Origin of the sequence: Rheinheimera sp. (assembly GCF_030690345.1) — a bacterium.
In the GTDB taxonomy this organism is placed as follows: Bacteria; Pseudomonadota; Gammaproteobacteria; order Enterobacterales; family Alteromonadaceae; genus Alishewanella.
In genome coordinates this window covers 170,589-228,259 of the sequence record NZ_JAUYGV010000009.1, presented here as the reverse complement: position 1 = coordinate 228,259, position 57,671 = coordinate 170,589, and the positions used below count along the sequence as shown (strand labels likewise).

General features: G+C 51.9%; 48 protein-coding genes (2 of these 48 cut by a window edge). 34 read left to right on the top strand and 14 right to left on the bottom strand.

Translation table 11 applies throughout. From position 1 onward, the window contains the following. On the bottom strand, positions 1-2,105 hold the 5' portion of the coding sequence (gene uvrA / locus Q8O77_RS19345) for an excinuclease ABC subunit UvrA (protein ID WP_305557167.1). It extends 718 nt beyond the left edge of the window; the window shows 2,105 of its 2,823 coding nt (coding positions 1-2,105); it begins with the start codon at positions 2,103-2,105; the stop codon falls past the left edge of the window. A gap of 205 nt (positions 2,106-2,310) precedes the next feature. Here uvrA and Q8O77_RS19340 point away from each other — a divergent pair, with 205 nt between their 5' ends. The 6 genes from Q8O77_RS19340 (at position 2,311) to Q8O77_RS19315 (ending at position 12,280) form a co-directional block, all read left to right on the top strand. Next, positions 2,311-3,696 carry a sigma-54 dependent transcriptional regulator gene (locus Q8O77_RS19340; protein WP_305557164.1) on the top strand — a complete coding sequence of 462 codons (1,386 nt, stop codon included), beginning with the start codon at positions 2,311-2,313 and terminating at the stop codon, positions 3,694-3,696. Further along, positions 3,680-4,972 carry a PAS domain-containing sensor histidine kinase gene (locus Q8O77_RS19335; RefSeq protein ID WP_305557161.1) on the top strand — a complete coding sequence of 431 codons (1,293 nt, stop codon included), beginning with the start codon at positions 3,680-3,682 and terminating at the stop codon, positions 4,970-4,972. The genes Q8O77_RS19340 and Q8O77_RS19335 overlap by 17 nt, the downstream gene beginning before the upstream one ends. 211 nt (positions 4,973-5,183) lie before the next feature. Next, a complete protein-coding gene (locus tag Q8O77_RS19330) occupies positions 5,184-6,428 on the top strand; it encodes an efflux RND transporter periplasmic adaptor subunit (RefSeq protein ID WP_305557158.1) in 1,245 nt (414 codons plus the stop codon). Between the two features lie 33 nt (positions 6,429-6,461). Then, positions 6,462-7,196 (top strand): ABC transporter ATP-binding protein, encoded by a 735-nt coding sequence (locus Q8O77_RS19325; protein ID WP_305557156.1) that lies wholly within the window; start codon positions 6,462-6,464, stop codon positions 7,194-7,196. A gap of 127 nt (positions 7,197-7,323) precedes the next feature. Next, complete coding sequence (locus Q8O77_RS19320) at positions 7,324-9,804, top strand: ABC transporter permease (RefSeq protein ID WP_305557153.1); 2,481 nt, start codon at positions 7,324-7,326, stop codon at positions 9,802-9,804. Position 9,805: 1 nt separating this feature from the next. After that, entirely contained in the window at positions 9,806-12,280 is a 2,475-nt protein-coding gene (locus tag Q8O77_RS19315) for an ABC transporter permease (protein ID WP_305557150.1), read from the top strand. 64 nt (positions 12,281-12,344) lie between these two features. On the opposite strand, the gene Q8O77_RS19310 is transcribed toward Q8O77_RS19315, so the two are convergent. Then, the gene (locus tag Q8O77_RS19310) at positions 12,345-14,594 is read right to left on the bottom strand and encodes a TonB-dependent receptor (protein ID WP_305557146.1); all 2,250 of its coding nucleotides are present in this window, start codon (positions 14,592-14,594) and stop codon (positions 12,345-12,347) included. Between the two features lie 294 nt (positions 14,595-14,888). Here Q8O77_RS19310 and Q8O77_RS19305 point away from each other — a divergent pair, with 294 nt between their 5' ends. Next, entirely contained in the window at positions 14,889-15,896 is a 1,008-nt protein-coding gene (locus Q8O77_RS19305; protein ID WP_305557143.1) for a LacI family DNA-binding transcriptional regulator, read from the top strand. Positions 15,897-16,048: 152 nt separating this feature from the next. On the opposite strand, the gene pgmB is transcribed toward Q8O77_RS19305, so the two are convergent. Then, positions 16,049-16,696, bottom strand: a complete 648-nt coding sequence (gene pgmB, locus Q8O77_RS19300) for a beta-phosphoglucomutase (RefSeq protein WP_305557140.1) — start codon at positions 16,694-16,696, stop codon at positions 16,049-16,051. After that, positions 16,693-19,029 carry a glycoside hydrolase family 65 protein gene (locus Q8O77_RS19295; protein ID WP_305557138.1) on the bottom strand — a complete coding sequence of 779 codons (2,337 nt, stop codon included), beginning with the start codon at positions 19,027-19,029 and terminating at the stop codon, positions 16,693-16,695. The genes pgmB and Q8O77_RS19295 overlap by 4 nt, the downstream gene beginning before the upstream one ends. Before the next feature lie 166 nt (positions 19,030-19,195). On the opposite strand from Q8O77_RS19295, the gene Q8O77_RS19290 reads away from it, so the two are divergent. From Q8O77_RS19290 to Q8O77_RS19245, 10 genes are all read left to right on the top strand, one after another. After that, complete coding sequence (locus Q8O77_RS19290; RefSeq protein WP_305557135.1) at positions 19,196-20,422, top strand: sugar MFS transporter; 1,227 nt, start codon at positions 19,196-19,198, stop codon at positions 20,420-20,422. A 103-nt stretch (positions 20,423-20,525) separates the two neighbouring features. After that, a complete protein-coding gene (locus tag Q8O77_RS19285) occupies positions 20,526-21,890 on the top strand; it encodes an MFS transporter (protein WP_305557132.1) in 1,365 nt (454 codons plus the stop codon). Between the two features lie 20 nt (positions 21,891-21,910). After that, on the top strand, positions 21,911-22,522 hold the full coding sequence (ssb, locus tag Q8O77_RS19280; protein WP_305557129.1) for a single-stranded DNA-binding protein: 612 nt from the start codon (positions 21,911-21,913) through the stop codon (positions 22,520-22,522). Between the two features lie 145 nt (positions 22,523-22,667). Beyond that, complete coding sequence (locus Q8O77_RS19275) at positions 22,668-23,843, top strand: site-specific integrase (protein ID WP_305557126.1); 1,176 nt, start codon at positions 22,668-22,670, stop codon at positions 23,841-23,843. Positions 23,844-23,860: 17 nt separating this feature from the next. Then, positions 23,861-25,348 carry a site-specific integrase gene (locus Q8O77_RS19270; protein ID WP_019677853.1) on the top strand — a complete coding sequence of 496 codons (1,488 nt, stop codon included), beginning with the start codon at positions 23,861-23,863 and terminating at the stop codon, positions 25,346-25,348. Next, entirely contained in the window at positions 25,345-27,417 is a 2,073-nt protein-coding gene (locus tag Q8O77_RS19265; protein ID WP_019677854.1) for a hypothetical protein, read from the top strand. Before Q8O77_RS19270 ends, Q8O77_RS19265 begins: the two co-directional genes overlap by 4 nt. Continuing rightward, positions 27,414-27,830: a hypothetical protein gene (locus tag Q8O77_RS19260; protein WP_019677855.1), complete on the top strand. Its 417-nt coding sequence runs from the start codon at positions 27,414-27,416 to the stop codon at positions 27,828-27,830. Before Q8O77_RS19265 ends, Q8O77_RS19260 begins: the two co-directional genes overlap by 4 nt. Continuing rightward, the gene (locus Q8O77_RS19255) at positions 27,827-28,345 is read left to right on the top strand and encodes a hypothetical protein (protein WP_019677856.1); all 519 of its coding nucleotides are present in this window, start codon (positions 27,827-27,829) and stop codon (positions 28,343-28,345) included. The genes Q8O77_RS19260 and Q8O77_RS19255 overlap by 4 nt, the downstream gene beginning before the upstream one ends. Next, complete coding sequence (locus Q8O77_RS19250; RefSeq protein WP_305557121.1) at positions 28,342-30,576, top strand: AAA family ATPase; 2,235 nt, start codon at positions 28,342-28,344, stop codon at positions 30,574-30,576. Before Q8O77_RS19255 ends, Q8O77_RS19250 begins: the two co-directional genes overlap by 4 nt. A gap of 417 nt (positions 30,577-30,993) precedes the next feature. Beyond that, a complete protein-coding gene (locus tag Q8O77_RS19245; RefSeq protein ID WP_019677792.1) occupies positions 30,994-31,290 on the top strand; it encodes a hypothetical protein in 297 nt (98 codons plus the stop codon). On the opposite strand, the gene Q8O77_RS19240 is transcribed toward Q8O77_RS19245, so the two are convergent. Beyond that, positions 31,287-31,520: a helix-turn-helix transcriptional regulator gene (locus Q8O77_RS19240; protein ID WP_019677793.1), complete on the bottom strand. Its 234-nt coding sequence runs from the start codon at positions 31,518-31,520 to the stop codon at positions 31,287-31,289. The two genes, Q8O77_RS19245 and Q8O77_RS19240, sit on opposite strands and share 4 nt — an antisense overlap. Before the next feature lie 131 nt (positions 31,521-31,651). On the opposite strand from Q8O77_RS19240, the gene Q8O77_RS19235 reads away from it, so the two are divergent. After that, complete coding sequence (locus tag Q8O77_RS19235) at positions 31,652-32,176, top strand: hypothetical protein (protein WP_019677794.1); 525 nt, start codon at positions 31,652-31,654, stop codon at positions 32,174-32,176. Positions 32,177-32,318: 142 nt separating this feature from the next. Here Q8O77_RS19235 and umuC read toward each other — a convergent pair whose 3' ends face one another. The 8 genes from umuC to Q8O77_RS19195 form a co-directional block, all read right to left on the bottom strand. Continuing rightward, positions 32,319-33,596, bottom strand: a complete 1,278-nt coding sequence (gene umuC / locus Q8O77_RS19230; RefSeq protein ID WP_019677795.1) for a translesion error-prone DNA polymerase V subunit UmuC — start codon at positions 33,594-33,596, stop codon at positions 32,319-32,321. Further along, positions 33,593-34,024 (bottom strand): translesion error-prone DNA polymerase V autoproteolytic subunit, encoded by a 432-nt coding sequence (umuD, locus tag Q8O77_RS19225; RefSeq protein ID WP_157611035.1) that lies wholly within the window; start codon positions 34,022-34,024, stop codon positions 33,593-33,595. The genes umuC and umuD overlap by 4 nt, the downstream gene beginning before the upstream one ends. Positions 34,025-34,128: 104 nt before the next feature. Next, positions 34,129-34,362: a hypothetical protein gene (locus Q8O77_RS19220; RefSeq protein ID WP_019677797.1), complete on the bottom strand. Its 234-nt coding sequence runs from the start codon at positions 34,360-34,362 to the stop codon at positions 34,129-34,131. Positions 34,363-34,941: 579 nt separating this feature from the next. After that, positions 34,942-35,694, bottom strand: a complete 753-nt coding sequence (locus Q8O77_RS19215; RefSeq protein ID WP_011784790.1) for a VIT1/CCC1 transporter family protein — start codon at positions 35,692-35,694, stop codon at positions 34,942-34,944. A 75-nt stretch (positions 35,695-35,769) separates the two neighbouring features. Further along, on the bottom strand, positions 35,770-37,986 hold the full coding sequence (locus tag Q8O77_RS19210; protein WP_305557088.1) for a PepSY domain-containing protein: 2,217 nt from the start codon (positions 37,984-37,986) through the stop codon (positions 35,770-35,772). Between the two features lie 19 nt (positions 37,987-38,005). Then, the gene (locus tag Q8O77_RS19205) at positions 38,006-38,479 is read right to left on the bottom strand and encodes a DUF2271 domain-containing protein (RefSeq protein WP_019677799.1); all 474 of its coding nucleotides are present in this window, start codon (positions 38,477-38,479) and stop codon (positions 38,006-38,008) included. Positions 38,480-38,533: 54 nt separating this feature from the next. Beyond that, positions 38,534-38,914, bottom strand: a complete 381-nt coding sequence (locus Q8O77_RS19200) for a PepSY domain-containing protein (protein ID WP_019677800.1) — start codon at positions 38,912-38,914, stop codon at positions 38,534-38,536. 76 nt (positions 38,915-38,990) lie between these two features. Then, positions 38,991-40,307 (bottom strand): ferric reductase-like transmembrane domain-containing protein, encoded by a 1,317-nt coding sequence (locus Q8O77_RS19195; protein ID WP_020833792.1) that lies wholly within the window; start codon positions 40,305-40,307, stop codon positions 38,991-38,993. A 167-nt stretch (positions 40,308-40,474) separates the two neighbouring features. Here Q8O77_RS19195 and Q8O77_RS19190 point away from each other — a divergent pair, with 167 nt between their 5' ends. The 16 genes from Q8O77_RS19190 to Q8O77_RS19115 all read left to right on the top strand — a co-directional run bounded on the left by Q8O77_RS19190 (position 40,475) and on the right by Q8O77_RS19115 (position 56,533). Then, positions 40,475-41,140 (top strand): response regulator transcription factor, encoded by a 666-nt coding sequence (locus tag Q8O77_RS19190; RefSeq protein WP_019677802.1) that lies wholly within the window; start codon positions 40,475-40,477, stop codon positions 41,138-41,140. Then, entirely contained in the window at positions 41,130-42,455 is a 1,326-nt protein-coding gene (locus Q8O77_RS19185) for an ATP-binding protein (RefSeq protein ID WP_305557071.1), read from the top strand. The genes Q8O77_RS19190 and Q8O77_RS19185 overlap by 11 nt, the downstream gene beginning before the upstream one ends. Continuing rightward, positions 42,446-43,585 (top strand): AraC family transcriptional regulator, encoded by a 1,140-nt coding sequence (locus tag Q8O77_RS19180; protein ID WP_019677804.1) that lies wholly within the window; start codon positions 42,446-42,448, stop codon positions 43,583-43,585. Before Q8O77_RS19185 ends, Q8O77_RS19180 begins: the two co-directional genes overlap by 10 nt. Positions 43,586-43,801: 216 nt before the next feature. Continuing rightward, positions 43,802-44,401: a DUF6448 family protein gene (locus Q8O77_RS19175; protein ID WP_305557064.1), complete on the top strand. Its 600-nt coding sequence runs from the start codon at positions 43,802-43,804 to the stop codon at positions 44,399-44,401. A gap of 240 nt (positions 44,402-44,641) precedes the next feature. Beyond that, on the top strand, positions 44,642-45,112 hold the full coding sequence (locus Q8O77_RS19170; RefSeq protein ID WP_019677826.1) for a hypothetical protein: 471 nt from the start codon (positions 44,642-44,644) through the stop codon (positions 45,110-45,112). Positions 45,113-45,748: 636 nt separating this feature from the next. Further along, entirely contained in the window at positions 45,749-46,357 is a 609-nt protein-coding gene (locus Q8O77_RS19165; RefSeq protein WP_004393990.1) for a TetR/AcrR family transcriptional regulator, read from the top strand. Further along, positions 46,354-47,505, top strand: coding sequence for an efflux RND transporter periplasmic adaptor subunit (locus Q8O77_RS19160; RefSeq protein WP_016236501.1), 1,152 nt, complete (start codon positions 46,354-46,356; stop codon positions 47,503-47,505). The genes Q8O77_RS19165 and Q8O77_RS19160 overlap by 4 nt, the downstream gene beginning before the upstream one ends. After that, positions 47,502-48,707 (top strand): ABC transporter permease, encoded by a 1,206-nt coding sequence (locus Q8O77_RS19155; protein ID WP_019677825.1) that lies wholly within the window; start codon positions 47,502-47,504, stop codon positions 48,705-48,707. The genes Q8O77_RS19160 and Q8O77_RS19155 overlap by 4 nt, the downstream gene beginning before the upstream one ends. Position 48,708: 1 nt before the next feature. Continuing rightward, entirely contained in the window at positions 48,709-49,419 is a 711-nt protein-coding gene (locus tag Q8O77_RS19150) for an ABC transporter ATP-binding protein (protein ID WP_019677824.1), read from the top strand. Positions 49,420-49,447: 28 nt separating this feature from the next. Continuing rightward, on the top strand, positions 49,448-49,921 hold the full coding sequence (locus Q8O77_RS19145; RefSeq protein ID WP_003056106.1) for a cytochrome c: 474 nt from the start codon (positions 49,448-49,450) through the stop codon (positions 49,919-49,921). Continuing rightward, the gene (locus Q8O77_RS19140) at positions 49,908-51,395 is read left to right on the top strand and encodes an efflux transporter outer membrane subunit (RefSeq protein ID WP_011784757.1); all 1,488 of its coding nucleotides are present in this window, start codon (positions 49,908-49,910) and stop codon (positions 51,393-51,395) included. Before Q8O77_RS19145 ends, Q8O77_RS19140 begins: the two co-directional genes overlap by 14 nt. 129 nt (positions 51,396-51,524) lie before the next feature. Beyond that, positions 51,525-52,085 carry a recombinase family protein gene (locus Q8O77_RS19135; protein ID WP_019677822.1) on the top strand — a complete coding sequence of 187 codons (561 nt, stop codon included), beginning with the start codon at positions 51,525-51,527 and terminating at the stop codon, positions 52,083-52,085. Between the two features lie 2 nt (positions 52,086-52,087). Further along, the gene (locus Q8O77_RS19130) at positions 52,088-55,057 is read left to right on the top strand and encodes a Tn3 family transposase (RefSeq protein ID WP_019677821.1); all 2,970 of its coding nucleotides are present in this window, start codon (positions 52,088-52,090) and stop codon (positions 55,055-55,057) included. Positions 55,058-55,176: 119 nt separating this feature from the next. Further along, the gene (locus tag Q8O77_RS19125; RefSeq protein ID WP_019677820.1) at positions 55,177-55,554 is read left to right on the top strand and encodes a hypothetical protein; all 378 of its coding nucleotides are present in this window, start codon (positions 55,177-55,179) and stop codon (positions 55,552-55,554) included. Between the two features lie 126 nt (positions 55,555-55,680). After that, entirely contained in the window at positions 55,681-55,827 is a 147-nt protein-coding gene (locus Q8O77_RS19120; protein WP_019677819.1) for a hypothetical protein, read from the top strand. Positions 55,828-55,867: 40 nt separating this feature from the next. After that, positions 55,868-56,533, top strand: coding sequence for a hypothetical protein (locus Q8O77_RS19115; RefSeq protein WP_019677818.1), 666 nt, complete (start codon positions 55,868-55,870; stop codon positions 56,531-56,533). 439 nt (positions 56,534-56,972) lie between these two features. Here Q8O77_RS19115 and Q8O77_RS19110 read toward each other — a convergent pair whose 3' ends face one another. Then, positions 56,973-57,671, bottom strand: partial view of a DEAD/DEAH box helicase gene (locus tag Q8O77_RS19110; protein ID WP_019677469.1) — the 3' end only. 1,500 nt of this gene lie beyond the right edge of the window; 699 of the gene's 2,199 nt are visible here — the last part of the coding sequence; its start codon lies off the right edge, out of view — the gene reads right to left on this strand; the stop codon is at positions 56,973-56,975.

Below are 57,671 nucleotides of genomic sequence, written 5' to 3'. Positions count from 1 at the left end.
GTAGCGGCATTGGAGCGCGGTGTACGGCCTATCGGACTCTGGTCGATGTCGATCACTTTATCAAAATGATCCAAGCCTTTAATCGCGCGATGCGGCGCCGGATCATTACCCTCGCCTTTATTCAATACGCGGTGCGCCACCCGAAACAGCGTATCGTTGATCAGCGTCGATTTACCCGAGCCGGATACCCCGGTAATACAGGTCATCAGGCCAAATGGAATTGCCGCGTCGACCTCTTTTAAGTTATTGCCGGTAGCGCCTAATACCTCCAGCCATTTTTTGCCCGGTTTGTGGCGCTTTTTCGGCACCTCTATTTTACGCGTACCGGATAAATACTGGCCGGTTAAGGAGTCCGGCGCCGCCATTACCTGTGCCAGGGTGCCTTGAGCCACAATATTACCGCCATGTACACCGGCACCCGGGCCGATATCGATAATATGGTCTGCCATTCGCACTGCGTCTTCATCGTGTTCTACCACGATCACAGTATTACCCAGATCGCGCAGGTGGCGCAGGGTGCCAAGCAGGCGGTCGTTATCGCGCTGGTGTAAACCAATAGAGGGTTCGTCCAGCACATACATTACGCCGACTAAACCGGCACCAATCTGGCTGGCCAGGCGAATACGCTGTGCTTCGCCGCCTGATAAGGTTTCGGCGCTGCGTGACAGGTTAAGATAGTTCAGGCCAACGTTAACCAAAAAGCTCAAGCGGTCCTGAATTTCTTTTAATACTTTTTCGGCAATTTGCGCGCGCTGGCCGGTGAGGGCCAGTTGCTGGAAAAATACCATACAATCGCCAATCGACAGCTCGACAATTTGCGGCAGGTTAGTCTGGCCGATAAACACGTGGCGGGCTTCTTCGCGTAAGCGGGTGCCGTTACACCCCGGGCAGGCCTGATGCGCCAGGTATTTACTCAGCTCTTCGCGCACCGAGTTTGACTCCGTTTCGCGATAGCGCCGTTCCATGTTTGGTAAAATGCCTTCAAACGGGTGGCTACGTTGCACAATGTCGCCGCGATCGTTTAGGTATTTGAAATCAATTACCGTTTTGCCGCTGCCGCGCAAAATAGCGTCCTGCTGCTGTTGGCTCAGGCTGTTAAAGGGTACATCCAGCGCAAAACCGTAGTGATCGGCTAAGGATTTCAGCATCTGGAAGTAATAAAAATTACGCTTATCCCAGCCGCGTATCGCGCCGCCGCTCAGGCTTAATTCGGCGCTGACAATGACTTTATTCGGGTCAAAGTATTGCTTTACGCCCAGGCCGTCGCAGCTGGGGCAGGCACCGGCCGGGTTATTAAACGAAAACAGCCGCGGTTCCAGCTCCACCATCGAATAACCACAGCTGGGGCAGGCAAAGTTGGCCGAAAACACCAACTCGGCAGCATCCGGTTCGTCCATCAGTGCCACTTTGGCCACGCCGCCGGATAACGCCAGCGCGGTTTCAAACGATTCGGCCAAACGCGTTTTTACATCATCGCGTACTTTAATCCGGTCGATCACCACTTCAATGGTGTGCTTTTTGTGTAAGTCGAGCGTTGGTGGGTCGGATAAATCACACACTTCGCCGTCGATCCGCGCGCGGATATAACCTTGGGCGGCTAAGGTTTCCAGCGTTTTTACGTGTTCGCCTTTGCGCTCCTGCACCACCGGCGCCAGCACCATTAATTTGGTGCCTTCGGGGAAGGCGGTAACTTTGTCGACCATTTCACTGATGGTTTGTGCCGCCAGCGGTAAATCATGAGTGGGGCAGCGCGGCTCGCCGACGCGGGCAAACAGCAGGCGCAGGTAATCGTAAATTTCGGTAATGGTGCCGACAGTAGAGCGTGGGTTGTGCGAAGTGGATTTTTGCTCAATCGAAATGGCCGGTGATAAGCCTTCGATATGATCGACATCGGGCTTTTCCATTAAACTTAAAAACTGTCGCGCATAAGCCGATAACGACTCAACATAACGGCGCTGGCCTTCGGCATACAGCGTATCAAACGCCAGCGACGACTTGCCGGAACCGGATAAGCCGGTGATCACAATCAGTTTATCGCGCGGAATGGTCAGCGAGATGTTTTTCAGGTTGTGGGTACGGGCCCCGCGGATATCAATTTTGTCCATTATTACTCCAGCTTAATCGCGCCTGTGCTTACGTGCTGAGCCTGCTTTCAGTTCTTCGGGCGCAGCAGTAACTGCGCAAAACTGTACAAATATACACTATGCAACAACAAGAAAAAACCTGCTGCCAAATATTAACCGCTGCTGGCGATAGCTAAGCTTTGCGTTTATTGTATGGCGGCGCGCGCCCACAGATAAGGACATGCCGATGCAGGCAACCATTTTAGTTGTTGAAGATAATAAGGAAATCCGCTTTTCTGCCCGTTTTGTGCTGGAAGATGCCGGCTTTAGCGTGGTGGAACTGGAAAACCCCATGCAAGCCATGGCCTGGCTTAGCCAGAGTGATGCCAGTGAAAATAGTGCCGATCTGATCCTGCTGGATATGAATTTCAGCCTCGACACCACCTCGGGGGAGGAAGGCTTGCAGTTTCTGCGTTGGCTACAGCAACAGGGCAGTAAAATTCCGCTGGTGGCGATGACAGCCTGGTCGAATACCACCCTGGTAGTGCAGGCCATGCAGCTGGGCGCTGCTGATTTTATTGAAAAGCCATGGCATAACCAACGGCTGGTGCAGGTGATCCTGCAGCAACTGAAGCTGGCGCGCTTACAGCAACATAATAAACAACTGTCTGCTGCCTTAGCGGATCCCGGCAGCCCGCTACTGGCGCACAGCGAGAGCATGCAGCGCCTGCTGCAACAGCTTAGTGAAGTGGCGTGCAGTGAGGCCAATATTTTGCTTACCGGGGAAAACGGCACCGGAAAAACCCAACTGGCGCAGTTTATCCATAACAAATCGCAGCGCGCCAATGCGCCCTTTATCAGCGTAAATATGGGCGCCATCGTTGACAGCCTGTTTGAAAGCGAGATGTTCGGCCATAAAAAAGGCGCCTTTACTGATGCCAAAGAAGCCCGCGCCGGCCGCTTCGCGCTGGCGCAGGGTGGCACGCTGTTTCTTGATGAAATTGCTAATCTGCCGCTGAACCAGCAGGCCAAGTTATTGCGGGTGTTGGAGTCCGGCCAGTATGAAGTAGTGGGCAGTAGCGTGACCGAGCAGGCCAATGTGCGGCTGATCAGCGCCAGTAACGCCGATTTTGCCGCGCTGATTGGCACTGCACAGTTTCGCCAGGATTTATTTTACCGGCTGAATACACTGCAGTTTTGTGTACCGCCGCTGCGGCAACGGCCGGATGACATAGTGCCGCTGTGCCGGTATTTCTTGCAACGCCACGGTGCACACTACCAAAAGCACGGGCTGCAATTATCTGCCGGGGCCGAAAGCGTCCTGCGCCAGTATGCCTGGCCCGGCAACGTGCGCGAGCTTAGCCATGTTATTGAACGCGCGGTACTGTTATGCCGGCAACAACAAATCAGCACAACGGATCTGGCGCTGTCTGGCGCGGTACCGGGCCAAAGTGCCGGCGGCCAGCCGGCGCCAATAACACTTGAGCAAATGACACTGGAGCAAGCAGAACTGCAGCTGATCCGCCAGGCGCTGGCGCAGTGCCCGGGCAATAAGCAGCGTGCGGCAGAGATACTGGGTATTACCAAATCTTCTTTGTACCGGCGGCTGGATAAATATGGTCTCGATAAATAACCGCGGCAGCGGCGCCTCGCTGGAGCGCCACAGCTTATGGCACTGCTTTGCCTTACTTTTTTGTTCGCTGGCAGCCGTTGTGCTGGCGGGGTTATGGTTTAGCCAATGGTGGCTGTGGCTGCTGTTATCAGCGGCCTGGCTGCTGCTGAACAAGTGGCAATTTGCCAGGCGCAAACAAATGCTGGCGGCGTTTAACCGCGCCAGTGTGCAACTGGAGGCGATGCATAACCAGGATTACAGCCTGCAGGCTAAAGCGGCCTATCAAAGTGGCATTGCGGCTATCTTTCAGCAGCAACTGCATCAGCTGAGCAGCGTGTTGCAACAGCGTAAAAGCTTCTTTGATGAACAGCAGTTTTTGTTGTACCGGCTGATTGATCAACTGAACACACCCATTCTGGTATTCGATCACAAGTTACAGCTCAGTTACGCCAACAACGAGTTTCAAAGCTTGTTTGGCCAACCCTGGCAAGGTATGCGTAAAGCTTCGGCGGAATTACTCGGTTTATGCAGCGAACCACAATGGCACTTTGCCGACACTGAGCGCCAGCGTCAGTGGCAAATCCGCCACAGCCGCTTTATGGACCAGGGTCAGCGCCACCAGTTGCTGGTGTTTATTAATATTCAGGCGGCGCTGCGTGATACCGAGTTAGCAGCCTGGCAACAGTTAATACGGGTGCTCAGCCATGAGATCCGCAATTCCTTAACGCCGGTGCTGGCACTGTCAGAGCACCTACAGCATAAACTGGCACCGGGCCGTGAACAGGATGCATTAAATGTGATCCGCCAGCGTAGCCAGCATCTGCAGGATTTTGTCAGCCGTTACAGCGAGTTGAATAAACCGCTGAGTATTAATCTGCAGCCGCTGTGCGCGGCGGATCTGTTTGCAGTGTTGCAGCCGTTATTCAGCGACGCCGCACTGCAGGCCAGCGGACTGAGCCTGCAGTTTTATGCCGACGCCACTTTATTACAGCAGGTGCTGATTAACCTGATTAAAAACGCCATTGAAGCCGGCAGCCCGCCGGGTACCGTGCTGTTGCACTTTGCCCGTCAACACAACCAGTTGCAGATCAGCGTCAGCGACCTGGGGCACGGCATCAGCAATGCGCGTGACCTGTTTGTGCCGTTTTACACCACCAAAGCTCAGGGCCAGGGCATAGGGTTGCAGCTGTGCCGCAATATCGTGCACCAGTTATCCGGTGAGCTTAGCCTTAGTCCGCGCAGCGACGGCCAGCCGGGCTGCTCTGCCACTATCAGCTTGCCCTGGCATAACAGCTGATACTGTCTGCAGTTTAGTCCGGCAGTTTAATCTGCTATCGGCGTCCGAAACCGGAATAGTGCGTCCGAAACCGGACGCTTTGGCCGGATACCGGGGTTGGAAAATAGTATTAATCAATATATATCAATAGTTTATCTTGTTGGCATAAGCGTTGCTGTGTAATGGCAGGCAGATACCGAACTCTGCCGGTTGTCACTACAGAGAACTACCAATGGACGTAAAAAAAGTAACCACTAAACCACGCTGGCAAAAGCCACTGCTGGTGCTTAGCGCCCTGGCCAGTCTGGCGTTGTTGGGCAGCTTGTGGGCCTCACCCGGCTATCAGCATAAAATAGACCGCGCCGGTTTACTGTTGGCGCAGGTACAGCGCGGCGATTTGCAAATTAGTGTCGATGCTTATGGTGTACTGCGCTCAGACAAACAAACCCTGCTCACCGCGCTTACCAGCGCTACCGTGCAACAAGTACTGCTAAGGCCGGGTGCACAGGTTAGCGCAGACAGCATTATCCTGCAGCTGAGTAACCCGGAATTACTGCAGGAGGTGGAAGCGGCAGCGATGGCGTTATCACAAGAAGAAGCCAACCTGAAGCGGTTAAAGCTGGCCAATCAGCGCGAGCGTTTAGCCGAGCTGTCGGTGCAGGCCGAGCTGGATGCCAATTTACAAATGGTTACCCTAAGGCGCAATGCCGAACAGCAACTGGTGGAAGATGGCGTAGTATCCTCGTTAACCTATCAAACCACAGTGTTGCAGCAACAACAAATGCAACAACGGCTGGATTTGCAGCAGCAACGGCTGCAGCAATTAGACGAGGTGATTACCCAGGCTGAGATTATTCAGCAAGAGCAAATTAACCAAAGCCGCACCCGCTATCACACTATGCAACAACGGGCCGAGCGCTTAACGGTACGCGCCGGTATGGCCGGTGTATTACAGCGGTTACCGGTTGAGCTGGGGCAAAGTGTGGCTGCCGGCCAGGAACTGGCGTTGGTGGGCAGTGACAAAGATTTGCTGGCGTTGGTGCGGGTATCACAATCGCGCGCCGAGCAACTGCAAGTGGGCCAGACGGCACAAATTAATACACGGCGTGAACGGGTAGCTGCTGTAGTAACCCGTATTACGCCGGAAGTACGCGAAGGCACTATCGAAGTAGAACTGGCCTTTACCGAAGGTGTACCGGGCTCCGCGCGGCCGGAGCTGAATATAGACGCACAAATTTTCACTGCTCAGCTAACCGACACCTTGTATCTGGAGAGTCCGGTGAATACCCAAAGCCATAGCAGCAGCCGTTTATTTAAGGTTAGCGATGAGGGCCGCGTGTTGTCTGCCACTGACTTGCAGTTTGGTGACGATGCCGGCCGGTTTTTACAAATTACCAGTGGTGCGCAGCAAGGCGATACCTTTGTGCTGTCTGATATGGCGACGTATCGGGAAGCTGAATTGATCCAACTGCAGTAGTCACACAGCACAAACAAAAATTAAGGAAGCATAATGCAGCAACAAAAAATCAGTATGCGGGGTATTACCAAGGTATTTGCCACCGATGAAATGGAAACCCATGCCTTGCGCGGCATTGATCTGGACATCTTTGCCGGTGATTTCGTATCTATTTGCGGCCCGTCCGGCTGCGGCAAATCTACTTTGTTGTCGTTGTTGGGCTTGCTGGATATGCCCACCGCGGGTAGTTACCAGATTGAAGGCCAGGAAGTCAGCGGTTTAAGTCTCAGTGAAGCCGCCTTTATCCGCAATGAGAAAATAGGTTTTATCTTTCAGTCATTTAACCTGATTGACGAGCTGACGGTATTTGACAACATCGCCCTGCCACTGCGTTACCGCCGCCAGAGTATGGCTAAAGCGGAGATTAACGACCGGGTAATGGCGTGTTTAAAAACCGTGGATATGAGCCATCGTGCCGGCCACCGGCCAAACCAGTTATCCGGTGGCCAGCAACAACGTATTGCTATCGCCCGCGCCCTGGTTGGCAACCCGGCGCTGTTGTTGGTTGATGAGCCTACCGGTAACCTCGATTCTAAAAACGGTGATGCGGTAATGGATATGCTAAGCGAGCTAAACAGCAACGGCACTACCTTGTGTATGGTAACGCACGACCCGCGTTATGCTGATATGGCAAGCCGCAAACTGCACTTACTCGATGGTCGCATTTTGGATGCCGACGGCACGCCCGTCCGGCAAGAAGCTGCTTTGCGTCAGGCCGCAGGCCAATAAATGCTGCCGCTTAGTGGCTGGTTTTGGCTGGGCGTTGTGGTGCTACAACCGCTGTGTCTGTTCGTGCTTACTGCACTGGTGTCGCTGTGGGACAATAGCGGCGCCGGTTCAGCATAAGGATAGTTAAATGTTTACAATCAAAGATTTATCGACAGCTTTGTATGCACTGAGCAAAGCCAAAGGTTATGCGTTGACGGTGATCCTGACGCTGGGCCTGACACTGGGCAGCCTGGTGGCCATGTTTAACCTGAATTACCAGATTTTAGCGGCACCGCTGCCCTATGCTGATGAAGAGCAGTTAGTGGTAGGCAGTACCGCCTGGCTGGATAAAGACGGTACAGTGATGTATGCACGTATGCTGCCGGTCAGTATTTTCCGCCAGTATTACCAGCAGCCCTCTGAGCAGCTAAGCGACCAGGCCTTGTATAGCTTTTCCTATATTGGTATGACGCTGCGGGATTTGCCGCATAGCCCACAAGTGCAAATTGCTTACACCACACCCGGTTATATGCGGATGTACCAAATGCCATTATTGCATGGCCGGGCTTTTAGTGCTGAAGAAGATCTCGGTAGCCAGCAACCTGTAGCGGTACTAAGTGAAAAAATCTGGCGTGAGCATTATAACGCTGACCCGGAGCTGGTAGGCCGCAGTGTACATATTGGCAACCAGCAGTTTAAAGTGGTGGGCATCGCCGGCGCCGAATTTATCGAGCCCGGTTTGACCGGACCAGCCCGCAACAATGATATCTGGCTACCCTGGGACTTTAGCATTGGCAGTAGCTTTGGCCCCGGTGACATTAGCGGTGCGCACTTATACCTGGCAAAACTAAAAGACGCCAGCCAACGTCAGGTCTTTGAGCAGGAGTTACGGCCGCAAGTTGCCAGCCAGTATCAGGACGATATTGCTGCGTTACCCAGCCAGGCCGGCCGCAGCCTGGTGTTTAATGCCGACCCGCTGCGTCTGGTGCTGGAAGGCGACAGCCGTAGCCGTACCTTATGGATGCTGGCGGGCAGCCTGCTGCTATTGCTGATTGCCGCCGCCAATATCACCAACTTATTATTGTCCCGCGCCGCCCGCCAGCAACGCAGTATGAGTATTCAGGCCGCGCTGGGGGCTCAGCGTCATCATTTACTGGGGCAAGTGCTGGCTGAGCTTAGCTGGTTAATGAGCAGCGCTTTGCTGCTGGCTTTTATCGTTGCCGAAGGTGCTTACCATTTACTGCAACTGTACGCCGGTGCCATGCTGCCAAGACTGGCAGAGCTGGGTTTTGACTGGCCGATATTAACCTTTGCCGTAGCTGTCAGCCTGCTGCTGGCGCTGGGCTTTGCTGCGCTTATCAGCCGGCAAATTAACTACCGCGCGCTGCAGCAAAACCTGCAAAGCAGCGGCAAAGGCAGTGGCGTGCAAATTAGCAGCCGCACCCGTCAGGTATTAATTGGCGCTCAGGTGATGCTGGCGGCTATGCTGCTGATCTGCAGTGCCCAGGTGTTATTGCAGTCGCTGCAGCAGCTACGCCAGCAAGTGGGTTTTTCCAGTGTCGATCGCTATCAAATTACCATTGATAATATTACCGCAACGCCGGACGAAAGTTTGCCGCCGGAGCAGCGCCGCGCGCTATACCGTCAGCAAAAGGACGAGTTGATGCAGGTGCGGGATATATTGCAACAACATCCGGCAGTGCAGGCGGTTTCAGTCAGCAATTACCCACCGATTTCTTTTGATGGCTACTATGGCTCTGCCAGCTTTATCCCATCGCCGGACAGTCCCAACCAGCAACTGTTCAGCCGTGCCGTGTTCACCGACCAGTTTTATCTGCCACTGTTCGACATTAAGTTACTGCAGGGCCGTAATTTCACGGCACAGGAAGTGGCGGCTCAGGCACAGGTAATCATCATTAATCAGGTGTTGGCGCAACAACTTAAACCAGACGGTAATGTGCTGGGCGAAATGCTGTATTCGACAGACGGCAGCCTGACGTTTGAAATTATCGGTGTCAGCGCTAATCACCATTTGCCAGACGTTTGGTCGGCAGAGGAAACCGGTCGCAGTTATTTAACCCGCAACATAGGCACAACTGCCAACCTGCAGTTGCAGCTAAAACCCGGTATGCAGATAGACAAAACAGCCATTAACCAGGCGATGGCACAGGTATCACCGCATTATCGTGCCGCCAATATGCATAGCATCGAAGATAACGTTAACCGGGTGCTGTTAAGCAACTATCTGGCCGCTGCCGTTACCACGTCATTAGTAGTGCTGAGCTTCCTGCTGGCCGCCATCGGTATCTATGGCGTCCTGAGTTACAGCGTGCAACTGCGCCGCTTTGAACTGGGTGTACGGATGGCGATAGGCGCACGGCCGGTGACCATTTTGCAGCAGTTGTTGGGTGAAAACCTCAAACCGGTGCTGGCAGGTTTAGTACTCGCCGCCATACTGCTGGCTGCACTCTGGCTGGGCCTGCAACAAACCACCTTGATAGTTGAACTGTCCGCCGGCGGCTTTGCCTTGCCACTATTGCTGATTGTGCTGTTAACAGTACTGACGTCGTTATTATCGGTATGGGGCATTATCCGCAAGCCCGCCATCTATGCATTACAAGGACGATAATATGCTGCGCCCTTCGCTACATTCCTGGTTCCAAACTGCGTCACTGCTGCTGCGCCAGCAGCAGTTGTATGCGCTGACGATCATTTTAACCCTCGGCCTGACTCTGGGCGCGCTGGTGGCCACTTTTAATCTGAATTATCAGTTATTTGTCGCGCCGCTGCCGTATCCGGATGCCGACCGGCTGCACTTGGTGCGCGGCAGCATGTGGCAGCAAGACAAACTGGTGTCGCCAGAATGGTTGCCAACACAGCCGCAACTGGATATTTACCGGCAACACTGGCCTGAGGTAGAAACCAAAGCGCTGCACAATATCAGTATTGATGTCGAACAACTCTTGCCGGGCAACCCTTCTTTTAATGTCGGTTTGGTGACGCCGGAGTTTTTGCCGATGTTTGGCGCGCCGCTGGCGCTGGGCCGGAATTTGCAGCCAAATGAAGGCCTGGACAGCCAGATCCCAGTCGCCATCCTCAGTTATGTAGTGTGGCAACAGCATTTTGCCGGTGCTACCGATGTGCTTGGCAAAACGCTGCAATTTCGCGGTGTGTCTTTTGCCATCGTCGGCGTGTTGGCGCGCGATTTTGTCGAGCCAGTACTGGCAGCACCTGGCTGGTCGACTGATGTCTGGCTCAGTTATGATTTTCATGATATGGGCACACCGAGCTGGAGTCTTGCAAGCACTCAGATCCATCTGCTGTTAAAGCTGAAACCGGATAGCAGTCCGCAGCAGTTAGCGCATAACTTTGAGCAATGGGCTACGCCGGAATTTACCTCGGCCAACCTGAACAATGCGTTCTTGCAAGACAGCTCAGTGCGTTGGCGTCTGGAGCCGGTGCGCAGCCGCATTCTGGGCGATGCCGCCGGCCTGAGCCTGAGTTTACTGGCCGGCAGCTTGCTGCTGTGCGCTATTGCCATTGCCAATATTGCCAATCTGGTGCTCGGCCGCGCCATGGCGCAGCAAAGATCGCTGACCATCCGCATTGCGCTGGGTGCGCGTACATCCCACCTGTTTCGTCAATATCTGAGCGAGTTTTCCGTGCTGGCTATTCCTGCTTTGCTACTGTGCCTGAGTGTGGCAGAGGCGTGCTATCAAAGTTTACAAGCCGGCTACGCCGGTCCTATACCGCGCTTGCAGGAATTGGGCAGTGGCGCCTTCAGCGTGTTATTTGCCATAGGCCTGCTGAGCATACTATGCCTGACGCTGGCGCTCTGGTTAACCCGACAGCTGAATTACCGCCAGTTGCAACAAAGCCTGCAGCAAAGTGGCAAAGGCACGGTAGTGCAGGTGTCCGGCCGCACCCGGCAACTGCTGTTAATGTCGCAAACGCTGTTTTGCCTGGTCACACTGATTTATTGCAGCCAGATTTTTATGCAGGCGCTGGCCAAATTGCGCCAGCCATCCGGGCTGGATTTACACACCTATCAGGTAGCGCTAACGCAAGGCTCATTGCTGAATAACTTAGACCCGGCAGAGAGCCGGCAATTGTTTGCGCAGGCCGCTGAGGCGGTGAAGCAACAAAGCAATGCCAACCTGACCGGACTGGGCGCTTACCCGCCACTGTCTTATTGGCAGGCCGGGTTTCCGATGTCCTCGGTCAGTTGGCACGCGGATGCAAGCAGCTCTGTTACGGCAAGTCGTTACAGCGGTGATACTGAATATCTGACTGCGCTGGGGCTGCAGTTGCAAACCGGCGAGCTGTTCAGCCCGCAACAGGTGCTGAACCAGGACAACGTGGTGCTGATAAGTGTCAGTCTGGCACGCCGGCTGGCGGCTGATTTAGGTTTGGATAGCAGCACTGGCCTGCTCGACAAGCCGCTTTACCTGCGCGGAGCTACCACGTCACGCCGCATTATCGGCATCGTCAGTGATCTGACGCTGCCCGGTCAAACCGATGCGGCTGCGGTTTACACGCCACAACTGCCTTCGGCCTTTCCGCATTTGCTACTGCGACTGCCAGATGGCCAAAGCCTCAGCCGTGAGCAGGTTAATCAGGCACTGGTGCAAGTGCATCCGCAGCTGAAAGTGTTCCGCTTTAATCAAACCAGCGACATTTTAGCTTTACATACCAAAGATGCCAAAGTGGCAACTGTGGTGACTGCCGCCTTGTCATTGCTGGCATTGGCTCTGGCGGGCCTTGGTATTTTCGCGGTGATCCGTACACAAATTCAGCTGCGCCAATATGAACTGGCGGTACGGCAATCACTCGGTGCGCGGCCGCAGCATTTACTGCAGCTGACCTTACTGGACAGCTTAAAACCCTTGTTATGGGCGGTGCTGTTGCTGGCCGTGAGTTATAGCGCTTTACAGCTGAGTTTGCGTTTTGGTTGGTCGTTTAGCTTTGCGCAGCAGTTACAGATAGCGCCACTGCATGCACTACTGGCGTTACTAACCGTGCTGCTGCTGACGGTTGCGATAGTGCTTGGCTGCATGCGGCCTTTGCTTAGCCAGCCGGTGGTACAGGCGTTACGCGGCCAGTAAAGCGCTGATAAAAAAGCCCCCGCACAAGGCGGGGGCAACACGTGGTGGAACCCGGGGGAGAAAATCAGAACGTATAGCTGATACTAAAATCGATACTGCGCGGCATGATATAGCGGCCGTTCGGGCTGCCGGCGCTGCGTGGATCGCCTTCGGTAATGCCGTCTTTATCGGTCAGGTTAGCTACCGATAACTGCGCTTTTAACTGCTGGGTAATATCCAGCTGCACGCCTAAATCGATTTTGCTATAGCCTTCCAGTGTTACGGTATTACCGTTGTCGCCAAAGCGATCGCCTACCGATGCCAGGGTGCCGTACACCGTAGCGTACATATCCGCGACATCAAAGCCGTAGCTGGGGGTTACCCGCAGCATCCAGTCTGGTTGACGCATAACCTGGTTTCCCGTTGAAGCAATTTCAGTGTCCTGCACGGTGGCGTTCAGGTTTACCGCGAAACCGTTGGCGGCGCGGTAGTTGGCGTCAAACTCGATACCCATGGCTTCGGTGGTCAGAATTTCTGCCGGTACGCCGGGGCGAGTTACAAACTGTTCGCCATCGACTTCGTTATAGAAAGACGTTAAGTAGATACTGTAGTTTTGCTCAGCCCATTTATAACCGAACTCATACTGGGTGACTTCTTTAATCAGCTTATCGCCACTTTCAAAGCCGCCGTAGTTGTCACGGAAGTCATCAAAAAACGGCATTTTATTGCCTTTATTAATACGGGCAAACACGCCCATATTACGCTGCCACATCCAGTTTACCCCGGCGGTCCAAGCGGTTTTGCTTTCATCGTAATCTACGGCTTTGCTGATATCGCCGGTTAAGCCTTCATCTACCACATAGGTAATTTTGTGGCTTTCGCGGCGCAGGCCTACATCTACCCGCCATTGTTCGTTCAGCTGATACTCTACCGCGCCATAAAAGGCACTGGTGTCGCCGTCGCCGGTGGCGTCGATATCATAGTTCCAGCTGCAGCTTTCCAGGCTGTCGTTACAGTCGATACCGCTGAGCGCTTCGCCGCCTTTTTCTACCACAAACCAGGATTGGTTACCGATAGACCACCAATCCTGTACCGAGAAGTTGGTGGCGTAGTAACCCAGGGTAAATACGGCATTGTCGGTGGTTTTGCTAAAGGCAATATCATTGGTAAAGGCTTCAATATCTTTCATTACTACCCAGCGGCCAATTTGTTGTACCACGGTATCGTCAGCGTAAGTGTCGCCGCTGGTAACGCCGGTTACCGGGCCATTAATGCCCTCTACGTTACCCAGCGTGGTAGCGCCGCCTTCCGGTACCAGGCCAAAGGTATTGGCTTCGCCTGCAATATGGCTAAAGCGGTACATTAAACGCCAGCTGTCGGTTAAATCTAAATCGACGGTACCGCCGGTAATGCCGCCGTTCCAGCCGCGGCCGTCGCCAAAGTCATAGCTTTGTTCTTCGCCATCCGGGCCATAGGCAATTTTACCGAGGCGGTTATTCGGGCCAATCTGGCTGTAGTCGTTATCCACCCCGGGCACATTCAGTGCTACCGGCAAATGCCATACGCCGTGATCGTCGGTCTGGCGGGTGTAAACATTGATAGTGCCGTTATCCAGCTCTTTGGTGACGTTAACGGTAAACTGATGGCCTTTTTCTGAATTAAAGCCGGTTTCGCGCGGGCCTTCAGAGCTGCTGATATAGCCACCGGCCATAACGTATAAGCGATCGGCAATTTCACCGCTAACCACACCGTCAACCCGGCGCAGGCCGTAGCTGGAGGTAGAAAATTTCACCAGACCTTCGGTGACTTCACTGCCTTCTTTTAACAGGAAATTAGTGGTTAAACCCGGCTGGCCGTTGGATAACACCGGCGTTGAACCGCCACGCAGCGCTTCCATAAAGTGCACGGTTTCATCGAGGCGGAAAATAGACGAGTTTTCTAAAAAGGATAAGGTTGGCGGCGGAAAAATAGGCGCGCCGTTGAGCTGAATAGTTAAAAACGGCGCATCACCGGTGCTGGGAAAGCCGCGTACAAACACATTGGCGCCAGCCACACCGCCTGAGCTTTCTGCCCACACGCCCGGTACTACGGTAAATAATTCAGCGGTGCTTTTTGGTGCCAGCCGGCCGATATTTTCTGCCGACACATTGGTAATGGCGTAACTGGTGTCGACTTTAAAACCAGACATACCGCTGGCTTTACCGGTAACAACAATTTGTTCTATCTCACCCTGGCTCTCTGCCGGGGCGGTGGCGTCGGTATTGGTCTGTGCGATAAGGGGCATGCTGCAAACCAGCGCCAGAGCGGCGCTGATTTTATTAAGTTTGGCTACCATTTTTTGTTCTCCTGCTATCCTGTCGATGATTACAGCGGCTGTTTTTTTAATCACTTCTGGTTTGATCCAGTGCCGTGCGGATTTAACCATAGGTGATATTGCAATCGATTGCAATAGTGTAATTGATGTTTTTGCATACGATTGCAAAAGTATTTTAGGCCGAAAATGCCGCAGATCTGTACTCTGCCTGCCGGCGGCGTTGCGGGGCGCTGCCTGATAGGGCATTATTGGTTACTTGACAGCAAATTACGGCGAAACTAAGTAGGTACTGTGGCGATTAAACCGGCAAAAACTATGACCTTATCTGATATAGCCCGGCTGGCCGGGGTGTCGGAGTCGACGGCATCGCGGGCACTACGCGACAACCCGGTAATTAACGCGCAAACGCGGCAAAAAGTGCAGCAAATTGCTGCTGAGCATCAGTTTAAAGTCAATGCCACTGCGCGCAGCCTGCGCACCCAGAAAAGCCATACCATAGCCGTAATTATTTTGTTTGATGCCAAAACCCAGCAGGCGATTACCGACCCTTTTCTGTTGGATATTCTTGGTGTTATTGCCGACGAGCTGACCCGGCAGGGTTACGATATGTTGCTGAGCAGCAGTAAAACCACCGACAAAGACTGGCGCAGCTACTACTTTGATTCAAAACGCGCCGACGGCCTGATTGTTATCGGACAGGGCGAGCATGATGAGCGGGTAGAGCAACTCAGCGCCGCCAGCGTACCCTTTGTGGTGTGGGGCGCAGCCAGCGGCACAGAGCATTTTCCGGTGATTGGCAGCGATAACCGCCAGGGCGCACAGTTGGCGGTGGCGCATTTAGTTGCACAAGGTTGCAAGCGTATCGCTTTTTTAGGTGATATTCGCCACAGCGAAATTGAAATGCGCTATCTGGGCTATCAGGATGCACTGCAAGCGGCTGGTATTAAACCCGAACCTGCATTGCAACTAAACACTGATTTTACCGCTCAGGCCGGTTATTTACAGACGCAGCAGGCACTGTTTAGCGAACTTGGCAGCCTGGACGGTATTTTCGCCGCCAGTGATGCCATTGCCATGGGCGCTATGAAAGCGCTGCTGGAGCACAATATTAAGGTGCCGCAGCAGGTAGCGCTGGTAGGTTTTGACGATATTGCCATGTCGGCCTACTGCACACCGTCGCTGACCACAGTAAAGCAGGACACCCACGCCGGCGGTAAATTGCTGGTAGCGCAGTTGCTGAGCCGGATTAATGGCGGTAAAGCTGCGTCGCAGCTGCTGCCGGTAAAGTTAATTGAGCGCCAGTCCAGCTTGCGAAAAGAGTAGTTGCACGTAAAGCCGTCTGGTTAGGTTAAACTTCGCCGTGGCTTGCGTTACCATTGCCGTCGGGCTCGCCACAGCAACTCGCCCTTATGCCTACGGCAGGGCTCAGACACTCTGTGTCGCCCCGTCAGCAATGCTAACCGCCACTCGGGCTTTTAGACACCGAGCATCTCTTCAAGCTTTATCGCCTTCACATTTGGATACACTCTGATAGCCCCGCTTAGCACCTTTGCATCACCAATACCTATCGCTTTCATACCGGCGCGGTTAATCGCTTCAATACCGGCCAGCGCATCTTCGACACCAATACAGCCCTCTGGCGTCACCCCCAGCCCTTTGGCGGCGAGTAAAAACACTTCCGGGTCGGGTTTGCTGTTTACCACCTGGTTGGCATCGGCAATATAATCAAACTGCGCCGCTATACCTAAACGCTGAACCACAAAGGCCGCATTTTTACTGGCTGACGCCAGGCCAATTTTAATACCGCTTTGGCGCAGTGCAGCAAACAACGGCTGCACGCCGGGGTAAAGGTCGGCGGCTGTCATATGGTCGATAAGCGCAAGATAATGCGCATTTTTTTGCTGCATCAGCCGCGCCTCTTCGGCCTCGCTTAGCGTTAAGCCGCCTTGTTGCAAAATCCAGCGCAGTGAACCTAAACGGTCAACGCCCTTTAGCTGCTCGTTGTCGTGCTCAGTAAAGGCAATACCCAGCTTATCGGCCAGCGCTTTCCAGGCATGAAAATGGTAAATGGCGGTGTCGGTAAGTACGCCATCCAGATCAAAAATTACTGCATGGCAGTTCATACTGCTACTCCAATCGCTTTGCTAACAGTTTGGCCGCTATTCAGGCTAATGGCCTGGCCGCAATGAAACAACGTTAATGGCTCACCACTAAGCAGCTGATAACCGGCTTGCTGATGATCGGCGCTAAATTGCAGTACACGGCCGCGGTAACTTAAACGGAAACTTAAGCGCGGTAACTGCGCCGGTAACTGCGGCTTAAAGTGCAGGCCATCGGGGCGTGAGCGCACACCGGCAAAACCCATTACCAACGACATCCAGCTGCCGGCCATACAGGCGATATGTACACCAAATTCGGTATTGGCATGGTGGTTGTCTAAATCCATCCGTGCGCTGTCACCAAAAAACTCATGCGCCCGGGCGGTGTCGCCGGTTTCGGCAAAGACAATGCTGTGAATACAGCTGGATAAACTGGAATCATGGGTGGTCAGCGGTTCGTAATAGGCTAGATCACGCTGTTTTTGCGCCTGCGGTATGGCATCGTCCAGCAGCAATAGCGCCAGCACCACGTCGGCCTGTTTCAGCACCTGGTGGCGATAAATCACCAGCGGATGATAGTGCAGCAATAACGGATATTTGTCGGCCGGGGTGTTGGCAAAATCCCACGGCTGGCGGCTTAAGAAATTATCATCCTGCGGGTGCACCTGCAGTTGTTCGTCAAACGCCAGATACATGCTGTCGGCGGCGTGCTGCCACTGCTGTATTTCTTCGTCGGTTACCGTCAACTGCTGCAACAGCGGGCTCTGCTCTGCCTGCAGCTTTTGCACTATTTGCAGCGTAAAGCGCAGCTGCAGCTGCACCATAGCATTGGTGTAAAAGTTATTATTTACCAGCGCCGAGTATTCGTCCGGCCCGGTGACCATATGAATTTCAAACTTACCGCTACGTTCGGAAAAGAACCCCAACTGCAGCCACAGCCGCGCGGTTTCAATCAGCATTTCAGCGCCCATCTGCTGCATAAAGGCCCAGTCATCGGTGGCCAGATAGTAGCTGCGGATAGCATAGGCAATAGCAGCATTAATATGGTACTGCGCAGTGCCGGCCGGGAAATACGCCGAACATTCTTCGCCGCCAATAGTGCGCCACGGATACAAGGCGCCGCGGCTATGCGACATCTGCTTTGCGCGCTGACGCGCCGCATCAAGCTGGCTGTAGCGCTGGGTTAATAACTGGCGCGCTATAGCGGGTTGGGTCAGGCTCATTACCGGTACCACGTAAATTTCAGTGTCCCAGAAATAATGGCCATCATAGCCAGGCCCGGTTAGCCCTTTGGCGCCAATATTGCTCTGGCCGTTACGGCCGGCTGATTGTGCCAGGCTAAACAGGTTAAAACGAATAGCCTGCTGCAGTGCGACATCGCCCTCTATGCTGACATCCGCTTGCTGCCAGAATTGCTGCCACCACTGCTGATGTGCGCCCAGCAGGCCAGCAAAACCTTGTTGCTGCGCGTTACTAAGTAATTGCAGCGCCTGTTGTGCCAAGCTGTCGCTGTCGTCAGTGCCTGTGCTGTGACAGTAAATCACCAGTTTATGCAGCGTTTGGGTTTCGCCCTGTGCCAGTTGCAGAGCAAATTGCTGGGTTAGTTTATTGGGAAGGCTGTCGTCCTGTGCCAGCAAAGTGGCATTGACCGGCAGCAGATGGCTTGTTGCTGCCGCGACAATAAAATCAGCGCCTTTAGCACGGTGCAGCATCAGGCTGTGTTCGCCGCTAAATTGCTGGCTAAGCAAGGTTAAGCTGTCGGCTATCGACATGGCACCCACCCGTGGGTCGTCTTTTTTATAGAAGCCCGGATAAGCGGCATCCAGGCCGCTGGTCAGCGTAATCTGGCCGGAAAAATTCAGTGCGGTAATACTCAGCTCAAGCGCCATTAAATGCGGGTTGGCCTGGGAGACAAAACGCCGGCTGGCGATACGTAACTGCTTACCGCTTTGGCTTTGCCACTCACTGTGTCGGCTCAGGACACCCTGTTGTAATTCCAGCGTGCGGCTATGGCTGCCGGCTTTGTCAGCACTAAAGCTTTCGCCGTCGACACTAAGCTTAAGCACTTTGCCATTGGCTACCTGCAGCATTTTGTGGTTATGTTTGGCAAAGCCATAGGCGGATTCGCCGTAATGAATGGGCTCACTGCTGTACACGCCGTTTAAATAGGTGCCTTCGCAGCTGGCAACACCAGCCGGGGCGCCTTCTTCCAGCGTGCCGCGTGTGCCGATATAGCCATTGGCCAGACTAAGCAGAGTCTCTTGCAGCAGTAAATGCTGCGGCTGGTAGTGGTTGTCGGTTAAAGCCCGGGGTTCAGTGGTAAGCGGCCGCACGGCAGCATGGGGATGTAGCGACATAAAGCGTACCTGACTAATTGCAGTAAATAGGCTTAATATACAGCTTTTGCAATCGATTGCAATATGCAATAAAACCGTTGTATAGTGCAAAATGTCAGCAAACAGACTGGCAACAGGGTAAAACAACTATAGCTGTGGCACACAGCATAAAAATGAGAACCAGACTATGGCCACTTTGCGTATTCGCTTGTCGCTGCTACTCACCTATTTCGTCTTCGCCATTCTGCTAAACAGTGTCGGTACTGTTATCCTGCAGGTGATCCACACTTATCAAATCAGTAAAGAAGCCGCCAGTGTGCTGGAAGGCTTTAAAGATATTCCTATCGCCGTGGTGTCTTTTATTATTGCCTCTTACCTGCCGCGGCTGGGCTATAAAATGGCACTGCAAATTGCATTGGTGCTGGTTACGCTGGCCTGCATTATGATGCCGTTGCTGCCGGCGTTCTGGACCACCAAATTGTTATTTCTTACCGTCGGTGCCAGCTTTGCGCTGGTGAAGGTATCGGTATATGCCAGTATCGGCGTGGTTACGCAAACTAAAGCCGAGCATGCCTCCTTGCTGAATTTTATTGAAGGCGGTTTTATGCTCGGCGTATTGTCAGGTTACTGGCTGTTCTCGGCCTTTATGGACCCGGCGGCACCGCAGTCCAGTGGCTGGCTACAAGTATACTGGCTGCTGGCACTGCTGTGTGCGGTTAACCTGGCGCTACTTAGCAGCACGCCTTTTCCAAAGCTGGTGTTGCCGCCAACCCAGCCGTTAAAGCAGGATTTTATCGCCATGCTACAGCTGGTATACAAACCACTGGTGTTTGTGTTTGTGCTATCGGCATTTTTATATGTGCTGATTGAGCAAGGCATAGGCAGCTGGTTGCCGACCTTTAATAACGAGGTATTGGTGCTGCCGAACCAGCTCAGTGTGCAGCTGACCAGTATTTTTGCCGCCAGTTTAGCGCTGGGCCGCATTTTGGCCGGGCTGATACTGAAAAAGCTGTCCTGGTATCTGCTGCTTAATGCTTGTCTTATTGCCATGGCGCTATTGATCCTGCTTACATTGCCATTAACGCGCAACATAGAGCTGAATGCCGATGTCAGCTTATTCAGCGCGCCGCTGGCGGCTTACCTGTTTCCGCTGATTGGCCTGTTTATGGCGCCGATTTATCCGGTGATTAACTCGGTCATGTTAAGCGCCCTGCCCAAAGTACAGCACGCACCGATGACCGGGTTAATAGTGGTGTTCTCCGCACTGGGCGGCACCACCGGTTCTATGGTAACCGGCTATACCTTTGCCAATTTTGACGGCCAGACTGCGTTTTATCTGAGTTTGCTGCCGCTGAGTTTGCTGTTACTGTCGATCGGTTTGTTTCATCGCCAGAGCAAACAGCAGATGTCCTAATTTGTTAGCGGGCAACACGCAGCAGGCTGCGGTTAAATCCGCTTAAAGCGTGCCGGTTCTGTGCTACACTGGCGCGCTTATTTGGGCGGTTAACTCATACCTGATGCATCAACTGAATTCTTTAGAAAAACGTGCCGCCATGGCGCTGGCGCTGGTGTTTTCCAGCCGCATGCTGGGCTTGTTTATGCTGCTGCCGGTGTTCGCACTGTATGGCACTGAGCTGGCCGGCTTCTCGCCGCTATGGATTGGCCTGGCCATTGGCGCCTACGGTTTAACCCAAGCCATTTTGCAAATTCCGCTCGGCTGGTTATCTGACCGCATCGGCCGGCATAAAGTGATGCTGGGCGGCCTGACGCTGTTTGCGCTGGGCTCTGTCGTGGCCGCGCTGGCCGACTCGGTTTACATGGTTACCTTAGGCCGCATTTTACAAGGCGCCGGGGCTATAGCTGGCGCAGTGCTGGCCTTAGCCGCCGATCTAACCCGCGAAGAACAGCGACCCAAGGTGATGGCGATAATTGGCGCCAGTATCGGTTTAAGTTTTGCCGCCGCTATGGTGCTGGGCCCGCTGCTGGCAAAATGGGCCGGGCTAAGTGGCGTATTTTGGTTTACTGCTGTGCTGGCTTGCTGTGCCATGCTGGTGGTAGCCCTGCTGTTACCCAAAAGTGTGCACAAAGCACCAATGGCAGAAACCCTGGCGCTGCCGCAAAGCCTTGGTGCTATGCTAAAGCACCGCCAACTGCTGCAGTTAGATGCCGGCGTATTGTTGCTGCATTTAATGCTGACAGCGATGTTTGTCGCACTGCCGGCTTTACTGCAAACCTATGGCCTGGTATCGGTAAAACACTGGCAGTTTTATTTGCCGCTGTTGCTGGGCTCTTTTGTGTTAATGATCCCAATGATGATTATTGCCATGCGCAAAGCGCAGGAGAAAGGCTTTTTTCTGCTGGCCATCGCGCTGTTAATCAGCGCCATGTTGCTTATTGTTATGCTGCCGGGCTTTTGGCCGCTCACTGCAGCGTTGCTGTTATTTTTTACCGGTTTTAACTTTCTTGAAGCCAGCCTGCCGGCATTGGTGTCGCGTATCGCGCCGGCCGGGCAACGTGGCAGCGCTATGGGTATATACTCAAGTAGTCAGTTTTTTGGTGCTTTTCTCGGCGGAGTGTTGGGTGGTGCCCTGGTGCAACAATTTGGCTACCAAGCTTTGTTTGCTGTGCTGGCGGTTATTGGTTTAATATGGCTGGCAGTTGCCGGCACCCTTATTATTCCTCTGCGTGTGCAGCGCTTAACACTGGCGGTGTCGCTGCAAACAGAGCAGCAGGCTGAGCAGTTAGCCGCAGATCTCACGGTATTAGCCGGGGTGCAGGAAGTTACACTGGTTTTGGCAGAGCAGCGCTGTTATCTGAAAGTCAGCTCAGCACAATTTGACACAGCGCAGGCGCAGGCGGTTATTGCCGCTGCCGGGGCTTAACATTTTTTAGGAGAATTCGCATGGCGCGTGGCATTAATAAAGTTATTCTGATTGGTAACCTGGGTACTGACCCGGAAGTGCGCTATATGCCGCAAGGCGGCGCAGTGGCTAATTTAACGGTAGCAACTTCAGAGAGCTGGACCGACAAAGCCACTAACGAGAAAAAAGAACAAACCGAATGGCACCGTGTGGTGATTTACCAGCGTTTAGCCGAAATTGCCGGCGAATACCTGCGCAAAGGTAGCAAAGTCTATATCGAAGGCAAGCTGAAAACCCGTAAATGGCAGGATAAAGACGGTGTAGAGCGTTACACCACGGAAATTATCGCCAACGAACTGCAAATGTTAGATGGCCGCGGTGATGGCCAGCAACAAGGCGGTGGTATGGGTGGCGGTCAGCAGGGCGGTTATCAAAAACCGGCTCAGCCACAAGGCGGCTACCAGCAACCGGCACAGCAAGCTGCACCGGCGTATCAGCAACCACAGCAAGGTGGTTACCAGCAAGCTGCACCACAGCAGGGCGGTTACCAAAAACCGGCGCAGCCACAAGGTGGTTATCAGCAGCCGGCCCAGAGCCAACAACGTGCGCCAATGGAACCGCCAATCGACTTTGATGACGATATCCCGTTCTAGTTTTCCAACTTTTACACTGTAAAGATTTTAATATGTAAAGCCCCTATATAAAGGGGCTTTTTTTATTTTTTATGTAAAATTTATTTGCTGACTGTTTTTTGACCTGCTATAAATATACCAAGTTGAAAGTGTAAAGGTTTGTGGCATGAAGCTTCGCAAAGTCAGAATGGGCGGGATCAATGAAGTCGGATGCTTGGTTGTCGATGACAACGGAGTGCCTATCGATCGCATTTGTCGCTACACCTTGATTGATCTTTCTGGGCAAGCGGATACGACACAGGCGAATATCACTCGACATGTCATTCACATCGAACGATGGGCTCAAAAACATGGGGTCGACTTGGAAGATGAGGTTGTTCTCGGTGGTCTGTCAAAGGGGGAGTTGTTTACATCATTTGTTCGCCACTTAGAGAGATTTTCAGATCAATCAAGTGTTGTTTCTATTGGAACAGTTGAACCTGAGTATTTTAATCAGCGAATTGATGCATCTATTGCCTATTTTGACTACTTAGTCAGCCGAGCGAATGCTCGGCGTCACACCGGTGACCCGATGATCATTCAAATCATTAAATTAGCTGAGAAGTTAAAAGAGCGGCTCCAGAAACGACGGAGACACGTCGCAAAAAACTCACAGGTTTATGGGTTGTCTCTGTTGTTACAGGCATCGCTGTATCAAGGGTTGAGTGATCCCAAATACTTTGGATGGAATCGAAATACGGCTTTGCGTAACAAATTGATTTGTCGGATCTGTTATGAAACAGGTGTTCGTCGAGGCGAATTATTGTCGCTTACAATCGAAAATTGCCGGACTAGTAAGCTCGGACCAGGGGAAAGGCCATACATAGAAACGATGGAAAATGTGAAGTACGACGACCCTCGAACAAGTGTCCCCCATAATAAGACTAGGGCGCGGATCATTCCTATCTCAAATAGTCTGGCCAATTTGATTGAAGAGTACAAAAAAATTAGAAATCAGTCTGATGCAGCACGGAAACAGCCGCCGTTTCTCATTTTGTCAGGGCAGCTTCCATACCAGCCGTTGTCGCTATCAGCACTTTCTTCAGTCTTCGATACCATCAAAGCCAAGCTTCCTGGAGTTGGCCGTTTTGGTCCACATCGACTAAGGCACACCTTTTTTGAAAATCTTGATCGGATGATGAAAGACAAAGGTTACTCAGATGACCAAAAGAAAAAAATCAAAAACTCTATTGGGGGTTGGTCGCCCAAATCGAGGCAAAGCGAGAATTACGAAAAATTAGCCACATTGGAGCAAACCGTTGAGGCGCTCAGTCAATTCCACAGTGAGCTGGAAGGCTGTTAAAAAAGAGGTAATTGCATATGAAGTACAATGTAATCCTGAATACAGAGCTAATGACGACGGTTTCGTTTGGGCAGTCTGATGAGCAGTTTACCTATGATCCTTACCCAATTACTCAGACAGGGCAGAAGTTAGATCTGACCTACAGCCAATGTCATTTGCAACCTGAGCGGATCCTGCTGAATTTTGAATTGGTGCACCCAGTGCTCAGAGAACACGCCAAAGCTTACATAGCTGATGCTTGTAAAAGATATTCAAACGAATCTCTCGGTAACCATTTTAAACTTTTAGCTGGGTTTCGCTTTAATGATGATCTTGTTGCTGGAGAAGAGATAACTATATGTATCGAAGACCAGATGCGGCAGTTAATGCAATCAAATATTGGGTCTAGTAGGAAATCTGCATTACGTTTGATTTATGGTTGGTTTGTAGACGAAAATTTTCCGTTCTTTGACGAAGACTTTTTCGATCTGTATCTGGATGTTTTGAAATTTGGTTCTGATGAGGGTAAAGGCAAAGATGTATTAATGCTCATTCCTAACCGTGGCCCCCTGACTATACGTGAAGAAAAGTTGTTCAAGCAAGCAATTAAATCTACTGATATCAAGGCTTTATCAATATTTGAGCTTCAAGGGATGGTTGGACTAAAAATAGGACAGGTTCTTGGCGCTCGTGACACACAAGTCGTCCGTTTGCAGTTCAAAGATATACATGTATCGGATAAAGGGGGAATATCTTTATCGGTACCTCGTGCTAAACAGCGTGGATACAAAAATAACCAGCTGAAAAAAAATCGCCCGATAACCAAAACGTTGTACAACTTGCTCATCGAGTTGAAAACTCGATATGAACAGATGGTCTCAAATTCGATTACTCCAGATTGGTTTATTTTAGTAACACTTAAGAATTCAGGAAGACCAATCAATCAAAGGTTAACCAGAGCTCTGTTCCAAACTCGTCGATTAGCATTTGAGCGCGTTATGGATTTGGGTTTTAAGGTCACAAATCGACGTTTGCGCAAGACTTTTTGCACAAAACTGATTGCCCGAGGTACGCCGTTAAAGGTTGTTGCTGAATTGATGGACCACAGCGATCTGCAGCAGTTGGAAGTGTATTATCGCCACACTCACCATGTCGCAAGAAAGTTAAATGATGTTCTGAAAACCGAAGCGGCAGAAATTCTAGACGTATTTCAAGGAAAGGTAGTCACACCAGAGCAGGTGTCTCAACAAGGGCAGCATATTTTTGCACCGGCTAAAGACCAGTCTCTTCATCTGATAGGGAGTTGCGGGAGCGCTACCCCCTGTTCATTGAACCCTCCTTTAAGCTGTTATGGATGTAGTTCACTTGAAGCATTCGAAGACGCTGATCACAAGGCCGTAGTGGAACTCTTTGTCGAAGAGACAAAGAACCGATTTGGGGAAAATCACGCCATTGAGATATTGCAGCACGACGACTTCCTGAAGGCTACGCGTTTTGTACAAATGCTGGAGAATGGTGAAATATGAGCAACGTGATTGAACTGATGCCGCGGCGGACTGACAATCAACTCGCCAATCTTGAAAAGCTGATTTCCTTTTGTAAAAACAATTCCCCGTTTAAAAATAAAAATAATTGGGAGTGGGAACACATTTATTGGGACGTCAAAGGGATATGCAACACCCAAGCTCGAAAGGCGGGATTTGAGCAGTTTATCTACTTCAATCGTGATAATAATAAAGGGAAAAATGTTAAAACTCCTCGCTCTGAGATGGAGCCATTTCATCACTCTGGTCTCTCTGATGTAGCGAAATGCCACGTTACTATGGTGCAAATCGAATCACCGAAGGATGTGGGTTCCTTACAGTTATATGTTAATTCTTATCGTTATCTGGACAATGTACTGAGCCAATCTGGCTTAACTATTGCGGACCTCTCAGCACATCAATTTAAGTTAGCGGAAAAGGACGCGCGCGAGCGGCTTCAAGACAGCACCTTTTATCGTACTGGTCAAAAATTGGAAGTTATTTGCAAGTTCATTAATCAGCATGGGCTGGCGAAGCATAAAATTGTTTTTAAAAAATCTGCGAAACGTAGTGAAACCCATACCAACAGTGACTCACGAATCGATCAATCATCTATTGATGAACGAGCCAAAAAGCTGCCAACCAAACTTAGCCTGATTGCTGTAGCCACGTTGTCGAATACTGAACTGCAAGGGGATGATGCACTATTTCAGGCCATGACCGAAATTATGTTCGCGACCGGGCTTCGTTTTGATGAAATAGTGACATTAGATACGAGTTGTCTTTATGAGCGTGAAATAGAAGAGCGCAACGTCCTGACTGGATTGGATGATGTTTTTGTAGTTCATGAACTTCGTTACAAGGCGAAAAAAGGGGGCGGTTATAGCTCCAAGGTCATTGCTGACGCGATGGTCACTATTCTGCAAAAAGGACTCAAGACGGCTCTGGACTTGCTCGCTCCTGTAAGGGAGGTTATCCGTCAACTCATGGCAGATCCAGAAGCTAAAATCGACTTCTTTCCGTTATTGAGCAACGAGCCACGGGTCTTTGTTACAGATGTGTGGCGTGAGCTGCAATGGTCTAGTCGGGCAAATATGGGGACCTATCTTGGCAAGCTTGATGTGCCAATGGAAAAGCTTGCCCATAAGAAAACTGGGATTCAATCATTAGCGTTTGCTCCCTTTGATCTCAGACAAAAAACGAACCATTTGGCGCGACAATCTGCATCGAATTTATGGCAACAGGTTAAGGATTTGACTGCAGCTGAACGCCTCGAAGACATGCTGTTTGTCACACAATTTCAGCGCCATCATTCGGTAAAACGATCAGAAGAATGGAGCTTCACATTAATTACTCATACGCAATTCACTGATTACCTCTCCGGACGACCTGAGTTAGGCATGCAAAGCATTTTCGAACGGAAAAACATGATGTTCGAGGGGCAGCCAGTACGGCTAACTTCTCATCAGTTCCGCCATTTCTTGAGCACTATGTTGGAATTGTGCGACACCGTTTCAGATATTGAAGTTGCTAGGTATTTTGGTCGCAAATATATGGGAGATAACGAGACCTATGACCATACCAACAAAACCAAGCTAGTGATGGATGCTGCTGATGATATCCTTGCTTCGACGGGTATTTCGAAAGAGCAGGCTAAAGAAGCTGCAATCATATTTACGATGGTGGATAGAGATGAAGCTTTAGACACGTTAGGTGACCTGACCACGACTCTGATCACTGCTATTGGTATGTGCCGGCATGATTACAATGATTCACCATGTGGTAAACACTACGCGTGCCTGCGAGGCTGCGCGGAGTATTTCCGAGTGAAAGGAAATCAGCGTGAAATAGCAGAAGTTGTGCGTATTCGCGACCAACAAATCCAACATGTTGCAGCCGCCAAAGAGGCTGTTGCCAAAGAGTTTCACGGCTCAAACAATTGGCTTAAGTCTCATGAAGAGCTACTACTCGGGTGTGAGGTTGCACTGGCCATCGAGGCTGACGGATCGGTAGCTGTGGGTGAACGAGTACAAATATTTCCTGACGGGATTATTGGGTGTAGGGCGATATGAGAGACAAACAAGCACGTATCACGCCAGAACGTGAAAAGGAGATCTGCGATCTTATTGTTCTTCTGGCATCGCGAGCCACAAATGGCAAAGTGACATGGGCACAATTAGAGGATGCCACGGGGTTTACTCGACAGGCTCTGTCCGCACGAGAACAGATCGCAGAAACGTACCAAAGTATCAATGGTACAAAAAAGACGATCGTGACAGCTGAGCAAAAACTTGAAGAGTTGAAAGCCAAGCTTGCAAAAAAGGAAGAAGAGTGTAAGAGGTTGAGTGAGACTCTTGCTGAATACGATCAGAAGTATGTGCGTTGGTTATATAACGCAACAAATGCAAATCTCACCGTAGATCAACTTAACGCTCCACTTCCGGATTCAATGAAGACCACTGCTCGTAAAGGCAATAAAAAATGACAGCCGGTTTTGATGTTGAAATTGAATTGTCGGGTTTTAACCTGGATAGGATGCATCCTGCTGCAAAAGCCAATCTGACCAAATTGGCGGATCTATTAGGGCAGTTAGATGACGAGGCTTGGTTGGACTACATTGATAGCGGTGCAATCGATCTGTCTGCACTGGCAAAGGAATTGAGTATCTCTCGTTCCAGCCTCTATCAAAATGAGCACATTAAGCGTTATATACTCATCAAAGCCGAAACGTTGTTCGCGAAAAAGATGATTGTGGAACTTCCATATCAGACTCGAGAAAAGAACAATACTTCCGATAGTTCCAAAGGTATTCGCTACTCGATCACTGATAAAGAGATCCGAGAAAAAAATTTACAAATTAAGCATCTCCAAACACAAGTTGCGGAGTTGTCCGCAGAAATTGATGGGCTAAAAGCAGAAATCAGGGCTGCCAAACAGGAGATAGAAAGGTCAAATGTTCGCGAGCGTCATCTGGCTCAATCTGGGCGACTTTTAAGATGACAGAGTTAAATACCCGTTACGTTACTTTGCGAGTTACCCGTAGTGCATACCAGAGCCGGCATGGTGTTGTATTCAATGGTGTGGAAGTTGACCCTGATACGTTTCGGAAAGTGAATTCCCGGCAGCATTACATCGTTCGTATTGAAGACGTTGATTGCACATCCGTAATTCCTGCATTCAAAAAGGGAATGTTGCTGGACGTCCTGCCTAACACTAAGCTATTGATCCCTATGATAGAGGGTTTTGAGCGCTTTATTGTCACTACCGACACAGTCGAAGTTGTGCGTCCTGCGGGTCAGTTAATTGTTGAACTCTTGGGAGGAAGCAGCCTTTTCAAAGGCATTGGTCCTGTGAAGGCTGAGAAGCTTTGGGCGTTTTTTGGCGAGGAGCTGTATGATTTGTTAGACAAGGGGGACCATAAAACGTTGGTTCAGAAATTGTCCCCTGATACAGCTCAAAATGCAGTGGATGCTTGGCGCAATTACGTCAACATCGACGCAATGCGTTACTGTAATTTGGAATTGGGGCTTGGTGTTTCGATATCTTTTCGGGTATCAGGCTTCTATCTGAAGGATACCGCGTCAAAATTACGGGAAGATCCTTACAGACTTTTGGCATTCGGGTTGTCATTCCGTGAATGTGACAAGCTGGCCACGAAGCTAGGGCATGCTTTGGACTCTCCAATTCGATTGGCTGCGGCTGTAGAGGAAGCTCTTTACGATATTCTGAATAGAGGTAGTACTGTTGCAACTCATAATGAACTCTTCGAGCCTTTAACCAAATTACTATCAACCTTCAGTGGGAAGCCATGCGATGGCCATGCACTGGCTTCGCAGGCCTTGCAGGCTGGTTATACGAGTGAAAATTATGTGTTGTTAGCTGAGGGACGTTATCAAAGTAACGGTGCCTTTGTAATGGAGTCTGCTGTTGCAGAGCGGATTGCTCAGTTAGTAAGCATTCCAGTGCAACTAGTTATGACCAACGAGCAAATTTCAGAGACCATTTGTGATTATGAGCAGACCAAAGGATTCCGGTTGACTTCCTTGCAGCATGAAGCTGTCACAAGGGCTGCCCGCCATAATTTCTTTATTATTAATGGTGGCGCAGGGGTCGGCAAAACTACTGTTCTGGATGCTCTGTATCACGTATTCAGGCAGATGCACATTGTCCCGATTCAGTTAGCATTGGCGGGGAAGGCTGCCAAACGAATGACAGAGGCGACAGGCTATGAGTCATTTACGATCGCCCGGTTCCTGAGGGTTTTCGACTTCAAAAAGTATGAAAACACGGAACTAGCCTTCGTAATTGATGAAAGCTCGATGGTTGATTTGCCCAGTATGTATAGGTTGCTCCGAGTGATCCCGCAGGGTACTCGGATCATCATGTTGGGAGACACTGGTCAACTACCGCCTGTTGATTTTGGACTTGTGTTTCATGAGTTAGTCGAGCTGGACGAGATACCGAAAGTGACTTTAACTGAGGTTCGCCGCCAGGGAGAAAATTCCAATATCCCAAGTGTTGCCGGCAGTATTCGTCACGGAATGATGCCTAAGTTAGACCATCAAGACGTGATGCATATCGAAGCGATGGGGTTTACGCCCATTAAAAAGCTGGCTGCCCAGCTTCGCTTGGAGGCCCCAGAAACCACACAAATCATCTGCCCGACCAACAAGATGGCAGATGCAGTAAATGAGCTATGTTCCGCAGATAACAACAGTGCCAGAATGCGCATATTTGTTGAGGACTTTGACCGCTATGTCGACACTGATTTTCGGGTCGGTGACAAAGTTATGTGTTGCACTAACTTGTATCATTTGGATGTGATGAACGGTTCAGTCGGACAGGTCACCACCGCCTACAAAGAACTTGTAATGGTATCTGATGGTGAGGCTGAAGAGTATGCTAGTTTTGGTCGGATATTGTGGGATGATGGTATTGAACGAGAAGTACCCGCAGAGATGATAGACGTCCTTAAGCTTGCCTATGCCATCACTATTCACAAAAGCCAGGGCTCACAGTTTTCCCGGGTTATTATCCCATTGGATAAATCACCCAACCTTGACCTCACGATGTTTTACACCGCCGTCACCCGCGCGCAAAAAGAAGTCACGTTGATCGGCGACATACGAACGTTGTCCGATGCACTGCAAAAGGAGTTTTCAAAGTCTCGAAATACGGATATGCAACAAAAGCTGTGTTTTTCCATGAACCAGTATCGCCAAGACTCCTGAACGTTCAATTTTCCAACCATTTCCGAATTCAGAACAATCTTCTCTAACAAAAACCTCAGTCGGGCTCTGTATTCGTCAAACGGGGATAGAGGACACAAGGCACTAAAAATTTGCGAATTTATGTCGATTAAAATTGACATATGTCTATTTATAGCTACTCTTATTAAGAGGTGACCCGCCAAGGGACCTCAAACCCAATAGTATTGAACGCCATGGATGGCACCACTAGGAGCGCTATTCATGAGACCCAGAGCCCCCCCAACACAACAAATCAATCATCTGCATTTGTGACGAAATGCCGGCGCGACCACTTTGAATAGTATGGTTTTCGCAGGAGCTAGGGATACCGTCACGTGATGCGGTGTACTTGTTTATCAAGGTATTGCATTTGCACAAGGCTCTGAGGGGAGCGCACAAATGACTGAAATTACAACCATGAGCATGTTTATCAACATGCAACAACGTCAAAAACTTTCGCGGCGTATTCAGAACGTTGTCGAGTCGCTGTTAATCGCATTGAATATCGATCCGTGCGGGCGGCAGTTGATTATGGCCTGCGGCTCAGGTGATGAAAGAAATAACCGGGAGGCGCTGGTTTCCTGGATGGGGAAAGCTATTTGTTGCGAACAACGATTGGATTCGTTTTCAACGGAGCAAATAGCTCACGAGCTACGACATCACCTGGAGCGCTGTATTGGATCTTGGTGTGATTAATGGTCCTGCTCGGATGGAACATGCTCCATCAGCTGCTGGACTGGAACGTCGAAAAATATGCACAGCCGGTCTATGACATCTGTCGTCAGATTACTGCCACGCTCGTGCAACATTTTTGACAGAGTAGCACGATGTACTCCTGTTGCATCTGCGAGCTGGATAAGAGTCAGCGGCTGGCCTGTCCGAAATTCGTAATCATCGATACAACGGCGCAAGTGGAAGCGAATCATGTCATTACTCCTGTATTTCGCCATCATACACGGAATCATGATGCTGACAAAGAATCGCAATAATCTGGTTTATCCATTGTTCAAATTTTATTGGCGAGTGTTGAAAAAAATCGAAATTCGCGGAGCTCATTATGTCAAATTTTCGCATTGCGTATAACCCACAACTTTTTTGGTTGGGTCACTTTTTGACAGATGCTCAAATGGATGACATCACTGAAGCAGAGATGCATCCAAAGCATCACCACAACTTTATTTACCCTTACATGAACAAATGTTCTCATCAGTTTGTTCCGATTTACACGGTAGAGGAGCAAGCGATTTGCCAGGTCCTATCACATAAAGGTTGCATCCCTGCAACGTTGCTGTTTGGGTACAGTTTAGCGACAGAATATGAGTTGAGCGCGAGGGTAGTATGTGCAGAAAAAAGCTTTGAGTATCTTTTTATCGGTGTGGCAGCCTTGCTTTGTTATCATAAAGATAATGGCTTTCTACAAGAGCTTCAGTTTGTGTACGGCAACAGGTTGCTGTACATGATGTGTCGTTACCTACTGAAACAACAAGATATTTTGGGGTTTGATGATCACTCTCATCCTGTCATACAATTTTGTCATGACATGGTTTTCAACATTGATAACGATGTGAGGCTGGACTCATGACGCCCATGCCGAGCTCAATAAACGAAAGCTCAACGTATTGTTTTTAAAAGCGGGTATGTGAAACGTATTAGGCGGCACTAATTGAGTACTTAGATTTGAGCGATTTCGATAGTGGAGAGTCATTGTATGCTGTTAAATAGCATCATTTAACGACCGGGAGCTGTAGCCAGTCCGTAGTATAAGCCGGAGACAGCAATTCACGTTTCATACCCCATTCCTGTTTGGTACCTTGGCTGGCAAACCACAGAGTTTTAGCGTGTTTCGCGTTTAGGGTATCCATCAGTTGCATAAGCGCTTGGTTTGACTCTTTTTGAACAATAGGTTCATCAAACAGGCCAGGCTGGTATACGCCGGGGTCGTAGAAATCAGCTAGCATGACACCGGCTTTAGCGTAGCGGTAACCGTTTAACCATAAGCCATCCAGCAGCTTCATTGCGTGAGTAAGAAAAATTCGGGTATCGCTACTGGGCGTATCAAGTTCGATGCTTTTGCCGGCGCTATAGGGCGCATCTTTGTCGCTAAACGGGCTGGTGCGCAGAAATACCGTAAGATGTTTTGCAGTTTGCTGCTCCTGGCGCAGCTTTTTGCAAGCCCGGCTGATGTATTCGCTTATTGCCTCACGCATTGGCTGTTTATCGGTAATACGTTCGCCAAAGGCGCGGCTACTAACAATCTGCTTTTTAGTGGGAGCCATTTCTTCCAGTGCGATACAACTCTCACCATTAAGTTCTCTTACCGTGCGCTCAACCACCACCGAGAATTGCTGACGCATATACTCAGGGTCTGCATCGGCTAGTTGCAGTGCGGTAGTAATGCCGAGTTGCTGTAAGCGTTTGGTCAGCTTGCCACCAATGCCCCATACTTCATCAACCGGTAGTAGGGCCAGTAACTTACGCTGGCGCGCTTTATCGGTTAAATCGACTACGCCACCTGTGCGATGCCAGGTTTTGGCGGCATGGTTAGCCAGTTTTGCCAGTGTTTTGGTTGGTGCTATACCAACGCAGACGGTAATGCCTGTCCACTTGCTTACAACCTTACGCACCTGCAAGCCAAAGTCGGTCAGGCTTTGGCTGAATGCCATGCCGGTTAAATCCAGAAAAGACTCGTCGATAGAATACACTTCCACTCTGGGAGCCAGGCTTTCCAGTGTGCTCATTACCCGCTGTGACATATCGGCATACAGCGCATAGTTGGACGAGAAGGCCACCACACCCTGTTTTTGTATCAGGTCGCGCACCTGAAACACCGGCACGCCCATTTTAATGCCGAGCTTTTTGGCTTCTTTGGAGCGGGCCACCACGCAGCCATCGTTGTTAGACAGAACCACCACCGGCTTATCTGTTAAATCAGGCCGAAATAGCTTTTCACAGCTGGCGTAAAAGTTATTGCAATCCACCAGCGCAAATATGGGTGTTGTCATTTGCGCTTCATTTGCCGAATAATGTTCGTCACTACACCAAAAATATTGAGCTCTTCACCATTGCGCGGCCGTATAGGTTTATAAGCCGGATTACGGGGTAACAAACACAGTGCAGGACGGGTGCAGAGCTCTTTCACGGTAAATTCACTACCCACTGCCGCTACCACTATATCGCCATGATCGGCATCTACCGAGCGGTCTACAACCAATACGTCACCGTCATAAATACCGGCCTCTATCATCGAATCTCCCTCAACCCGGACAAAAAACGTGGCGTTAGGATGGCGAATACATAGCTCGTTTAAATCCAGCGTGCGCTCGACATAGTCTTGTGCTGGTGACGGAAAGCCCGCTTTTACCGGGTCGCTATAGAAAGGAATTTGCTGTTTCGGCCACGAATCGGCATTACCAATAAATACTGCTGACATACCCACCTCTTGCATGTATGGATATACAGTATATCAGGGAGGCTGGAATTGGCAATTCTGATACCGATTAGTGTAATGATTGTTTAATTCGGCAACTGGATTTGCTAACGGCTTTTGTCAATTAGCGTACCTAAGCAGGTTAATGCCTCTGCATAACAGCTATATGTTTCACCAACTTGATACCATTGATTGCAGAGATATCCAGGCAGCAGTAAAAGTATTGTCTGTTTATCGTTAGACGGATTGAGCTTGGCCAGAGATGGTAAGTCTCTGCCAATACCATTCCATTCCTGAAGGATTTGCACTGCTTGTTGTTCAGTGACGCGATGATTGTCCATAACCAAACCTTAAAAGTGAATTATTAGTTAAAAAATAGATTTACAAATGATTAGTGTCAAATATTCGGAATACTAAAATGAACGTCACCATTCGTTTAGAGCATGAGTGGATGCGTTCTTATTTAACGAACAAGATGCTGCGAACAAGGCAGTATTGAAATCCAAACTTGGGGGGATGCAATGCTCTGTTTGTAAATTAGCAGTTCAAAGCCGCTTGCGAACAACCTCACTTCAGTGGTGCTTTATTCGATGAAGATTTGTTGAACATTTTTGTTTAATGTGAGCTGATAGGGGTCAGTTCACGAAACGGAAAAAATTGTACGCTAAGCCTTTGGCATCAATGATATCGACACCATTTTTTCCACAATTCATAAAGTTGCGCAGTAATTAGTCGACGACTGGCCCTTGCTAAATAATTTTCATTTCAGCATGAGTTGTGCTTTAAAAATTCAATTCTGCAACTACACTCATTGGGCGAACAGAGCGAGAAATCCGCCGTTAATTCCAATAGCGGGTACGCGAATGAATATCAGCTCTTAGGGGAATATTATGTTAAATTGTCTATTCACCGCTGAAGAACTAACCCCCCAATAACCCCTGCGCAAAATGCCCAGTAGCAAACGCCAGCCCCGCTGCGGCCGTACCCATGATCAAAGTCCGGAGTCCTGATCGCATTGCTGGTAAGCCATAGACGATACTTTTAAGCATTCCGATACCCAAGAAGACGACGCCTGCCAAACCAAGACTCGTCAGGAACTGAATCTGACTCTCCATACCCGGGATGGCATAAGGCAGTAAAGGTAAAGCACCAACCGACAAAAATGCGGCGAAGGTAGTCAACGCGGCTCGGCGTGGGCTGAGTCCGGCACCCGAGAGTCCGTACTCTTCTCGCAACATGGTTGCTACCCACACATCGGGATTACGACTGATAGCCTCCACTACTTGCTCCAGCAATTCGCCGTCGAATCCCTTCGCCTGAAACAGCTGGCGAATTTCCTCACGTTCACCTTCTGGCACAGCACGGATATGTTCACGTTCTGTGCGTTCAGCAAATTTGATCTGATTCAACTGCGCCTGGCCCGCTTCGTAATTACTTACCGCCATGCTGAAGCCGTCTGCAATCAGGTTTGCAAAGCCGAGTACCAACGCAACCTGTGGCGAGAAACCTGCGCCGAACGCACCCGATACAACCGCAAACGTTGTAACGCAGCCATCGATGCCGCCAAGCACAGCATCTGGTAGCGTCGAGGCCTTAACGGGACCAGCAAGCCGTGCACGAACGGCATTAGGCTGGTGCTCGCTGAGCAGTCTTTCATTTTCTGTGGATGGCATCTTTCAGCTTCCTGTTCAGGACGCGATTTGGTGCTTTGGGATTATAGGCTCAGTTCGACCTTGTCACTTTATCTGTCAATATACATCTTCAAGATAACGTCCCTGGCCTCTCAGAGTTTCAATATCGATGTGCAAGGGTTTGAGAATGTCTTCTATAACCTGCCGCACAGCCGCCGCCATATCCCGGCCACCACAGACCAGTATCTGCGCACCGGTGTTAACCATCTGTCGCACGGCTAATTCATCCTGTTTGAGCTTATCCTGCACGTAGGTGCGCTCGTCTGCTCTTGAGAAGGCAGTGTTCAGCGCGCTCAGTCGATGATCGTCAAGATAGCGCCCGAGCTCGGGTTGGTAGAGAAAATCCGAACTGGAATCGCGACCGCCCCAGTACAGATACATAGGGTTGCGTCTGGTATTTTTTCGGATGAAACCGGTTAACGGACCAATGCCGGCACCTGCACCGATTAGGATAACTGGCTGGCTACCTGTAGCTGGCCGGAAGCCTGGATTGGGGCGGATAAAACCATCGATACAAGCTCCCGGCTTGAGGTCATGCAAGTACCCGGAGCATAGACCGCCGGGCTGCTTGCGGACGCATATCTCAACAATCCCGTCACTAGCTGAGGACGCGAGCGAGTAGAACCGCGGGGCTTGACCGTGTGGGGGAATAACCCCCAAAAGGTCTCCCGCCTCGAACGGTGGCAGCGCTTTAAATCTTCTTGGAGAAGCCGTTAGCCATCCGCCCTGCTCCGCCGGTTTGAACCGGAAGATACTGGTGGGCGCCTGAACCGCAATCCCGTAATCCGCCCTTTCTACCAGTTCCAGTTTGACCGTTGCTGGCTGCAATGCACAGTAGTTCAAGAAAAGCGGAGTACCGATAACCTCACCAACCCGGTTTCCCCACTCACTGAATTGCGAGGCAGAACACCGATCAATCAGTTCAATGGCGTGCAAACGGCTGACGCCTTTACCGGCGAGCGCAGCATCCACCGACAAGGCAAACTGACAGAAGTTCGGAAACTGCCGGTCACCAAAACCCAGTACCGTGTATCGCAGGTTCTTCTCAGCCCGGAATTCTTTGAGCCTGGCCATAAACTGCCGGGCCGATGCGGGTGCATCACCATCGCCGTATGTCGAAGTCAGCACGAACAGCCTGGAAGCCTGCGGATACTGCTTAGCCAGGGCATTCATCTCGCTGCAATGCACGCGGAAACCGGCCTTATTCAGGCTGCTATGGAGTTCCCGGGCAAATCCCCAGGTGGCATTACCTTCGGAGCCGACCAGAATAATTGTATCCGCCTGAGCGGCATCGGCGTTGTCAGGAAGCTGCCCTGAAGACCGGCGACGCTGCCACCAGATGGTTGCACCTGTTATCGAGAGAGCTGGCACAGTCAGTGCCGCAGCGCCAAGAATCAGGCCAAGCCACCATAGGCCTTCACCGGTGTGCAAACGTACAATCCAGTCCTGCAATACGCCGCTGTCAGAGCGCGGCTGGAACTGCAGCAACTCGCCCGTAGCCTGGTCCACGAATCCGGAGCCGCCGGCGGTTGACAGCGAATAGACGTCCTGCGGATCACCGGCATAGGGAAACACCAGTTCCCGGAGTTCGCCAAGATCGAAATTGCCTAGCGCTTTTAAGGTGCCCACAGGCGATGGTTGCCCGCCCGAGACCTCAGCCGGAAACCCTGGCCCTGTGTCAGGCGCTTCCGGCAGCAAACCAAAGCGCTGTGCCGACATATAGCTACCGGTCAGTGCGGATAACAGTAGGCCGAGCACGGCAAACCGGGCCAATTCGGCATGGATTCGTTTCCCGCCAGAGCCGGAAAGCGGTCTTAATATATTCTTCCAACCCCCGGTACGCCGGGCTATCAAAAATATTCCCGAAAGACACAGAAGCACCATCAAAACAGCCAATACGCCGGCCAGCGCTCTACCGGCATCATCCAGCATAAACGCACGATGCAGATCCTTGATCCAGCCAAAGAATGCGGAAGGTTCGTAGGGCGTGCCCTCACCTGTTACCGGATTCACCAGATCCGCACCGGCCTGGCCGTCACGGCTGTAATAGACAATGACCTTGCCAGAAGGCTCTCGCACGATCTGCTCAGTCCCGGGATAGTGAGCAACGATCCGGTCAGCCAGCTCGGCGATACTGATTTCACCGGAAGCCGGAATGACCGCTGAGGCTCTTTCCAGCACCGGCGCCAAAGCCAACACAGCACCCGTGACTGAGAGAACCATCAGAAGCAAACCAGTAAGCAGGCCCGGTAAGCTGTGGAACTTGCGCAACATAGCCGACGCTCCCGGTGGATTATTGAAGCTCGTAGGTCAGAGCGCGCACGTAACCACGTCCTGAAACCGGCTTTCCGGACCCTTCGGTGGTCAGGGGGGCTATCACATCGGCTCTGATATCGCGCATATCTTCAACAGCAGAGTCGACTCGAACCTCATAGCCGTTGTCGATCAGCGAATCATCGAGGTTCACAGTCACTTTCAGCGTGCGGCCACTGGTAACACTGGCGCCAGTCAAGCCGTCATACTCTGCAGGATCAAGCCCACTGCCCCGGGCCCAGCCTCCCAGGTGTTTGTAGTATTTAGATTTCTTCCCGGAAACCCAAAGGGTACCCTGATACTCTCCGGCGGCATCGGTAAGATACAGCGCCAGATAGGCTCCATCGCCGCCGTAATTCTGTAGTTCCGTAGTGAAGGTCACGTCACGGGCCTGGGCGAATACCGGTAAAGCCAAGGCGGCGAAAAGGCTGCAAGTGAGAACAAACGTTTTCATAAATGGTCTCCAAAAACCTGATGAACGTTAAAGGAACAGGGCAAATTCGCTCAGTTACTCAACGGTAACCGTGGGACGCCCCTTGACGATGCCGTTGCGTGGCGCCTGACTTTTGGGATTGTCCTGTCCATTTTTCCTGTTGCCGCGGTCCCTCTCCTCATCGTCACTGTCTTCACGCTCCCATTTCATCATGGTCAATGAAGCGGGCGCGAAAGAGGCTTCTGCCCTGACCCCATCGGCATCGAGGCCCCGGACTTCATAACAACCGTCGTCAACCTTTATTCGGTGAACTGTCCAGCCTTCGGCTTCCAGCTTTTCACGCAGATTTTCACGGGGCTGCCAACTCGCCACCGGATCATCGCAGTCGTCATCGGCCAGTGCGGTGCCGCTCAGAAGTAACAAAGACAGGCTCAGAATAATGGGTTTGGTCTTCATGGTGTCTCTCCTGCTGGTTGTGTTAAATCCACTCTAAGGCGCTAACCTGACAACGACCTGAACAAACGAGGCCATTTCAGCGGAACTGAAAAGCTTCTTTATGGAAGCGAGTCAGGCGGAAGGGTGCTGCCCGCAAGCCGTTTCTAATGGCTTCCCCCAGCCCTGCCGGGCCGCAGAACCAGACCTCTGCGCCTGCTGCCGAGCGTCCGTTGGTAGACAACGTCTCGGCAGACAACCTCTGCCCCTTGCTGCTGTCATGAATCTCGAGGTGTATCCCGGGAAAGCCATCGCAAAGCGCCCGAAGTCGATCCACCATGGGATCCTGGCCGGCGTTGCGCGTGCAGTAATGCAGATCGGCTTCAGGCACGGTGGCGTCGGTGGCGCTGCTTAGAGCTTCGAGCCAGGCCAGAAACGGCGTGATCCCGATGCCACCGGCTATCCAGATCTGGTGGGATTTGCGGTTGCGGCGATCGAAGTTAAAACAGCCGTAAGGGCCTTCTATATTTACGGTTTGCCCCACGCTGATTTTCTGGCTCAGATTGCGGGTAAAGTCTCCGAGGGATTTGATGAGGAAGGTAACAGTGCCATTTTCCCGATCCGCACTGGCGATGGTGAACGGGTGCGCACCCTCAATCCGGTCGAAGGTCACAAAGGCGAATTGCCCCGCACGGTGACCGGGCCATGCCGGCCCCATGTGGCAGGTAACTTCGGTGACGTCCCGGTCTGGTGTTTTGATCGCGGTGACCATGCCGCGAACCTGGCGACGACGACCAACTCTGCCGGTCAGAGATAGCCCGCTGGCGATGCTCCCGCCAAAGAGCAAAATGGCCATCAGTAGTCCGATTGGCTGCTGCCACCATTGCAGCGGAGTCAGCCACGCCGCGTGGAAAGCGAGCAACAGATAAAGCACCGGCATGCCGCGATGCAAATAACGCCAGTATTTGTAGGGAAACTTGCGCCACAAAGTGATCAACAGCATGGCGAACAGCAGATAGACGGCGAACTCCCCTACCTCTTCCGCAGCATCGCGCATGGTGTCGATGAACCCGGAATAATCCTGATCGTGCAGCCTGCCGGCCTTTCCGAAAATCGACTCTATAACATCGTCACCCATTTCAATCAGCCAATGAGCTGCCGCGAATACCACTGCCAGAATGCCCGCCCATTTGTGGGTGCGATAGATCTGATCCAACCCGCCCAGCGGTCTCTCCAACCAGGCTGGGCGCAGAGCCAGCATCATGGTCAGTGACATCAGAGCAATGGATAACAGCCCACTGAGCAGCAGGCTCTGGTCATAGACTGCCCAGGGAGAACCGGCCCCAGGACCTGCAAAGAGGTTCCAGGCCCATAGGCCCAAAACCAACACAACGAAAGGAAAAATCATCCGCATCATCACATCTCCTGCGATCGGTACCTGGAATATTCCCCCGAAGGCTAGCGCCCAAACCTGACAGCCAGCTGAAGGTCGGTGAAGAGAGATCGAAGCGTTATTGACCATTCAGCTGGCTGTCAGGTTTGAGCTGTAGTATCTTGATTCCAGGGCTGGGTCAGAGGTGAACGATGCGGGTACTTTTGGTGGAGGATACGGTGGGATTGGGCGAGGCGGTCCGGGATCAGATTGCGGACGACGGCCACGCTGTGGACTGGGTGCAAACGCTGGGCTTTGCCGAGGCGAGTGTCAGGACCACACCCTACGACCTGATTCTGCTGGACCTGATGCTCCCCGACGGTCATGGCTTGGGCTTTTTGCGAACACTCCGGGCTACCGGAAAAACAACACCGGTGATCATTCTTACTGCCAGGGATCAGGTGTCTGACCGGATTGAAGGATTAAATGCCGGTGCTGACGACTACCTGGTCAAACCCTTTGATCTTTCGGAGCTGTCGGCCCGCGTGGCCGCGGTGGCTCGCCGATATCGCGGCAATCCAAGCCCGATTATACAAGTGGGCGAGCTGATGATTGATCTTGGCGATCACCGCATCAGTCGCAACGGCCTGCCGGTAGAACTTACGGCACGGGAGTGGGCATTGTTTGAGGGCTTTATCCAGCGACCCGGAATGCTGTTATCGCGATCGCAACTGGAGGATCGTCTATACGCTTTCGGGGCCGAAATCGAAAGTAACACCATCGAAGTTTATGTCAGCCGTCTGCGTAAAAAGCTCGGGCGGGACGCTATCGTAACCGTCAGGGGAATGGGCTATCGCCTGGAAACACATGACCACTAGAACCAGCCTGCAAAAAACACTCGGTATCGGCCTGACACTCGGTGTCACCCTACTCTGGCTGTTGGGCGTGACCGCTTCGGGACTGGTGGCACAGCATGAAATGAACGAGGTCTTCGACAGTGCCCTGGAAGAAACCGCCCAGCGCATACTGCCACTGGCGGTCACCGACATCCTGAACCGTGAGAACGGCGCGGGCAATCAAAAGGCCCCAGCCCTGAAAGACCATGACGAATACCTGACCTATCTGGTACGGGACGAAGCTGGAAATATTCTGCTCCAGTCCCACGATGCCGACCCTGGCGTGTTTAGCAGGACCCCCGCGGAAGGGTTTTCAGATACTCTGACCCACCGGCTATATGGCGTATCTGCAGTCAGCAATACCATCTATCTTGAAGTGGCCGAACCCTTGGCGCACCGGCGTGAATCCGCTCTGGAGGCGGGATTAGCCTTACTGTTGCCTTTACTGGTGCTGATTCCGGTCAGCCTGTTGGGTGTCTGGTGGATTGTCCGGCTTTCCCTTCGTAAGGTGGTCGATTTTCAGCAAGACATTGAATCCCGCGGCGCGGGAGATCTGTCCCCTGTTGTAGAAGAGCAGTTACCCCGTGAATTCGAACCAATCGCTATTGCCGTCAACCGACTGCTTGAGCGATTACACCGTGCACTTGAATCGGAACGGAGCTTTACCGCCAACAGTGCCCATGAATTGCGAACTCCCCTGGCAACAGCGCTTGCCAAAGTGCAGCGACTGAAAACCAGAATGCCCGATGATTATCTCAAGAATGATGTTGCAGAAATTGAAGAAGCGTTACGCAGTCTCTCGGTGCTGTCCGGAAAACTGCTCGAGTTGGCAAAAGCAGAAGGTGGCGGTGCACTCTCACAAAGCCAGCAGGATCTTGTGCCCATCCTCGCGATGATTGCCCGGGATTTTGAGGCCCAGGCACCCGGGCGAGTTGTTTTATCCCTGCCGGAGCGCGAAGTGAACTCCTTTCTTGATCCCGATGCCTTCGCCATCCTGGTGCGTAACCTGATCGAGAATGCCCTTAAGCATGGTTCCCGTAGCGAGCCGGTGAAGATCAACCTGAACGATAATGGGGTTTTAAGGGTCTGCAATGGCGGTGCAAGAGTGCCACCGGAACAGCTCGCTCTTTTAAGAAACCGGTTTGCACGCGCCAAAACGGACGCTGCAGGTTCTGGCCTGGGCCTCGCGATTGCCGATGCGATTGCTAAAGGTGCCGGCATGACCCTGCATCTCAGATCGCCGGCAACAGGACGGCAGGATGGTTTTGAAGCGGAGCTGAATCTGGTATGTATCTGACACTCACCGACATTGTGCTGCTGACGAGCATCATTCAATCGCTGGCTCTTGCCGTTTTTCTCCTACTTCCATCCAACAGTGGGCTCATATCTAACCGACTCCTGGTTGCCACTCTGGTGTTCTTCGCCGCCGGGCTGGGAGAGATCTTCCTCTATGGCAGCGGGCTTGCGCTCCAGTACCCAAACTTCGCCTACCTCGGAACACTCATCGGACTTTTACAAGCCGGCACGCTCTATCTATATGCGCAATCGCTGATGTATCAGAATTTCCAGTTACGCGGGAAGCATCTCGTGCACACGTTGCTCTTCTGGGTGGTCGGCGCAATTTTTCTGATTGAATATTATTTACAGCCAAGCGAGACCAAAGTTCAGATTCTGCTTGAACGGGACCACCCGGGCGTACTTACCTCTCCCCTTCTTGCAGTCGCTATTCACGCGGTCTTTCTGGGCTACCTGTACGCGACTATTCGTGCGATTAACCGTTTCGGCCTTGGTATTCGACAGATTTTCTCGAGTATTGAAAACAAACAACTTGCGTGGTTACGGACGCTTCTGATCGGCTATGCAGTGGCTTGGACCGTGAGCATGATGTACTGCCTTACAGCGCATGTGTTTAGAAGCGTGCCCGGAACCGAGTGGGTGGCCGGCGCTGGCGCTGTAACGGGCTTCATTTTCATCAATTTTCTGATGATAAACTCTCTTCGCCAACCCGTTGTTTTCTCTGGATTGGCAGCAGACCAGGCCGCCTTGCTGGAAGAAGAGCCCACGCCGCAGTTTGATCAAACTTTAAAGGTCAGGCTCCAACAGTTAATGCACCAGGAAAAGCCCCACTTGCACCCCAACCTGACCCTGGAACAACTTTCACGGAAATTGGGCGCCCCTTCAAGAGAGGTTTCACGGGCCATTAACCAAGGCTTTGGCTGCAATTTCTTTGAGTTCGTCAGTCGCTATCGCATCGACGAGGCGAAATCGCGCCTGGCCGATGCAGCCAATCAGGCAAATATTCTGCAAACTATGTATGACTCTGGCTTCAACTCGAAGTCCGTATTCAACACTGCTTTCAAGAAAGAGACAGGATTTACCCCCAGTGAATATCGCCGACGAGCCCTGCAGGGCGATATCCGACCCTAGCCACGATCCTGAACCTGGCTACCCGGCGTTCGAGTACGCTCTCACCCGATACTGAAACCTCTAAACAGCTGAATTGTAGGTTTTTATTTCTAAACCATGGCATCGGTTCGGTTTCGTACTTGCGAACGATTCTTTGGCCTCCCTTCCGTACTCTGATTGCCAAGCGCCACCAAACCCGGTGCGCGTGAAGCTCAACGCAATATGAAGAGGTCATGTATGAAAACCAAATTACGCAAAACCGCTGTTCCCGCAGTGGCCGCAGCAATCTTCAGCCTGATGTTTGCCGGTAGCGCCCTAGCTCATTGTGATGCTCTGGACGGTCCCGTGATTACCGAAGCCCGTGCGGCACTGGAGTCAGGCAATGTTAAGCCCTTGCTCAAATGGGTGCCGGCAAAGGATGAGGCCGAAATCAAAAGGGTATTCGCCGATGTGCTCCAAGTCCGCGGGCAAAGCGAAACTGCGAAAAACATTGCCGATCAGCATCTGTTCTCGACGCTCGTTGAGGTTCATCGTGCCTCCGAAGGCGCACCCTTTACCGGCATCAAGCCTTCCGGACAGATTGATCCGGGTTTAATGGCGGCGGATGCGGCGTTGGAAAACGGGCAAATTGATCGCCTCGTGGCAAATATAACCCGCAAGATCGAGAACGGTATTCGTGAGCGTTATCATGAGGCTCAGCGTGCAAGGGCCATGGCTGATCAAAGCGGCGATAAGGGGCGTGCCTTTGTCGCTGACTACGTCAATTACATGCACTATATAGAGGGCGTGCATGGCGCTGCTGGAGGGCAGGGGCACCAGGGGCACCAGGGGCACTAATTCCTATCTTCACGCAGACGCAAAGCAGGCTGACGGCCTGCTTTGCCGTTGTATTCATTTCCAGTTTCGCCTTCGGCTGAATTTTCAGAGGACTACAACGCTACAAATACGCTTGGATGAAGATACAAAACCAATGTACTTATTGATCGAGAACAGTATTTGCTCAGCGGCGTACTATAAGATGTCGATATACGAGCAAATGTTGGTTAAATCGTAAATTGTTTTATTCGGGAAATGAATATGAAAAAGATACTTTATATCGTAGCGTTTATTGGAGCTTTGAATACTTTACAGTTTTCAATTGTGAAGGCACAAGAGCATGAGCATGACGCTCAAACTCACAAGCTTGAATTAGCGTTGAATCACGGTAAAAGATGGACTATTGATGAGAGTCTGCACATCGGGATGACGAGCCTCAAACGTGAAATAGAAATAAACTTAGAAGCGATTCATAATAATCAGTTTTCTACTACTCAATATCAAGAATTGGCGCGAAGCTTAAATGACCATTTAAATTTTATATTCAAAAACTGCAAACTAGAACCGCAGGCAGACGCTCAGCTCCATATCCTCCTTGCGAAAATAATGCGCGGTGTAGAGCAAATGAAGTCAGCTCATAATCAAAAGCAAGGTGTTGTTCTTATCATTCAGTCATTAGATGAGTATCCCGCTTATTTTGAAGACTCAGACTGGCAACCTTTAACACATTGAACTTTGAAATGTTTGAAACTGCTGAAAACTGGATTGATTTCGATTTTGCATTTCTAACATATTTGAAAGCCACATCTGTAACACGTGCAAAACAAGGAAAATAATCGACTGAGAAGGGGGAAGTGCTGTGAGAACATTGCATGGCGCACCCGACAGGAGTCGAACCTGTGGCCTCTGCCTCCGGAGGGCAGTCACGGGTTCGGTGGTAAATCGTTAAACCTAGGCATGGTAAGGGGTTAAGCGGTGTTGTGGCTTTTTATTTTGCGTCGAAATCGACACTTTTGAGACCGTTTAATGACAAAATTGGTCACAGAATACCGACGCCGAAATTTCAATTTTTGACCTTTGCCTCGCGACAAAAAATTCTGAACCTTCGAAAAAACCTGAGTTTTTAGGTGGAAAAAATTCCACCATTTTTGAGCGATTCTGAAAGTTTCTGAGAGGGATTGTAACCTTTACCTGAGGGGGAAAAGTAGTTTTTAATGATTATAGTTGGGGACGTCTCAGAAAACGGAAAATAAAGCACGTTAAGCCCATTGCAGACTCTAGATATTGACGAGTACGTCGGGTTTTCTCTTGTTTGAGTTGCCTCTTGTGGTAAGATAGCAATCAATTACTATCTTACAAGGAGTGCTCGTGGACACCCATCCAAAGCATCTGCCGGCCGATGAACGTCGTGCCGTAACTGTCGAGTCCGTCGTGGCGCTTGCCGGTTCGCAAAACCCAAGCGAGATAACCACTGCGGCTATCGCTAAACACATGAACTTGACCCAGGGTGCGCTGTTTCGGCACTTCCCGAACAAGGAAGCCATTTGGCAGGCGGTCATGGAGTGGGTAGCAGAGCGCCTATTAGCCAGAATCGATCGATCCGCACAAGGAATCGAGTCGCCCTTGGCAGCCATGGAGGCGATGTTCATGAGTCATATCGAATTCGTAGCTGAGCACCCAGGCGTGCCAAGAATGATGTTTGGTGAGCTTCAGCGTGCCGAATCGACACCGGCCAAGCGCATGGTGCAAACCTTGATTCAGCGCTACGGCGAACGTTTGCATCGTCTCATCGAGAAAGGCAAGGCCAGCGGCGAGTTGTCTCCCTCGCTTGACAACGAGGCGGCGGCAACGCTGTTCATTGGCACGATCCAGGGCTTGGTCATGCAATCGCTGTTAGCGGGTGATGTGGGACGTATGCACCGCGATGCGCCGCGCGTCTTTGCAATTTATCGGCGTGGCATAAGGAGTGCGCAATGAAAAAGTTACCCTTGCAAGGCCGCACCCTGGCACTGCTTGCCGTCATCATTCCTTTGCTGGTGCTTTTTATTTATGTCGGTCTGCGATCAGGGCCGCTCGCCCCGGTCGCTGTGACGGTGGCAAGCGTGGAATCACGGGCTATCACACCGGCGCTGTTCGGCATCGGCACGGTGGAGGCGCGCTACACCTACAAGATCGGGCCGACGTTTGCCGGGCGCGTCAAACGCCTGGAGGTGCATGTAGGCGACCAGGTCAAGGCCGGACAGGTGCTCGGCGAGATGGAGCCGGTCGACCTTGATGATCGGGTGCGCTCACAGGAGTCTGTATTCAAGCGGGCGGAAGCGGCTTTGCGCGAGGCAGAAGCCCGGCAAGCCTACGCGCAAACCCAGGCGCGCCGCTATGAGCAATTGTTTGCGGTGCGCTCGACCAGCGAGGAAATCGTCACCACCAAGCGGCAGGAACTGCAGATCGCCGATGCCGCCCTATCCGCCGCTCGGGAAGATATTGCCCGGGCACGCTCCGACCGCGAAGCACTCGTCGCGCAGCGGAGCAATCTGCGCCTGATCGCGCCGGTCGACGGTGTAGTCGCCGTGCGCGATGCCGATCCCGGCACGACCATCGTCGCGGGCCAGGCCGTGGTGGAAGTGATCGACCCCAAGAGTTTGTGGATCAATGTGCGCTTCGACCAGATCAGCGCATCGGGGCTGGCTGGGGGGCTGCCGGCTCATATCGTCCTGCGTTCGCGTGGTGGCCAGACCTTGAAAGGTCGCGTGCTGCGGGTGGAACCCAAGGCCGACGCGGTAACCGAGGAAACGCTTGCCAAGGTGACATTCGATAACAAACCAGAACCTTTGCCACCAGTGGGTGAACTGGCCGAAGTCACGGTTGACTTGCCGGCGCTCCCGGCCGCTCCACTGATCCCCAACGCTGCCGTCCAGCGTGAAGGCGATAAAGTTGGTGTCTGGCAAATCGTGGATGGTGATCTGCATTTCTCCCCGGTCAAGCTCGGCACTTCCGACCTCAATGGTTACGTGCAGGTGCGCGAAGGGCTCAAGAATGGGGACCAGGTTGTGACCTATAGCGAAAAGGCACTGACGGCGCGCAGCCGCATCCATGTGGTCGAGCATATCCCGGGAGTTTCACGATGATCAGCCTGGCCGGCCGCGACATTCTCCATGCCTGGGGGAAATTCGTCTTCACCGGCATCGGTCTGGGTCTGCTGATCGGCGTCACCCTAGTCATGGCTGGGGTGTACCGAGGCATGGTGGACGACGGCAAGGCGTTGCTCGACAACAGTGGCGCTGACCTTTGGGTGGTGCAAAAAGATACTCTGGGTCCTTATGCGGAGTCGTCCAGCCTCAACGATGACGTGTATCGCGCCATTCTCGCCATGCCGGGAGTCTCACAGGCAGCGAACGCGACCTACCTGACCATGCAGGTACGCAAGGGCGAGAGTGATGTACGCACCATGGTGGTCGGCATCGCGCCCGGTGCGTTGGGGGCTACACCCGGATGGCCTCCTTATCTCGTCGCTGGACGCCAGATCACGCGCGGTCACTACGAGGCTGTGGCCGACATCGCCACCGGCTTCAAACTGGGAGATCGTCTTGCCATTCGCCGCAATCATTACACCGTCGTGGGGCTGACACGGCGCATGGTGTCGTCCAGCGGCGACCCGATGGTATTCATTCCGCTCAAAGATGCCCAGGAGGCCCAGTTCCTCAAGGACAACGATGCCATCTGGCAAAGCCGGCGTCGCACCGAAGCCAACCCGGTCTTCAATCGACCCGGTGATCCAGGTTTGCTGGATGCCGTGATTGCTTCACAGAGCAGCAACGCGTTCGTCAATGCCGTGCTGGTCACTCTGAAACCTGGTCATGCGCCGGACGAGGTTGCCGAATCCATCCAGCGCTGGAAGCGTTTGACGGTCTACACCCGGGCACAGATGGAAGACATCCTCGTCGGCAAGCTGATCGCCACCTCGGCCAAGCAGATCGGCATGTTCCTTGTGATTCTGGCCATCGTTAGCGCGGCCATCGTTGCCTTCATCATCTATTCGCTGACGATGGACAAAATCCGTGAGATCGCGGTGTTGAAGCTCATCGGTACACGCAACCGAACCATCGCCGCGATGATCATGCAGCAGGCGCTCGCCCTGGGCGTGATTGGCTTCGTGGTCGGCAAGATCACAGCCACCTTTTCAGCACCGGCTTTTCCAAAATATGTCCTGCTCACGCCAATGGATTCTGTCGCCGGTTTTTTTGCCGTGCTCGTGATCTGCGTTCTAGCTAGCCTCGTCGCCATTCGCATGGCACTCAAGGTCAATCCGGCCGAAGCCATTGGAGGTTGAGATGAGTGGCAAAGGGATACACATCGAAAGTTTAAGCAAGCGGTATGGCGATGGTGACACCGCTGTCTTTGCCTTGAGAGACGTGAATATGCATGTTGCGCCTGGTGAAGTGGTGGGACTGATCGGCCCTTCCGGGTCCGGCAAGAGCACGCTGCTCAAGTGTCTGGGTGCGGTGATCGATCCGACCGCCGGTCGCATGACGCTGGGCGATGAAGTGATCTACGCCGATGGCTGGAAAGTCCGCGACCTGCGCGCCTTACGGCGTGACAAGATCGGTTTCGTTTTCCAGGCGCCGTACCTGATTCCGTTTCTCGATGTCACCGACAACGTGGCGCTGCTGCCGATGCTTGCAGGCGTCGCGAATGGAGAGTCGCGCGCGAAGGCACTGGAATTGCTCACAGCGCTTGATGTGCAACACCGAGCTCGCGCAATGCCCTCGCAACTCTCCGGTGGCGAGCAGCAACGGGTCGCCATCGCGCGCGGACTGGTCAATCGTCCGCCGGTGATCCTGGCCGATGAACCCACTGCGCCGCTGGATTCCGAGCGCGCCATGGCTGTAATCCGCATCCTCAACGACATGGCCCGGAAGTTCGAGACCGCCATCATCGTCGTCACCCATGACGAAAAGATCATCCCCACATTCAAGCGCATCTACCACATCCGCGACGGCGTGACCCATGAGGAAGCTGGCGAAGGGCGGGAGTTCGAATGAGAGAACGATTGAATTACAGGAGAATTTCATGACCCACCGCAAACACAGCCACGCATTTGGAACTATCACCCTGACCGTTACGGCCTGCCTGCTTTTATGGGGTTTTCAGTTGCCAGCTTGGGCTGGTGACGCTACCCAGGTTGAGCCACTGGCGCTACGCAAGATCATGCAGGAACTCGGGCGCAACATGCAGGCTATTACCGGTGCGATTTCGCAGGAGGAATGGGTTCAGGTCGTTCAGCTCGCCCCAAAAGTTGCTGCACACCCCGAGCCACCGCTTACTGAAAAAATGCGCATCCTTGCTTACCTCGGCGCTGATGCGACCAAGTTCAGAAACTTTGACGCGCAGACTCACGAGGCGGCGCTGGCCATGAAGCTGGCTGCTGCGAGCAGCGACGGCAAGGCGGTGATCCAATCATTCGCCCACGTGCAGGAAAGCTGCTTGGGCTGCCACCAAGCTTTCCGTAAACCTTTCGTGGAGCATTTTTATGGAGCACGCTAAAACATGCCAGCGCCCCATCAGCCTCGAAAGACGGCTTGCGGCAACTTACCTGGTAGCTGGTCTGGTCACCGCCGGTCTGGCCGGCTGCGCCGCCGGCCCTGATTTTCAGCGTCCCACCGCACCCGATGTGGCTCGCTACACTGCAACACCGGTAGCTGATAGAACCGTGTCCGCTCCCACGCAGTTCGGCGAAACACAACGTCTAGTCGAAGGGCTTCCGATCGAAACGCAATGGTGGCAAAGCTTGGGTTCATCCGCACTCGACGGACTGATAAACGAAGCTTTCCATGTCAGCCCGACGCTGGCGAGCATCAGCGCCAATTTGCGACAGGCGCAGGAGCTTCTTGCCGCACAGGCGGGCTCGACGCAATATCCACAGGTAGATGTCGCACTGGGATCTCAGCGCCAGCAAATGAGTCCCAGTAGCCAAGGGTTGAGCGGAGACGCACGTCAATTCAGCCTCTACAACGCCAGCGTTGGCGTGCATTACAACCTCGATCTGGCTGGCGGCAACCGGCGCGCACTCGAAGCCTTGGCTGCTCGCGCCGACTACCGTCGCTTCGAACTGAATGCTGCGCGCCTGGCCCTTGCCGGCAACATGGCAACCGCTGCCATTACCCGAGCACGCCTCGCCGCGCAACTAGAAGCCACTACTGCCATTTTGCGCGTGCAGGATGAGCAACTGCGCCTAGCCCATGAACGCGTGCGTATCGGTCAGGCCTCACCTGATGAAGCGTTGAGCCTACAAGCTCAGGCGGAGCAAACGCGGGCAGAACTGCCTGCGCTGCGTAAACAACTGCAACAAACCGAACATCTACTGGCGGTGCTAGCCGGTCGTGCCCCAGGCACGGGTGGCATCCCGGCCTTCACTCTGGCCGATTTCACTCTACCCGTCGAGATGCCGCTCGTCGTGCCCTCAGAACTGGTGCGCCGCCGACCGGATATCCAGGCGTCAGAGGCGCTGTTGCATGCGGCCAATGCAGACTATGGTGTGGCTGTCGCCAAGCTCTACCCACAGATCAACCTGAGCGCCAACCTTGGTTCTCAGGCGCTGACCACCGGTGCTCTGTTCGGTGGTGGCTCGGCAGTGTGGGGCCTGGTTGCGCAGCTCACCCAGCCTCTTTTTAATCCAGGGCTACCCGCTGAAAAAAGAGCGGCGCTCGCCGCTTTTGATGCCGCCGTAGCCAATTACCAGAGCGTCGTATTGGAGTCTTTGCGTAACGTCGCCGACACCCTGCGCGCGGTGGAAAGCGATGCACAAACTTTGACTGCTCTCGCTGCCGCTGATATGGCTGCACAGGCCTCCTTGCAGTCGGTCGAGCGGCAATACCGGCTGGGCGCGGCCAGCTACCTGCAACTGCTCATCGCGCAGCAACAGGCACAGTCAATCCGGATCAATATGGTTGCGGTCCAGGCACAACGCCTAGTCGATAGTGTTGCTTTATATCAGGCCCTGGGAGGTGGTGTCAGTTAAGACTACACCCTAACCAGGCGTCAGGCATTGAGTGGTACATGCGTCAGAATAGGGTGGTATATAGAAATAGTTGACGTTTGTTGCGAGGGGTCTTAGAGTTCTCTTGACACTTCGACGGGGGAGCGGGTTTTGAAAGGTCAGCGCATCGGTTATATCCGAGTCAGCAGTCTTGATCAAAATCCGGAACGCCAGCTTGAGCAGGTCGCGGTTGATCGGGTGTTCACGGACAAAGCGTCCGGCAAGGATACCCAACGACCCGAGTTGGATCGACTGATCACCTTTGTCCGCGAAGGCGATACCGTCGTCGTCCATAGCATGGACCGTCTCGCGCGCAACCTTGACGACCTGCGTCGCCTGGTCCACACGTTGACCCAACGGGGTGTCCGCATCGAATTCATCAAAGAAAGCCTGACTTTCACCGGCGAAGCGTCGCCGATGGCCAACCTCATGCTTTCCGTCATGGGCGCATTTGCCGAGTTCGAGCGTGCATTGATACGCGAGCGGCAGCGCGAAGGCATCGCACTGGCTCGAAAGCGTGGAGCGTATCGCGGTCGCAAGAAAGCCCTCTCTCCCGAAAAGATCGTCGAACTCCGGCAGCGCGTTGCAAACAGTGAACAAAAGGCGGCGCTGGCCCGTGAATTCGGCATCAGCCGCGAGACGCTGTACCAATACCTGAAAACGGTTGACTGACTATGCCCCGCCGTCGCCTATTGACCGCCGCTGAGCGGGATAGCTTGCTCTCGTTTCCAGAGACGGACGACACGCTCATCCAACACTACACTTTCTCCGAATCGGACTTGTCGGCGATTCGGCAGCGGCGTGGCCCGCACAACCGATTCGGTTTCGCGGTCCAGTTATGTTATCTGCGCTATCCCGGTATCGCGCTACCCACCAATGCCGAGCCACCAGCCTCCTTATTAACGCTCATCGGCCAGCAGTTGAGCATTGGGCCTGAGATTTGGCCGCGCTACGCCAAGAGGCCTGAAACGCGACGGGAGCATCTGGTCGAATTGCAGGCCTGGTTGAACCTGTCTTCGCTCAGCGGCGATGACTACCGGCGGTTTATTGACTCCATTGTCGACCTGGCCCAACAAACGGATCGCGGCATCGTTCTGGCTGAAGCGCTGGTCAAGTTGCTTAGACAACAACGCATCATTTTGCCGCCGCTGGATGTCATCGAACGCATGTGCAGCGAAGCGCTCACGCGAGGCACCCGACTCGTGTATGAAACGTTAACCGCGCTATTGACCAATCAGCATCGCCGCGCCTTCGAGCAGTTGCTGGCGATTCGCAAGGATATGTCGAGTAGTGCACTCGTCTGGCTGCGCCAGTCTCCCGGACCACCGAGGCCCAAACATATTCTGTTCCACCTCCAACGATTACAGACCGTGCGCGAGCTCAACCTCCCGGTTGGGCTTGAACATACCATCCACCAGAACCGTCTGCTGAAGCTCGCCCGTGAAGGCGGGCAAATGACCGCCCAGCACTTGCGGGACCTTGAATCGAGCCGTCGCTACGCCACACTAGTGGCAATCATACTCGATACACGAGCCACGCTGATTGACGAGATCATTGACCTACATGATCGCTTTATGGGCTCGCTGTTCAGCAAGGCCAAGCGTACACATGCTGAGCGCTTCCAGCGCTCCGGCAAGGAAATTAATAATAAGGTACGTCTGTACTCGCGTGTTGGGCGCGCACTGCTCGATGCCAAACAGACCGGAAGCGATCCGTATGCCGCCATTGAGGCGATCATGCCATGGGAGGTATTCAGTGCAAGCATCACCGAAGCGGAAAAGCTGGCCCAGTCAGAAGACTTCGATTACCTCGCTTTAATTGGTAGTGGCTTCAACTCGCTGCGGCGTTACACGCCGACGCTTCTGGATGCACTGGATATGAAGGCCGCACCGGCGGCGCGCGAGTTACACGCCGGGATCGAGCTGCTAAAGAACATGAATCAGCACCAGTCTCGTAAAGTGCCGGATGACGCCCCGACTGGCTTTATCCGCAAGCGCTGGGAAAGTCTGGTGTACACACCGGACGGAATTGACCGACGCTTCTATGAACTGTGCGTGCTATCCGAGCTCAAAAATGCGCTACGTTCCGGGGACATCTGGGTCCAGGATTCGCGGCAGTTTAAGGATTTCGAGGATTACCTGTTGCCGCCGACACGGTTCGAGGGTCAGCGTGAAGATCGAAAGCTCGGATTGGCGGTTGAAACGAATTGCGATAACTACTTGGAATCGCGATTGGCAACGCTGGACCAGGAGTTGATCACCGTAGAACGCCTGGCCTTCGCCGACCAGTTACCCGATGCAGGTATCTCACCCTCGGGCCGCCTAAGAATCACGCCATTGGACAACGCCGTGCCTGATGCGGCGGAAGCGCTGATGCAACAGGCCTATAGTCGGTTGCCGCACTTGAAGATCACCGAACTGTTGTTGGAAGTCGATAACTGGACGGGCTTCACGCAACACTTCACTCACCTCAAAAGCGGCGCAACCGCTGGGGATCGACAGCTACTACTCACGACGATCCTGGCTGATGCGATCAACCTGGGGCTATCCAAGATGGCTGAGTCCTGCCCTGGCACCACCTACGCTAAGCTGACGTGGCTCCAGGCGTGGCACATACGCGATGAAACGTATTCAGCGGGATTGGGGAGCCTGGTCAACGCTCATTCTCGCCAATCGTTCGCCGCATACTGGGGTGATGGCACCACGTCATCATCGGATGGCCAGAACTTCAAAGCCGGCGGTCGCGGTCAATTTGCTGGCCATGTAAATTTGAAATACGGTCAGGAGCCGGGCGTACAGTTCTACACGCATATCTCGGACCAGTACGCGCCGTTTCATTCCAAGGTCATTAACGCCACTGTTCGCGATGCCACTCATGTTCTGGATGGTTTGCTGTACCACGAGTCCGACCTTCGGATAGAGGAGCACTATACGGACACGGCTGGCTTTACCGATCATGTGTTCGCCTTGATGCACTTGCTTGGGTACCGCTTCGCCCCGCGTATTCGTGATTTAGCCGACCGTCGTCTGTACATAAATGGTGACACAAAACAGTATCCGACACTCGCAGGCCTAATCGGCGGTCGCATCAACGTAAAACACATTCGGACGCATTGGGACGAAATCCTTCGTTTGGCGGCATCGATTAAGCAGGGCACTGTCACCGCATCACTGATGCTGCGCAAGCTCGGGAGCTATCCGCGTCAGAATGGCCTCGCGATCGCATTGCGCGAGCTGGGCCGCATTGAGCGAACATTATTCGCACTCGACTGGATGCAAAACGTCGAACTGCGTCGCCGCGTGCAGGTTGGTTTGAATAAGGGCGAGGCTAAGAACGCGCTGGCTCGTGCCGTCTTCCTGAACCGGCTCGGTGAACTCCGCGATCGCAGTTACGAGAATCAACGCTACCGTGCAAGCGGACTCAATCTCGTCGTCAGCGCTATTATCCTTTGGAATACGGTTTATATGGAGCGGGCGGTTCAAGCACTGCGCGAAGACGGCCGGGATATCGACGAGACGCTTCTGCGGCATCTTTCTCCCTTGGGCTGGGAGCACATCAACCTGACCGGCGACTATATCTGGCAGCAGGACAAACAGGTCGAACAAGGAAAGTACCGATCGTTACGAACACTGCAGAGGTCTTAGCGTACGATTTTTTCCGTTTCGTGAGCTGACCCCTGATAGCGGCCTAGCTCTGTACAGCAATAATATAGTCAGCTAGAGTAATCGTTATATTATTAACGCTTACTCTGGGGTAGGATTACATGGCAAAACCTACGTCGACCAAAATTAGTGTTGCAGATTTGGAGTTTGTTATTGAGTATCTGCTCGTATTGTCGCAATCAAAGCGTGCACTTCAAAACGATATTCCGCTCTATAGCAGCAAAAACCGCATTAAGCTTTATGAAGCAGCCATAAGAATTGAGCGGGCACTACTTGAAGAGCGTGATGAGGACTTTATAACAACTATTGATCATGTTTGTACCGATGTTGAAGGAATAATCACTACAACCATCCCTGTTGAAGACGTTCAGAAACTGAAAACAGCAATCAGACAAAAGCGTTATAAAAATAACGACTATAGGCGTTTGTATATGGAGTACCAGAGTACATTAGATTTCATGGCGAGAAGAAGCCAATAAGATGACGTAGGACTCTGGTGTTTGAAATTATCTTCAAATATCAATTTTTATCATTGAAGTATCAATTGTGAAGTTTTGCCTCGTTGTTAGCATTAGCTCTGACATTCACAACCACGGAGCAACACCATGACTAAGCAAAATAATCACAACTCTGATATGCCAAACGCAAACAAAGGCACATCAGGTACTAACAACACATATGCAAAAAATCAGGGGAACAGAGGTTGGCAAATGAACCCTCAGAACCCTCAAAATAGTGGCAAAAAGAAGTAATCGCGTACTGGGGGCTTTGCCCCCATTCTAAAGGGATGCTATGGACACAGAAATAAAGGGTAAAAACGCTAAGAAAAAGCCATTTAAGTGGACCCGGGAGCTGGTGAAAATGGCGTTGAGCGATGGCTGGACGCAACTCGACATTGCTGAACAATGTCGTACACAGCAATCGATCGTAAGTGCATGGAAAAGAGGTAGTAAACTAGGCTCAGAGGAGCAGTTGCTGCCGCTACTGAGTATTTATGGCCATAAATTAAGGCGTAATGCTTATAAAGTGTACTGGTCTTTAAATACGGAAACTCTAGAAAAAACCTTTTACCGGGTGGAAGGTAAGGTCATATTAGCGCAAGCATTTTGTGATCCAAGACGAGAGAAAAGCGGAAAAATTGTTAAAAGAATTCCTGAATATAAGTTGGTTGTCCATCATCAAGGTGCAGATAAATATCGAGTCGTTCATCAGAATCGAATCAAGTTTACAAGTTCTAAGCAAGAAATTGAGAACCATGTTGATGACGCAATCTGGAGTTCAGTTATTAATGAACAATTGGATTCAAAAGGTCTAATTAGCTTCATTGATAACTATGCTGAAGATAATTTAAAGAATTACCCTAGTGACACCCAAACGCTTCCTTTTCTTATAAGGCAGGCATTACTACATAATGGCGTGCCAGTTGACGGTGTGATTGAGTATCCGGCAGCCTGGTAGTATTATCATCAAACCCAATATAGGTTTGAGCACCTTTAAGCTCAATGTTGGGCATTAAGTCCTTAAATTGCGCACCTAAAATCAGGTAGCCCCGTGCTGAGCCATTTGCTCTCGCGGCGCGAAGCAATTTTGGTATTCATGAATGCGGCTTTGAATTAAAGCTAGGAGAAAGGGTGACTGATTATCCGAAACGCCTTCATGAAATTAGGGTATGGGGTGGGGCAACACCCAAGCCGTCAGGTATCTGGCCGCTTGGGTGTTATTACAAACCCTATAATCTTATTTAAGTGCGATATTAATAGAGTTAATAAGGTTTGTGCAGCCTTCAACCTCATTTACAGACAGCCCAATATAGCCTGACGCCGCATATAAAGAGAAGATATTAAGCAGCAGCTTGTGTTCTCTTTGAACAGCACTATTAACGTGTAATTTCACTTTTTCATTTTATAAAGTTGCAGTTAATCCAGTTTTTTGCACAAACTATATCAAACGCCTTCGCACCATATCCGAGAGAGATAATTTCTTCAGGCAAGAACTCGTCAAACTTATCTATTTTCTTCTCAAATACAGTGTGTGCAAGCTCTGTTGAGCTGGGGAGCTCTTTGATTGATAGGGACCGTAACGAATCCTCGACATCGCTTAAAGACGTTTTGCTGACTTCGATAACTCCCGCGTATACACCAGCTTCGTATCCATTAATAATAAGCAGTGCTGCTATCGTGTTGACGACTTTGTCACCACGCCATGTAAAGATGTATACGTCATTACCGTGTTGAAGCAATGAACTCTGCCGCAGCCCAGCCTCGTTAAAAAATGCCACGCTCTCCCTAAACAGCCCTCTAGCGTTAGCATCAGCAAAGTCTATTTGCTGGTCAGCAACAGCTATTCGGTAATCGCCATCACTCAGAATTTTAAACATCTCCTGGCGTACAACGTCATGTACCGACATACCACTACCGCCGAACTTTGGAGGCTTTCCTCCTTTTGCATGTTCAACATAAATAGTCTTTTTGTCGCTGTCGATATCTTTGACTATCCACCTTTTTCCGCCAAAAATGATGTGCTGGCCAACGAGTACCAATGAGTCGATAGGCAACGTACCCAGCGTTTTGGTACCACTGACAATCCTGAATTCTTC

Bases quoted from the DNA above. Each gene is read 5' to 3' on its own strand.
- Q8O77_RS19255 (WP_019677856.1), top strand. From the start codon at position 27,827: ATGACAGCCGGTTTTGATGTTGAAATTGAATTGTCGGGTTTTAACCTG.
- Q8O77_RS19185 (WP_305557071.1), top strand. From the start codon at position 41,130: ATGACCACTAGAACCAGCCTGCAAAAAACACTCGGTATCGGCCTGACA.
- Q8O77_RS19120 (WP_019677819.1), top strand. From the start codon at position 55,681: ATGACTAAGCAAAATAATCACAACTCTGATATGCCAAACGCAAACAAA.
- Q8O77_RS19195 (WP_020833792.1), bottom strand. From the start codon at position 40,307: ATGATGCGGATGATTTTTCCTTTCGTTGTGTTGGTTTTGGGCCTATGG.
- Q8O77_RS19205 (WP_019677799.1), bottom strand. From the start codon at position 38,479: ATGAAAACGTTTGTTCTCACTTGCAGCCTTTTCGCCGCCTTGGCTTTA.
- Q8O77_RS19235 (WP_019677794.1), top strand. From the start codon at position 31,652: ATGTCAAATTTTCGCATTGCGTATAACCCACAACTTTTTTGGTTGGGT.
- Q8O77_RS19320 (WP_305557153.1), top strand. From the start codon at position 7,324: ATGTTTACAATCAAAGATTTATCGACAGCTTTGTATGCACTGAGCAAA.
- Q8O77_RS19150 (WP_019677824.1), top strand. From the start codon at position 48,709: ATGAGTGGCAAAGGGATACACATCGAAAGTTTAAGCAAGCGGTATGGC.
- Q8O77_RS19140 (WP_011784757.1), top strand. From the start codon at position 49,908: ATGGAGCACGCTAAAACATGCCAGCGCCCCATCAGCCTCGAAAGACGG.
- Q8O77_RS19285 (WP_305557132.1), top strand. From the start codon at position 20,526: ATGCATCAACTGAATTCTTTAGAAAAACGTGCCGCCATGGCGCTGGCG.
- Q8O77_RS19245 (WP_019677792.1), top strand. From the start codon at position 30,994: ATGACTGAAATTACAACCATGAGCATGTTTATCAACATGCAACAACGT.
- Q8O77_RS19315 (WP_305557150.1), top strand. From the start codon at position 9,806: ATGCTGCGCCCTTCGCTACATTCCTGGTTCCAAACTGCGTCACTGCTG.
- Q8O77_RS19335 (WP_305557161.1), top strand. From the start codon at position 3,680: ATGGTCTCGATAAATAACCGCGGCAGCGGCGCCTCGCTGGAGCGCCAC.
- Q8O77_RS19200 (WP_019677800.1), bottom strand. From the start codon at position 38,914: ATGAAGACCAAACCCATTATTCTGAGCCTGTCTTTGTTACTTCTGAGC.
- Q8O77_RS19220 (WP_019677797.1), bottom strand. From the start codon at position 34,362: ATGGACAATCATCGCGTCACTGAACAACAAGCAGTGCAAATCCTTCAG.
- Q8O77_RS19305 (WP_305557143.1), top strand. From the start codon at position 14,889: ATGACCTTATCTGATATAGCCCGGCTGGCCGGGGTGTCGGAGTCGACG.
- Q8O77_RS19175 (WP_305557064.1), top strand. From the start codon at position 43,802: ATGAAAACCAAATTACGCAAAACCGCTGTTCCCGCAGTGGCCGCAGCA.
- umuC (WP_019677795.1), bottom strand. From the start codon at position 33,596: ATGACAACACCCATATTTGCGCTGGTGGATTGCAATAACTTTTACGCC.
- Q8O77_RS19330 (WP_305557158.1), top strand. From the start codon at position 5,184: ATGGACGTAAAAAAAGTAACCACTAAACCACGCTGGCAAAAGCCACTG.
- Q8O77_RS19170 (WP_019677826.1), top strand. From the start codon at position 44,642: ATGAAAAAGATACTTTATATCGTAGCGTTTATTGGAGCTTTGAATACT.
- umuD (WP_157611035.1), bottom strand. From the start codon at position 34,024: ATGTCAGCAGTATTTATTGGTAATGCCGATTCGTGGCCGAAACAGCAA.
- Q8O77_RS19115 (WP_019677818.1), top strand. From the start codon at position 55,868: ATGGACACAGAAATAAAGGGTAAAAACGCTAAGAAAAAGCCATTTAAG.
- Q8O77_RS19250 (WP_305557121.1), top strand. From the start codon at position 28,342: ATGACAGAGTTAAATACCCGTTACGTTACTTTGCGAGTTACCCGTAGT.
- Q8O77_RS19340 (WP_305557164.1), top strand. From the start codon at position 2,311: ATGCAGGCAACCATTTTAGTTGTTGAAGATAATAAGGAAATCCGCTTT.
- Q8O77_RS19290 (WP_305557135.1), top strand. From the start codon at position 19,196: ATGGCCACTTTGCGTATTCGCTTGTCGCTGCTACTCACCTATTTCGTC.
- Q8O77_RS19155 (WP_019677825.1), top strand. From the start codon at position 47,502: ATGATCAGCCTGGCCGGCCGCGACATTCTCCATGCCTGGGGGAAATTC.
- Q8O77_RS19215 (WP_011784790.1), bottom strand. From the start codon at position 35,694: ATGCCATCCACAGAAAATGAAAGACTGCTCAGCGAGCACCAGCCTAAT.
- Q8O77_RS19310 (WP_305557146.1), bottom strand. From the start codon at position 14,594: ATGGTAGCCAAACTTAATAAAATCAGCGCCGCTCTGGCGCTGGTTTGC.
- Q8O77_RS19160 (WP_016236501.1), top strand. From the start codon at position 46,354: ATGAAAAAGTTACCCTTGCAAGGCCGCACCCTGGCACTGCTTGCCGTC.
- ssb (WP_305557129.1), top strand. From the start codon at position 21,911: ATGGCGCGTGGCATTAATAAAGTTATTCTGATTGGTAACCTGGGTACT.
- Q8O77_RS19295 (WP_305557138.1), bottom strand. From the start codon at position 19,029: ATGTCGCTACATCCCCATGCTGCCGTGCGGCCGCTTACCACTGAACCC.
- Q8O77_RS19325 (WP_305557156.1), top strand. From the start codon at position 6,462: ATGCAGCAACAAAAAATCAGTATGCGGGGTATTACCAAGGTATTTGCC.
- Q8O77_RS19240 (WP_019677793.1), bottom strand. From the start codon at position 31,520: ATGATTCGCTTCCACTTGCGCCGTTGTATCGATGATTACGAATTTCGG.
- Q8O77_RS19265 (WP_019677854.1), top strand. From the start codon at position 25,345: ATGAGCAACGTGATTGAACTGATGCCGCGGCGGACTGACAATCAACTC.
- pgmB (WP_305557140.1), bottom strand. From the start codon at position 16,696: ATGAACTGCCATGCAGTAATTTTTGATCTGGATGGCGTACTTACCGAC.
- Q8O77_RS19145 (WP_003056106.1), top strand. From the start codon at position 49,448: ATGACCCACCGCAAACACAGCCACGCATTTGGAACTATCACCCTGACC.
- Q8O77_RS19190 (WP_019677802.1), top strand. From the start codon at position 40,475: ATGCGGGTACTTTTGGTGGAGGATACGGTGGGATTGGGCGAGGCGGTC.
- Q8O77_RS19270 (WP_019677853.1), top strand. From the start codon at position 23,861: ATGAAGTACAATGTAATCCTGAATACAGAGCTAATGACGACGGTTTCG.
- Q8O77_RS19260 (WP_019677855.1), top strand. From the start codon at position 27,414: ATGAGAGACAAACAAGCACGTATCACGCCAGAACGTGAAAAGGAGATC.
- Q8O77_RS19210 (WP_305557088.1), bottom strand. From the start codon at position 37,986: ATGTTGCGCAAGTTCCACAGCTTACCGGGCCTGCTTACTGGTTTGCTT.
- Q8O77_RS19275 (WP_305557126.1), top strand. From the start codon at position 22,668: ATGAAGCTTCGCAAAGTCAGAATGGGCGGGATCAATGAAGTCGGATGC.
- Q8O77_RS19180 (WP_019677804.1), top strand. From the start codon at position 42,446: ATGTATCTGACACTCACCGACATTGTGCTGCTGACGAGCATCATTCAA.
- Q8O77_RS19125 (WP_019677820.1), top strand. From the start codon at position 55,177: ATGGCAAAACCTACGTCGACCAAAATTAGTGTTGCAGATTTGGAGTTT.
- Q8O77_RS19130 (WP_019677821.1), top strand. From the start codon at position 52,088: ATGCCCCGCCGTCGCCTATTGACCGCCGCTGAGCGGGATAGCTTGCTC.